Raw genomic sequence first — 57,671 nt, 5'->3', positions numbered from 1 at the left:
GTCCACCTGGGATTAGACGAGACCAAGAAATAGACAGACGAAATGTATTATGCCCAATTTCCTTCATTAATTGGATATCTTCTTTATAATGGTGGTAAAAGTCTGAGGTGGTCTCTGGTCCTACCCCTTCATAAAAACGATTGGGTTCTGTTTCATACCAATAATCCCAGATGTTTTTTCCTTTTCCATCTTTATTTGCAGCACCTTCCGTCTGTGTTGCTGATGCTGCACTTCCCCACCAAAATCCTTCCGGGAACTTGTATTGTACAGTCATGATATACCTCCTAATTATTATGATGATATAATTCAATGATCTCTGTTGCTAAATCACGAACAGTCATAGCATTCATTAAATGATCTTGTGAATGGATTAAAATAATATTGATTTCAGTACTTTTTCCATTAGCTTCTCCTTGAAGCAGGTTTGTTTGAAATTCATGTGCTTTATTTAGTTCCTCACCCGCTTCAATTAATTTACTTTCTGCTTCTTCAAAGTTTCCTTCTTTCGCTTCTTGAATGGCTTCCATTGCACTAGAGCGACCATTTCCTGCATATAAAATAATTTGAAATGCAATTTCTGTAATATTTTTCATGCACTTTCCCCTCTTTTCAATAGCTGACATCCTATATTTTATAAATAGGATTGATCCCGTTTTTACCGCTAGGACCATTTTCTTGTTAGATTAATAATTTATATTCATTTTATATATAGCGACGTACATATCCAGCATTTAGTAAATTTCACCCTCTTTCACTATGATAAAGAAGATTGCTCAATTGACAATCAGCTGGATGTTCAGTCGCAATTATATTCTTATAGCGATAATCACTTCTGCTTGTGATTCTCTTTATGCTCCAAAAAGATTGCTTTAATCCATTTTTTAATAAATAGACAATGGTGCTTTATTTTTATTTGCTGCTTTTCTTCTCATTTTCATAATAGCTTTTATCAATAATCTTAAGGAAAGGCCACCAGATTATCATTACGACTATTAAGTTAAATGCTTGCAATACTGCCCCCTGCCACGCATTTCCTGTCGCCAAGAATCCACTGAGAAGCGGCGGCGTAGTCCATGGCACAATAATTCCTGCTGGTTTTGGTACGATACCCGTTGACATCGCAAAGTACGTTATAATCGTTACAACAACTGGTGCAAGAATCCAAGGAATGAGAGATAACGGATTCATAACAATTGGCAGCCCAAAGATGATTGGTTCATTTACATTAAATATACTTGCTGGTGCACCTAGTTTGCCAAGTTCTTTCATCTGCCTGCTTCGACCTATTATTAAGATTAAAATGATAACTGCTAACGTCATACCAGTTCCGCCCATACCAACTAAGAAGGTATCAATAAACTGTTTGGTTACAACGTTTGGTATTTCTTGACCAGCTTGGAATGCTTGTAGATTTTCATTATTTAAAGCGTACCAGATTGGGTCAAATACAGAGTTTATAATAATCTGACCGTGCAATCCAAAGAACCAAAATACTTGAATTAAAAGAACAGCAATAATTGTTGCTGGTAAACCGCTGCCCAGAGCAGTCAGTGGCTCTTGAATAAGCGTATAAATAAAATTCTGTATCGTATCAAACGGAGTAAAGCTGAATACAATTCTGAGAACTAAAAAGATGGATAATGTCAAAGCAACCGGAATCAATGCACTAAATGATTTAGAAACCTGATCTGGTACTCCAGCCGGCATTTTAATTGTCCAATTTTTTTGAGTGAAAAATCTATATAACTCAGCGGAAACGAATGCGGTAACAATTCCTAAAAACATGCCTTCCGCACCTAAGCTTACAGCCGGGATAGCACCAGCCACTCCTTCAAGAACTTGAGGTGTTAATATTAAGAAAGATGCGATGGCAACTGTACCACCATAAATAGCTTCCAAACCGTATCGCTGCGTTAACTTATAACCAATACCTACGATAACAAATAATCCCATAAGGCTTAACGTTGATTCTGATGCTGGCGCTAATGCATTTTGGTAAGTTGCAAACGCTTCTTCTCCAATTAACCTGTCTAAGAATGGCAGATTTGCCAAAACAACGAAAATGGAACCGAAAATAATAAATGGTAACGCAACCATGAACCCATCACGTAAAGCTGTTAAATATCTATTGTTGTTTAATTTATCCGCAATCGGCAACAGAATATTTTCCAAAAACTCCATAAACTTATTCATTTATTAGTCCTCCTTTGACGGTTATTTTTCAATCAATTCTAATGCTTGATTTAAAACAGCTTCCCCATCTACACGTCCATATGTCATTGGATCAATAACATCTAATGGAATTCCAACTTCTTCTGCTACAGGAGTATACTTCTTCTTCATGAATCTCATTTGCGGGCCAATCAAAAGAACATCTGCCTTTTCCATTTCACTTGGTGCTTTATCTTGCGCAACAGCCCAAATAGTTACTTCAATGCCTTTAGCTTCTGCTGCTTCCTCCATTTTTTTAACTAATAGACTTGTTGACATACCTGCTGAACATGCTAATAATATTTTTTTCATCTATAATTCCTCCTAAAGTGTTTTATTAAAATAATGTTTTGTGAAACTATCCTTATAGTAATTCTAAAACGCTTACAACTAAACACATTGTTTTTCCTCTTTGAAGGGGAAATACATTAAGATGTACAAAAAACATCTACACTCTCCAGTGTTGCACAAATCTTGCTTCATCTGCCTGTGCTTCGCCATATATAAAAATTCTTCAGCTTCTCAAATATTGATTCTACAACTTCCAACGAACATAACCAACACTAAAACCTTTAATACACACTATTTTGGCATGTTTTTTGCTAGATAAAAGTAAAGGAGGTGAACGAATGAGGTGTTTTATATTCGCAACACACGGCTATTTATCAGACGCATTTGTATATTCCATAGAAATGATACTGGGACAGCAAGAAAATATGCACTCTATCAAAATGAATCCAAATACGAGCACAGAATCTATCAAAGAACAATTGCAAAACATAGTTGCCCAGCAAGAATCTGATACGGAATATGTAGTGCTCACAGATATTTTAGGCGGAAGTATTACTAATTTAATGGCCGAATGGATGACGAAAGAAAATATTCATGTTCTAACCGGAACCAATCTCCCAGTGGCTATTGAATTAATTAGTAACAACGAAGATATTAGTCTCAAACAACTTGTTCACAAAAGCATCTATCAAGGAAAAGAAGGGATTGTCTATGTTAATGAAGTTGTCGAAAGGCAGGAACAGGAAAGGATGGAATTCTGATGATTAAACTGGTAAGAATCGATGATCGGTTATTACATGGGCAGGTAGCTTTTGCCTGGTCAAAGCACTATGACATCAATATCATCTTGGTGGCGAACGATAATGCTGCTCTGGATAAAACGAAACAGATGGCTTTAAAAATGGCTAAGCCACCAAGTGCCAAGCTTTATATTAAATCAGTTGAAGACGCTGTCAAAGATTTACCAAAATTGGACAACCCAAAAATGAAAGCGTTAGTCATCATTGATTCTACTAAAGACGCAAAAAGCCTTGTAGATGCCTCGGATAATATTAAAAGTATTAATGTTGGCGGAATTCGAATGGCAGAAGGAAAGAAATTAATTTCCCGAGCGGTGGCAGTAGATGACGAGGACATTAAAAATTTAAAGACCATTGAAGAAAAAATCGAAGTAGAGGTTCGCCAAGTTCCTAACGATACAAAAAAATTATTTAAAAACCTTGTTTAAAAACGCTTTGGAAGGAGGAAGAAAATGCTGCTGGAAGCGATATTGATAGGACTTGTTGGAGCAGTTGGAATCCTGGATGGCAGAATTTTTGGACAAACCATGATCGAACGACCATTAGTACTTGGTCCAGTGGTAGGGCTGATTCTTGGAGACCTGCAAACAGGGATTATCGTAGGTGCTACACTGGAATTAGTTTGGATGGGAATTGTCGGCATTGGTTCAGCCACTCCCCCAGATGTCACTACCGGAGGAGTATTAGGAACTGCATTTGCCATTATGACAGACAGTGGCCCAGAAGTTGCCTTAGCCCTAGCTGTACCAATTGCTATTTTAGCACAGTCTTTAGGAATTCTGGTTCGTACGGTAAATACTTTTTTCATTCACCGTGCCGACCGTTACGCCAAGCAAGGTGATTCAAGAAAGATAACTCTTATGCATTGGCTGGGAATTTCTTTATTCTTTTTAAATGGATTTGTACCAAATTTTTTAGGAATTATGCTGGGTTCAGAAACAGTTGAGGCTTTTGTTAATAACATTCCTGCTTTTATTACGAATGGATTAGAGGTAGCAGCTTCGATGTTTCCGGCATTAGGTTTTGCTTTGTTACTTCAAATGACGTTCAGTATGAAGCTTTCTCCATATTTCTTTTTGGGATTTGTCATTGCTATTTACTTTGGCGTAGATATCACTGGAGTCGCCATTATTGGAGCAATCATTGCAGTAATACTTTATCAGTTAGATAAATCTGATGAAGAGGAGGTTTCTTTATAATGGAAGAACAAAATAAACCGGGCGAGATTACTAAAAAAGATTTAAAAAAAGTGTTCTGGCGTTCTTTCACACTTCAGGGTTCCTTTACCTATGAAAGGATGCAGGCCTTAGGCTACCTTTATTCATTAATTCCGCTATTAATTAAATTGTATCCTAATAGCAAAGAACGAGCAGAAGCGTATCAGCGACATTTGGCATTTTTTAATACGACACCAGCTGTATCCAGTTTTATTATGGGTATATCCGGAGCCATGGAACAAAAAAACGCGAAAGACAAAGAGAATTTTGATAAAACTACAATAAATAATATTAAAGTTGCATTAATGGGGCCACTTGCAGGAATAGGTGATTCATTTTTTTGGGGCACATTTAGAGTCATTGCTGCTGGTATAGGCATCTCTCTGGCAAGCGACGGAAATATGTTAGGACCTATCCTATTCTTACTGCTATATAATGTTCCACATTTTTTAGCCAGATACTATGGAACTTTCGTAGGGTTTAATAAAGGAACAGATTTGTTAGACAAGATTCAGGAAAAAGGGCAATTTGAAAAAATATCTTTAAGTGCATCGGTATTAGGTTTGATAGTGATAGGAGCAATGACAGGAACATTGATTGACCTATCCACTCCTCTCTCTTTCAGTATGCAAGGCAGTGAAGTGAACCTGCAAGATACACTGGATGAGATTATGCCAAAAATGATACCGCTTGGTCTAACCTTATTTATACTTTATCTATTAAAGAAAAGCGTCAAAGTGAACTATATTATGTTAGGAATTATTGTAATAGGAATTGTAAGTTCAGTTTTAGGTATTTTCTAAAGGAGGAATTGAAAATGACTGTTAATTTAATGCATCAATATATTTTGGAAGAAAAGGAAGTACTGCTCCATTTACTCGAAAACAGAAAAAAGATTGTAGGACCTGTGATTCCATCTGTAAATAAAGAAGTGAGAAATGTATATATTATCGGTTCAGGGACTTCTTATCATGCGGCAGTAGCTGCCAAGCCACTAATAGAAGAAGTAACTAATTGGGAGGTTCAACCAACTTATCCCACCCATTTTATGCAAGAAAAAATATCGGACAGCAAAAACAATCTTGTTTTAGGTATTTCACAGGGAGGCAGCAGTCTGTCTACGATAAATGGGATAAAACGTGCACAGAAAATGAATATCCCGACAGTTGGAATTTCAGAATATAAAGATAGTAATCTGGCCGATATATCTGATTATTATTTACCTATTGAAGTAGGAGATCAGGAAAAGGCTGGAGCAAAAACGAAAGGATATGTAGCATCTATCCTCACCTTAATGTTATTCTCATTAGAATTTAGCGAGTATAATCAGTTACTAAGTGACGAGAAGTACAATAATTATTTGGCAAGAATGAAAAAAACTTTCGAAAAGCTGGATGAAATTGTTCATGCTTCAGAAGAATGGGTTTATCAAATCAAAGATGAATTGACAAACGCCCGCGAAATCATGGTTATCGGGTACGGGTCCCATTATGCCACAGTATTAGAAGGGGCATTAAAACTTCTAGAAACGGTAAGGGTTCCAGTCATCGGGTATGAGATGGAAGAGTATATGCATGGTGTGTATAATTGCGTCAGTGAAGATAGTAACTTTATTTTTCTGGCATCCCAACACGAGAATCGGGAAAGATTACTAGCATTGGAAGAATTTCTGAGTAAAGTTACAAACCATTGTTATTTGATAGGAAGTGAAAAAACAAATGCTTCTCCGAAAGATTTGATTATTTCCAGAGATGAAGATTCAATATTTAGTGTCTTTGAATATATTATTCCTCTACAGCTTCTATCTGCTGTATTAGCAAATGAAAAAGGAATTGATCCTGCAGTTTCTAAATTCCAAAATTTCCATCAGCTGATGAAGAGCAAATCATAATAGGGCATTGCAGCGTATCTTCCGCCACGGATACGCTGCAATAACTATTTATTTTAAAAGGATGAGATAGATGGATATAGATCAACTAATTCAATTTCTAAGTCAACAATCCATAAATAGGAAAGCGCAGCAGCTGGGAAAAGGGGCTACGGCAACTTTGTTAAGCGATACATTTCAAATGAATCGAAGTGTAGCAAGTCGCCTGTTAAATGACTTATTTCACCGGCAAGAATTAATAAAAGTGAATTCGCGTCCCGTTCTATTCTATGAGAGAAAAACATTGGAAAACTTCTATCATAAAAGAGTGGATACATTTGTCTTTAAAAGTATTTCTGATTTAAAGAGCTATTTTTCTATCAATGAAAATATTTCAGATCCTTTCCAAGAGTTTATTGGTGAATCCATGGATACAAAAAATATGATTGAACAATGCAAGACAGCAATCAGTTACCCTCCGAGCGGGCTGCCAATTCTGATTACAGGAAATTCAGGTGTGGGAAAGAGTTACTTAGCAAAATTGATTTATGATTATGCTTCCAATGAAGAGATTATTTCAAACAATGGGAAATTCATTACTTTAAATTGTGCTGAATATGCAGATAATCCTGATTTAATTACTGCGAAACTATTTGGTCATGTAAAGGGAGCTTTTACCGGAGCGGATAACCACAAAATGGGTATTGTAGAAGCCGCGAATAACGGGGTATTATTTTTAGATGAAGCACATCGATTATCTTTTGAGAGTCAGGAAAAGTTATTTCTGCTAATGGATAAGGGAGTCTATAATCCCTTAGGTAGCAATGATATAGAGAAGAAGACAAATGTCAGGGTTATTCTTGCTACCACAGAGAACCCTGGCGAAGCTTTTTTACCTACTTTTACAAGAAGAATACCAGTGATTATCGATTTACCATCTCTTAATCAAATGTCTCTAAAAAACAGACAGACATTGATTAAAAAATTTTATAAAGATGAAAGCAAACGAATAAACAAAACCTTGGATATTTCTAAAAATGTAATCTACACACTCTTTAAATATGATCCTCCCGGCAATATAGGTGAACTTAAAAACGTTATTATTTTTTCCTGTGCCAGTGCTTTACAGGAAAATTCCATGGCTGATGACAATATTTCCATTAACATCAGACATTTGCCTGAGCATTTAATAAAACTATATGCAGACAATAAGTATTATTTAAACTATCAATTCAAACATATCTTTTTAGATGAAATGGTGATTGATTACGAAGATGGACCTACATTAGCTGACAAACATATTACAAAAACAGAAAGCATAATCCATCATTTGTTTAAAGATATACAGACTAAAGTAAAAAATCATCAAGATATACCTTTTTCGGCTCTAGTAGAAGATGTAAAAAAATATTTAGACGAACTGCAGTCTTTTTCTCTTTTAGAAAGCTCTGAACAGAAAGTTAATACTATCGAAAAATTATTGTTCAATGTTCTAAAAGTTTATGATTATACCTTCTATTCACAGCAGACTATTTCAAAAATAACGAAGTATATTATTTACCGAAATGAATCATTTTCAGCGTTAACAGATGAAGAAGGTGTTTTTAGAAAGCTTTTAGAAGGCTTAAAACATGTTTATCCAAGAGAATTCAATCAGGCAAATCTGATTAAAGAAGAAATGGAAAATGTATTAGGATTAACAATTAATTTACTAGATTTGAATATCATTATTTTGTTTTTAAGAAGTTTCGAGAAGCTGACGGATAGTAAAGGAATCAAATCAATCATTGTCTGCCACGGGGAGAATACCGCTTCAAGCATTGCAAATGTAGCCAATAGATTATTGGGAAAATATCTCTTTCAAGGGTTTGACATGCCTATAGAAGTCTCTGTTTCAGATGTTATCGAGAAAATGAAATTATTCCTTAAAACCATCGATAACCATAATGATATTATTATTTTTGTAGACATGGGTTCCCTTACACAATTATCTGATCGATTAGAAAATAGCTTTAAAGGAACGATTGGTTTAGTCAATAATGTGACGACCTCCATGGTCATTGAAGCAGGAGAAAGTATCCTTCAAAACAAACCAATCAAGCAAATATTAGCGAAAATGAAGAAACAGATACCAAAGTATCAAATCATTGAACCTCCTGCAAACAAAAAAGAAAATGTTATTATTACTACCTGTGATACTGGTATCGGAACGGCTATGAAATTTAAAGAGTTATTGGACAGGATATTTAAAAACATAAAAAATATTGATGTTATCGCGTTTGATTATTCAACCTTGGAACATAACGAATCAGAAAGCGCTTTATTTGACTCGTACAACATTTTGGGTATTGTAGGAACATTGGATCCTGAAATAGAAGGAATACCCTTTGTAGCTATTGAAGACATAATCAACGGAGAAAATCAATTTAAATGGTATGAGATTCTTGGAACCGTATTGACAGAAAGCGAGATAACCGTACTTAACGATAAGCTTCTTAAGCAGTTCTCAATGCAAAGTGTGCTTGATCATATCACGATATTAAATCCTGAAAAAATCATTAATCATGTTGAAAGAGCATTAAGCTTGTTACAGGAAATATTTCAAATTAAATTATCTAATTCTTCCAAAATCAGTTTATACATTCATATCAGTTGTTTGATAGAAAGACTCGTCAAACAACAGCCAATAGAGATTTATGCAGAATTAGATAATTTTGAGCATAAGCATCGAGAATTTATAGGCGGTATTAAAAAGGCGTTCATTCAATTGGAAAATGTTTATAACATCACTCTGCCGACGAGTGAAATCGGTTATATCCACGATATTATAAAGCACAATCATCTGGATTTTGCGTATTAGAATTATAATTAAGACGCTTCAATGTGTTACTGGCTAGAATATTATAGATGTTTATCAAGGTTCAACCTATTAAAAACTCTCCGATATAGTAATATTTTTTCATAAGTTCTTCACTATATCGGGAAGTTCATTTTTTAACTTTTAATATATCCTTTAGGTTTTCTAAGGTGGTCAGAGAATTCTTTTTAATAATATCTCATTATACACCTTAAAAGATGTGCTTACTTATCAGCATTCCGGCTGTTCATACAGTCGGAATATTAATTATTAATCCAGTATCTGAGGTGTAGATTTAGAGGATTAAAAATAGAGGTGGATTCATATAACATTAAATTTTTATAACCAATTTATCAACTACTTGATTTTATACCAGGAGTAAGTTCTAATTTTTTTAAATCAATCACAAAACGATGCTTTTTTAATATGTCCAAACCCAGTAAAGCATTATGGTTGTTCGGCAACATACCGACATCTATTTCAAAATTTTTTATTGTGAAATTACCAATAACAATATGATTCATAGCCTTTGTATAAAAAGGTACTGTACTACCAATCCCATATGCTTCATAAATAGCATCTCCATTTTCATACATAACACCGATTTCTTCTAAAACATAAGTTGACCGTCATAGAATAATTTCATATCCCCTCCCCACTTTCACCATAGGATCTCTCCGTAAATGAATAATAAAATCTCGATTAGAAGTATGCTACAGCATTGTACCTTCTTTAGCATGAAAGAATTCTTTATTAGCATTCTTCTCTGAAACTGATTGAATCAGTTCTACTTCATCAACAATTTTTTTATCTCCTTCTTCATGATAATCCAGTATAGAAACCAATATAAACTGATTAGGAAATAATTCTCTCGCTTCTAGCCATCTCATATTCATATTCACCTTCCTATTATAGTATAAAGAAATACAGTATTTAGCTTAACCACCTTACCTTGTCAAAATATAGAAGATTCCCTCCCCGTTTTAACACAATCTCTAATACGTCCTTATATATTCAGTAAAGAAGGATTCATCATGATTAGTATAATCTTTGCTGCCTTGACAGAGTAATTGAAACATTTTAACTTCCCTATAGCTTCTCTTGATTAAAAGTATGATTTACCCCCACAAAAAAACACCTCTGCCCATCACAGCAACAGAAGTGTCTTTCACATTATTCCGCCTTACTTACCTCATCTGCATAACCTTCACTTTTCGTATAAATTGTTAACCCCTTAATATTCTTTCCTTTATCCGAAAAAACAAAACTCGCCAGATAACCGACAACAAAGGAAACTAAGAAGGAAACCATACTCACAGCAAATGGAGTCATATCCGTTCCTTGGACAAAATAAGCTACAATAGCCGCAGTTCCCAAACCTATAAAAACACCCGGCGTGTTTGCCCGTTTCGTTAAAATGCCTAATGCGAATACAGCTGCGATAGGTACTCCAAATAATCCAGTTATATCTAAAAATAGATTCCATGTTTCTGCTCTATTGGTAGAAACCAAGTATAACGCGGCAGTCATTCCTAATACGCCAGCAATAATAACTACCAACCTTGCAAGTAATACATCATTTCCCTTCTTCTTTTCAAAAAAGCGCTGTTTAAAATCAGTAATCACACAGGCAGAGATACTATTTAAACTGGAAGAAATAGTTGATTGAGCTGCTGCAAATATTGCTGCAATCAATAACCCTGCTACACCAGCTGGAAGCGTTGTTACAATAAAGTAAGGAACAATAGCCGACGTATTTACCTCTTCCGGTAAACCTCCCGAATTAGAGTAGTAACTATACAACATCGTTCCCATCCCATAAAATATCGGAATCGTAATAAGTGCAAGCGCTCCATTTGTCCAAAGTGATTTATTCGTTTCTTTCATAGATTTCGTTGTTTGGTAACGCTGTACAACATCCTGACTCGCTGTATATTGATGCAAGTTATTAAAAATCGAACCTAAGAAGATGATAGGTATCGCAGCTGCAGCAGTTCCAAACTGAAAGTTCCCTGCAGTGATTAACTTATCATTCTCTAAAGCATCCGAAATAATTGTTGAGAATCCGCCATTTATATAGTTTATCCCAACACCAATGACAAGGATAGCTCCTCCAAGCAGGATGATTCCCTGAATAACATCGCTCCAGATGACACCCTCTATTCCACCGAGGAAAGTATAAATAATACATAAGATACCTACGATAGAGGCAATCAACATGGGGTTTATATCTGAAACCGATGTAATGGCAAGCGTAGGCAGATACACAACAATTGCCACACGTCCAATATGAAATAAAATAAATAATAAACTTCCCACAACTCTTAATGACGCCCCAAACCGTACCTCTAAATATTCATAAGCACTGGTAACGTTCAGCTTTCTGAAAAAAGGGATATAAAAATAAATCAGGATTGGAATAATTGCAAAAATAGCAATATTCCCTGCTGCATAAGACCAATCTGTCAAAAATGCCTGCTCAGGTGTAGACATATACGTGATCGCACTTAATGTCGTAGCATAAATACTAAATCCTGCTGCCCACGCCGGGATTTTCCCGCCAGCAGTAAAAAATTCGTCTGTATTTTTACCAGCCTTCTTTGTAAAATAAAGACCCACTCCCAGCATTGCAATCAAGTATACAATAATGACCAACCAGTTAGCCGTTCCCAGCCCTATTTTATCCATCTTATTTCACTCCTCGAATTATAAGATTTTTTACACACCTTCTGATAAAGCGTTTTCTTATTTAAGCGCAAAAGCCATTAAAAATGACTTTTGCACGCATATATTACAATTGGAATTGCTCTACTAATTTAACTACTTCTTCCTGCTTTGATTCATCAAAAGCTTTCATTGGCTGCTTGGTTGTCCCTGCGTCGATTCCTTTTACTTTTAAAATTTCTTTCAATGTCTGATAGATTCCCAGTTCAAGCACTTTTTCAATTAAATCATTGGTAACATGCTGAATTTCATAAGCTTCGGAAACCTTATCCTGCTGGCAAAGTTCAAATATCTGTTTTGCCCGCTGACCGTTTACATTGTATGTGCTGCCGATGGCTCCATCCACCCCGGAAATAGCACCGTAAATCAACATTTCATCAAAACCGGAATAAATCAGTTTATCAGGAAACTTATTTCGCAGTCTTTCTAACAGGAATAAATTGCTATCTGTAAATTTAACACCAATTACTTTTTCATTCTCAAACAGTTCTTCAAATTGAGCCGTTGAAATAGCCACACCGGTTAAGGCTGGAATAGCATAAATAATCATATTATTATTCGTTTTTTCAATGATGGTTTCATAGTAGGTCTTGATTTCTTCAAAACCAAATGGATAATAAAACGGTGTCACTGCAGAAAGACTGTCATAGCCTAACTCTGTAGCATATTGTCCTAACTCTACCGCTTCATCTAAATTAATCGAACCAACCTGCGCAATTAATTTCACATCTGACTTTGCTTCTTCTTTCACTGTTTTAAAGATAAATTTCTTTTGTTCCAGCGACAACATGAAATTTTCTCCAGAGCTTCCATTAACATATAATCCATCGACTTTTTGCACATCTATATTCTGCCTTACAATTTCTCGTAAACCTTTTTCCTTCACCTTTCCTTCTTCATCAAAAGGAACCAATAATGCTGAGAAAATACCCTTCATAATAAAAAACCTCCAAAGTAGTTGAAATAAATAAGTCTTTAAATATATAATATGGTCAGACCAATTTTCGATATGTTCATCATAGAAGGTGTCACCTTAATTGTCAAGATAATTTTTAGTAAATTTCGATTCCTGTATGCGTTTTATTTCTTTGAACCTTGAGAACACGTTGGCAGGAATGATAATTCTTTTAGATGCAAAAAATTATTATTATCTTCTTTTTTGCCTTCTGCTTATGCTGCTTCCTTATGTGTTATGATTATTCTATTAGGAGTGGTGTAGATGGCAATTCAAAAAACATCATTAGTAGAAATAGCAATGGATAGGATTAAAACATATATTCTTGAAAATAAATTAAAAGAAAATGATAAACTGCCTACGGAAAAAGAACTTATTGCCAAGCTGCAGGTAAGCAGAACGGTAGTAAGAGAGGCGTTAAGATCTTTAGAATCTATTGGTATCTTAAAAATCAAACCCGGCGGCGGAGTTTTTGTAGGGGACTCTGATTTCCGTTCAATTAAATCCATTCTCAAACATCATTATGAAGCTCATGGCGTAAAGATTAGAGAGCTGGTTGAAATCAGAAAAATTCTGGAGCTGGGTGCTTTAAGGCTGATTATCGAAAAAAATTTAGATGTAGATTTCGATTACCTGGAAAGCTTGAATCAAGAGTACTACCAAGCAATTACCCATAATTGGGACACCAAAAAATATGATCAGCTGTTCCACCAGCATATTATCCAAGAAGCAGATAATGAAACGTTTTATAATTTCACCGAGGTGATTCAAGAGTATTTCTCGCTTGTAAAAATTGATTTAATGCAAAGCAAAAAAGACTTGTTAGCATCTTACAAGGAGCATAGCGAAATACTGGCAGGTCTCAAAAACAAAAATTTAGAATACAGTCATAAAATCATGTCTGTACATTTTGAACCTATCTTTGACTATATTTATGAAATGGAAGGGTTAAAAGAAGATGGAACCAATTAATGCATCGGAAAGAAAATCTTTAAAACAAACAATTATTCAAGAAATAAAACAATACATTATCGATAATAATTTAAAAGCAGGCGACAGGCTCCCCGCAGAAAGAAAATTTATGGAAATATTCGGGGTGAGCCGTTCTGTGATCAGAGAAGCATTAAGTTATCTGGAAAATACAGGTGTAACCAGAGTCCGCCAAGGGCAAGGTGCTATTTTAAATGAATCGAATATTGACAAATTACTTGATAGCTTCTTTTTTCTATGGCAGGTGAACGGCGGCGACTTAAAAGACATTCAAAGCCTGCGTGTCATATTTGAATCCAGCGCAATGGAAGAGATTATTAAAATTGAAAATAACAATAATCTTCTCAAACTGAAAGAGTCAGTTATAAATAATAGAGAAGCCGTGACAAGAGAAGCGTTTATAGAAGCGGATATGAACTTCCATAAACAGCTGTTAGAAGCCACGAATAATGTGTTGTTTATACAGATGACCAATATGATAACCAGCTACTTTTTTGAATCTGCATCACGTATCGATATAACACATCAAGAATTTCAAAAAATAAATGATGAACACGAAAAAATGGTAGATATGCTAATTAACAAGGATGTGGAAGGAGCAAAAAGTCTATTGACGGCTCACATAAATAATACGAAGAAAGTTTAGGTGGTGGAAGGTGAATTATGTATCGATAGATATTGGTGGAACGTTCATAAAATATGGCGTGATGGATACGAACCACGTCTTTCAATTCCAAAGCAAAGTGGAGACAAAAGTAAATATAGACGATGCCATCTATCACCAAGTAGAAGCCATTATTACGGAACAAAAGCACGCATACACGATTTCAGGAGTCGGCATCAGCACAGCTGGAATCGTTGATAGAAATAAAGGTGAAATCGTTTATGCCGGCCCAACGATTCCCAACTACGCAGGAACGGCTTTTAAAAAAAGACTGACGGAAAGATTGAATGTACCTGTATATGTTGAAAATGATGTGAACGCAGCCATGCTGGGCGAAGTTTGGAAAGGCGCTGCCAAAGGCGCAGACAACGTATATTGCTTAACGCTCGGTACCGGCATCGGAGGCGCTCATTACGATAATCATCGATTGATTGATGGAGCTAATTTAAAAGCCGACTCCATTGGCTACCTTTTATATGATCCCGAGACCAAATTGAATTACGAGCAAAGAGCCTCCACTTCAGCACTGAATAATGTGCTAAAAAGTGAACTTGGAAATGCATTTCATGCTGAAAAAGCGTTTGAACTGGCGCGCTCCGGTGACATGAAATGCTACGATGTGATTTACAAATGGACCGCAGAAGTAGCAAAAGGTTTAGCCCAAATCATTCTAATGAAAGACCCTGCGATAATACTAATTGGCGGAGGAATCTCCAGTCAAGGGGACTATCTGCTGAATCTCATTAAAAATCAGCTAACTATTTTCCTGCCAGCTCATTTTTTAAATACCGAATTGAAAATAGCGCAACTCTATAACGATGCTGCTTTATATGGAGCAGTCTTCCCACTCTTTAAGGAGGATTGATAACATGCTAGAAAAAGTGGAAAAGTCTTTAATCGTTTCCTGTCAGGCATTACCTGATGAACCGCTGCACAGTTCTTTTATTATGTCTAAAATGGCGTTAGCAGCAAAAGAAGGCGGGGCTGCCGGCATCCGCGCCAACACAAAGGAAGATATTTTGGAAATAAAAAAAGAAGTGGGCCTGCCAATTGTAGGTATTGTTAAGAGAGATTATCCAGGCAGCCCTGTCTTTATTACGGCCACATATAAAGAAATAGATGAACTTTTAGAAAGCGGCTGTGAAATGATCGCTCTCGATGCAACTGCCAGGAAACGGCCAAATAAGATAGAACTTAGCGAATTAGTAGATTATATTCGCAGTCAGAATAATAATGTTGAAATCATGGCGGACATCGCTACATTAGAGGACGCAAAAATCGTTGAGCGTTTAGGATTTGACTGTATTTCCACCACCCTTCACGGGTATACAGAAGAAACAGCCGGAGAAAAACTCTATCATCATGATTTTCAATTTTTAAAGGACGTATTGGAGGCAGTTCAAATTCCTGTTATTGCGGAAGGGAATGTCATCACTCCAGAAATGTTTAAGCGCTGTCTGGATTTAGGTGCTTATGCGAGTGTTGTTGGCGGAGCAATCACAAGACCGAAAGAGATTACGAAGCGATTTTTGGAAAATTAATTATTTCTGCTTAATGAAAACAGCTGTGGAGCCCCTCCACAGCTGTTTTCATTCTCTTCTATTATTAAATTATTCTTCAAGAGATGTATCAGCGGATAGCTTACTCACATCCAACCCCGTCTCTATCCCGATCTAGATGAGGGCCATATCCAGGATCACCTTCACGTACTGGTGCTGCACCAGCTTCTCTTGCTTCCGTACAGTTCTGGTACTACACATTGGAACTGGACGATGGTTCACTCGAACCCGAACTAGAATCAGATTCTGAGCTGGAGCTAGAGCTAGAGCCAGATTCGGATTCAGAGCTTGAAGAACTGTCGCTGGAGCTTGCAGTAGCCGAACTGGATTCTGCACTTGCCAGCTGTGACTCCAGGTTGCTAATATCGCCCTTTAAGGATTCATTTTCTTCAGATAATGCATCAACTTCATCATTTAGCGAATCAATTTGCTCGTTTTCCTCTTCCAAGGATGCTACCAGCTCTTCATACTCCTCTATGTCGTCAGAAGCTTCCTCTGCCTCTGCTGTCAAATCAGCTATTGCATCCTCATGCTTGCTTTCCAGTTCTGCAATCTCAGATGTATGCTGCTCTTCCAGCTCCGTAAGTGCTTGTTCATGATCAGCATGGATGCTTTCTAATTCACTGTTGAGTTCTGTATTTTCTTCTGTTAACTCTGTTACCTTCACTGTATTTTCGTCTGATTGTTCTAAGCCCATTCCAAAAGCACTCAAAACAAATCCACTTATTACAGTACTGTAGAACACTCGTTTATTTAACACTTTTTCCCGCTTGAAAATTTTCTTCTGAACAAGATGGACAATGATGTAAATAAATGCAAAAAATAATACTAAACCTCCTAGAGACTGTAACGCATAAACCACTATTCTTTTCTCCCCTTTTAATAAATTACTGCAGCTCAAAATAACTGAAGTTGCAGCTTTGTCTATTTTTTGCATCTATATCCTATTTACCTGCTTGAATGATTGCTTGTCTTATTATGTAATAATGTATAAAGTTCGTTATTTATGTTTTTGTTTATACCGTTTATAAAGTATTCGACGTCTGCAACAGGATATAAAGATACAATACTATAATCATAGTTAATTATACCTTAAATAACAAGGAAAAATGAAGTATTATTTGCTAGTTTTGATAAAAATTGAATAACTATCTTTATAATTTTTGAAATTTTAATTTTTACAGGTTTATATTATTTTTAATGAATGATTTTCATATCTAAAAAGGTGAGACAGATACCGCTCTGCCTCACCTTTCATCCCTTATTATCCTCCCGCCATCAGCGGAAAATCTGCGTTAATCGCTCTCTAGTATTAAACAAAAATAAGCCATAATAAAAATGTGAAAACAAAGGAGACAATCCCCTGTAATAAAGTTGCCATCGTTTGTGCTTTATAAGCTTGTGTAACAGTCATGCCACTGAACTCTTTCACAACCCAGAAATAGCTGTCATTTACATGGGAAACCATCATCGCTCCAGAACCAATCGCCATCACAACTAACGCTAGCGGTATGGCACCATCAATGCCCAGTTCAAGAAGGAGTGGTGCTACTAAAGTAGACGTAATAACTAAAGCTGCGGTTGATGATCCTTGTGCAGATTTTAAAGCTGCAGCAATGAAGAATGGAATAAACAGGAACAGTGCTCCTGTAAAAAATGCATTGTCTCCGAATCTTTGAATATAATCAGCAACGGGCGTCGTGCTTATTACTGTTCCGAAAGCCCCGCCAGCCCCGGTAATTAATAGAATAGGGGCAGCTTCTTTCAAGCCGATCCCAATCCATTCTGAGAGTGTTTCTTCATCATATTTTGGTAAAAGTAAAAAAGCAAATAGTACACCGATTAGCAAAGCTACTACTGGAGAACCAAGGAACTCAAAAATTTCAAAGAAAGTTCCAGTCCAGCCAGCAAATGCAATAACAGAACTAAATCCAATTAAAAGGATTGGAACAACAATCGGTGTAAAGGATTTAACCGCGGAAGGCATTTTCCCAAATTCCTTTATAATTGCATCATAATCATAGGCTGATTCCTTATTGTCTTCTCCCTCGACTTTCATTTTTGCACCGACTTTAACAGCCCATATATAACCTGTAATAACTGCTGGAATAGAAACGAGCAAGCCAACTAAAATGATAGTCCCCAAATACATTTCAGCACCGATATTACCTGCCGCTGCAATCGGTCCTGGAGTTGGTGGAACTAATGTATGCGTCGCAAATAAACCTGTTGCTAAAGCCACTGCCATTGATGCAACTGCTACCTTAGCTTTTTTTGCTAAAGCTTTTTTCAATGAAGATAAAATGACGTAGCCCGAATCACAAAATACAGGGATACTTACAATAGCACCAATTAAACTCATTGCCATTTGAGGACGTTTTTCCCCCACTATTCGTAAGACAACCTCTGCCATACGAAGCGCAGCTCCTGATTTTTCTAAAATAACACCAATAATCGTACCAAATACAATAACCAGCCCGATACTGCCCATTAAACCTCCAAATCCACCATTTACTGCTTCTACGACTTCAGCTAACGGCAGTCCAGCAATAATCCCAATACCAAAAGCAGCAATTAATAGAGAAAGAAACGGGTGCAGTTTTAACTTAGCTGTAGAAAAAACAATAAAAATAACACCAGCAATAATTAATAAAATGAGAGCAAACCCCTCCATAATAATTCCCTCCTTCATTTTTATAGATTTAATTCATACTATGTTTTGTCCTGTAGTTTCATACTGCGCTTTCCTTATTACCTTTCTGCGAACATGGCAATGATATTGCTGATTACAAAGAAATTCAGAATAAGGAAACATAGGAAAAGAGATTAAATCATTTATTAAGGCAAATAAATTTATTATGAAGTGCATTGGTATTTCACTATTTCTACCAGCGACATATGATTATAATTTAAATTAATTGAAAACGAAGGGAATAATTCTGTGAAGGGGGAAAGAATTGCTTTGATAACAAGAGGTATTCATTGCAGCTATAAAAGTGATAAGAACTTATTTTATGCAAACGGTTCATTATATCATGTGACAGTATATACTCAGAAATCGCAGGCAAGTGCATAGCTGCCTCGATTGCTATACAACTGCCTGTGATTTTCCTAAAAAACCCTCTCTAACATCCATTCTATGAATAGATAAGAAAATAGTTATTCCATATCTCCTTCCCCACCATATCCAACAATCAACTCAATCGCTGTCGGCACCTGCTTCATATCCCAAACAGGCACAATCCATGGAGGAGTATTAACCTTCTCATCAAAATCCTTTCTTACAGAAACCTCCGGATTTTGAAGCCAAATCGAATGCATCCCAACTCTATTAGCTCCAATGATATCCGTATCCCATGTATTACCTACCATAATAGCTTCATGAGGCTTGATTTCCAGTGCATCCAATACGTTATGATATACGATGCCATCCGGTTTTTCTGGAATAGCTGGATCCAGCTCTGATTTCGTCGCAAAGACATATTCAAATCTATCTAAAATATGTAATCTTTTTAATAGATTTCGAACAACGTCGCTGTCACTGGTTGCTGTATTGCTGAGAATCGCATGCTTTAAACCCATATGACTTATGGATTCCAACACTTCCAGTACATGTTCCCTTAATTCTATTTCCGGATATTCCGTAAGCGGTTTTTCATCCATTCTTCCGTTTGGCGGGGTCGTTAATGTTTCTCCCAAATCCCATATGATGTGAGTTACCATCCATTTCATCCTCTCATTTTTATTCACGTTTCATCCTTCTATTAATTCATGTACAGTATATCGTGAAAATAGCATCTTTCCTAATCATTAGAAGAAGATGCTTTCAAATAAAGTTCTCCAAACTCCCCTTCGAAATCACCCGCCCTCCATCAAAACATGCTATGATTAGCTAAACAATCAACAGCAAAGGCTTTTATGACAAAACCAATGGAGGGACAACAATGAGCTTAGACTATACCAATTCCATTCCGCTTCATGTCCAATTAAAGCAAAAAATAGAGCAGAACGTATATAATGGCCGTTATGCAGATAAAATCCCCAGCGAAAGAGAATTAATGGATGAATATTACGTCAACAGAAGTACTGTCAGACAAAGCATCCAGCAGCTTGTCCTGGAAGGCATCTTAGTGAAAAAGCCTGGAAAAGGAACCTTCATTGCGGTAAGTACCATTAATGACTGGCTTGGAAGTCTCAGCAGCACCTCTGAAAATATGGAGAAGATGGGAATGACTCCAGGAGCAAAACTGATTACATTGCAAGAAATTGAATTATTCGGAAGGTTAAAAAAGTTACCAAGCTGGAAAAGGCCCACCATTTTAAAAGAATAAGATTCGCTAATGATATTCATATGGGAATCGAAAGGCACTATTCCCCCGTTGCCTTAGGAAAGAAATTAGCACAATTCAACTTGGATCAGGAGACATTCTATGAGCTGCTGGAAAGGGAGTTAAAAGTCAAAACCTTTCAAGCAGAGCAGGAAATCAGAGCGGGAGTTTCCACAGCAAGTGATTCGGGGTTGTTGCACATTCCGGAGGGGTCAAGCATCATGATTGCAGAAAGAAAAATCACTGATAAAAACGGCGGTTTTGTCGAATTTGAGAGAGCTTTTTATCGGGCAGATATGTATTCCTTCAAAATAAAATTGTCGAGAAATAGCAAATAATGACATAATCCTCTCCTTCGCGTTAACTGGTACGGACATTCTAACCATCTTGAGAAGACGATGTGATATCGTATAAAATATGGGGTATACCTATGTATATTAGCAAAATTGGCATTCACCAATCTGTTGGCTGAATGCCTTCGTTGCCTTTATACGGATAGCAGGGTTTTATACGGTTTAATCTGTCAAAAACAGACAATTTTTTTCAAAATAACACCGTCTATCATTCAGAAAAAATTCATACCATTCCATATTCGAAGGAGATTAACTTATGAGAGAAGTGAAAAAGAGAGAGGCACTGACCAAAACACTCAAGCCGCATTGGGTCTGGGCGATTGCGTTAGGATCAGCCATTGGCTGGGGAGCCTTTGTGCAGCCAATCAATTGGATGTCCACCGCCGGACCGCTCGGAGTAATAATCGGCTTCTTTATCGGTGCCTTGCTCATGATTCTGATTGCCGTCAGCTATGGGTTTCTGATAAAAAGCTTTCCCGTTTCCGGAGGAGAATTCGCTTATGCCTATGTCAGTCTCGGCAGGACGCATGCTTTTATTTCCGGATGGTTTTTAACTTTAGGGTATATCTGCATCGTGGCACTGAATGCATCTGCATTTGCGCTGATGATTAAATTTATCTTTCCAAGATTGATTGAAAATATCCCGCTTTATCAGATTGCCGGCTGGGATGTCTATTTGACCGAAATTTTAGTAGCAGCCATTTTACTCGCTTTATTCGGATTTTTTAATATTAGAGGAACGACCCTGTCAGGAAGTATGCAATTCGTTTTTTGTATCGTTATGATTGCAGCTATTTTTATTCTGCTGCTTCTCGTCGGCATCCAGCCAAGTGCAGGTTTTTCTAATATTACACCAATGTTCCCGCCAGAAACAACAGCAATTGCTGCGATTATTTCCATTGTTGCCATTGCTCCATGGGCTTATGTCGGCTTTGACAATGTTCCGCAAGCTGCAGAGGAATTTGATTTCCCATCCCATAAAGCATTTCGTTTAATCGTCTTTGCTATTTTAGCTGCAGCTACATTATACAGTTTAATGATTATAGCAACCTCCATGATTCGCCCATGGGAAGGCGTTGTAGAAGAAAATCATATCTGGGGAACCGGATATATTGTTGAAGAGCTGCTCGGACCTTTAGGGTTAGCCATCCTTGCAGTCGCATTGACAATGGGAATTTTTACTGGGTTGAACGGCTTTATCATCTCATCCAGCCGCCTATTGTTCGCCATGTCCCGGGCAAAGATTATTCCGGAAGGCTTCTCCAAGCTTCATCCGAAATATAAAACGCCATACTGGGGCATCATTTTCGCAGTAATTGTTGCGATGTTGTCACCATGGTTCGGAAGAGAAGCATTGATGTGGGTAGTAGACATGTCCTCCATCGGTGTAACCATTGCTTATTTTTATACATGCTATGCAGCTTCTACCTTATTTAAAATGAAAAAGGATCACACCTTTAACGAGAAAAAACATATTGAAGCACCCCGGAAGAAAATTATTGCCATCCTAGGGATGATTGCCAGCATTATCTTCCTTGGACTGCTGCTGATTCCAGGCTCGCCGGCATTCTTAGGGGTAGAGTCCAGAATTGCTTTAGTTGCGTGGATTATTTTGGGGATTATCTTTTACTTGATTAAGCGTAAAGATTTCAAGAAGATTCCGGAGAAAGAATTGAACTATTATATTCTTGGGAAGGAAGAAATTGAGATTGAGAAGGATGAGTAAATAGATAGGAACGGAAAAAGGATTTTCAAATCATGAAGGTTTGAAAATCCTTTTTCCGTTCTTGTGTGATTAATTAAATTATTTACTTCTATTTTATACTAAGAATGGATCAACACCGATGTTATCGATTTGTATCGGTGACAGATGCGTACTCCGGCATATACCTAGAGACAAATCATGAAATACAGCATCTTCAGCAGAATAAAATACCTTGTTTTTTATATCAGCTTTTCCCAGTTCTATTGCTTGATCTAACTTTCCTACAAAGCTTCAGATGGAGCGGAAATCTGGTAATTCTTTGCCATACGGGCAGCACTCTCTGCTTCAATATATCCCCATACGTCATCAAGCGTTGGATGAGAGGTTGCTTTTAAGATACTCTTAATATCATTCGGGCTGAGATTCGGATTAGCTTCCAGCATAAGAGCAATAATCCCTGCACAAATTGGTGTTGCCATGGAGGTACCTGACAATTGAATATAACTTTCATCGATAACCATCTCTGGTAATTCCGATTCAATTGCCGAACCTGAAGCCAGCAAAGAAATAATGTTGGTGCCAGGGGCATAAACATCCGGTTTAACGAGCGTATCAATCGTAGGGCCTCTGCTAGAATACTCTGCAATTACGTCATCCGCACGCTCTAATGTGTTCTGATCATCTGTCGAACCTACTGTAATAATAAATGGATCGATTGCTGGTGTACTGATAGTTGCTGGACTAGGTCCGCTATTTCCAGCAGCAGCAACTACAACTATTCCTTCATGCCACGCAGCTTGAGCAGCTAGCGATAAAGGATCGTCCCGGAATGATTCATACGCCGGAGCCCCAAGCGAAAGCGAGATAATCTGGATATTATGCGCTTCTTTATGGTCGATACACCATTCCAATCCTTCAATTATGGTGGATAACCTTCCGCTTCCTTGTTCATCTAAAACCTTTATTCCAATGATAGAAGCTTCTGGTGCAGGGCCTGTATACTTTCCATTGGAGGCACTTCCATTTCCTGCAGCATCACCGGCGCAATGTGTCCCATGTCCATTATCATCATACGGATCACTTTCCCCATTTATAAAATCTTGAAAAGCTATAATTCGATTCGCAGGGTTAGTCAAGTCTTCATGCGGGTAAATACCTGTATCGATTATTGCCATCGTAACGCCTTTTCCAGTTAATCCAAGCTGTTCTCTTACTTTGGCAGCGCCTGTTTGCTCACTGGCAATATCCAAAAAGGAGGTTACAATCCGATCGTAAAAAATCCGATCTACTGCTTCATGGTCTTTAATTTGTTTGATTCTATCCGGTGTTAGATGTCCTTTTATAGCATTTATACTGTGGAGTTCTCTTCCTAGTTTATTATGGGAGTCAACGTTGCATACTTTTAAGAGGTCGTCTTTTTTTCCTTGCTCACAATTCTTTCTCAAATAAACGATAATGGGGATTTCATTGTTGTTGGTTTCTTGATTAGTTACTTTCCGAGAATTTCGTAATTGTTCCACTAAGCCAGGGTCAAGTTTACGTCCGGCATCTTCGAACCATACTTTTTTCCGATTGCTCATCTTACTCCTCCTCGTAAAATATTTATTTTGCATACATAGATTACCACTGAAAAATATAGAAAACAATCGGACAGGTTTACTATTTTTAGAAGATTTTAAATAAATATACAGTAGTTTTATTGTAAACTACCATTTAAATTTGTTAAAGCAAAACGGATTTATTGCCTAACATCGACTGTATATCATCTTCTTCTAAAATAACAGGATAACAAATACCAGCCCCCGATATTAAGGACTGGTATCCTTTTATGAAGTAGCCTTTTTTGTCTTTGCATCCCTTTTGGTAGTAGTCGTTTTCTTTTTCGGCTTCGTTGTTTTAGGCTTATCACTTTTAGCACGATCCAACGATTCCTGCAACGCATCCATTAAATTAACCACATTATCCGGCTTTTCTTTGGTGTCTTTACCAATTTCAACTTCTTCATTGTTTTTCTTGGCTTCGATTAATTCCATGAGTGCTGTTCGATAATTATCTTTATATTTTTTTGGTTCAAACTCAGTGGTCAATTGTTCTATAAGAAGCTTGGCAGTATCCAGCTCTTTTTTACCAACTGATTCTTGACTAGGAACATTGGGTACATCTCCAACTTCCCGAACCTCATCCGGGTAATGTATTGTTTCAACTACTATCGCAGTTTTATACACTCTGATTACAGCAAGCTGTTCTTTAGAGCGTATCATCATTTTTGCAATTCCAATCTTACCAGTATCTGTTAGCGCTTCTCTCAGCAATGCATATGCTTTTGAGCCGCCCTCACTAGGTGATAGGTAATAGCTCTTCTCAAAATAAACAGGATCAATTTCTTCCAATTGAACAAAATCAACAATCTCTACAGCTTTGTCTTCTTGCTCTTTCTTTAGTGCTTCTAATTCTTCGTCATCCAATATAACAAATTTATTTTTTGCGTATTCATACGCTTTTACAATATCCTCACTTTTTACATCTTTATCGCAATTTGGACAAGTCTTTTCATATTTAATAGGCATCTTACATTTCTTATGCAACTGCCGCAGTTTTATATCCTTATTTTCAGTAGCGGCATGCATTTTGACAGGGATATTGACCAAACCAAAACTGATTGTTCCTTTCCACATCGTATGCATTCCGTTCACTCCTTTTTGATTTATTTTGCTGATTTGTATGTTTTTTATACAAAGATATGAGGCATCCTATTTAAAAAGAGGTGATTATATATGGACTGGATGAAACCAATAGAAAGAACAGATATACCAGAGGGGGATGAATGGTTGTATGAGGTTAAATATGATGGGTTTCGCTGTGAACTAAGCTGGACTGATAAAAATATTATTTTAACTAGTAAGAATAACCTGGATATCTCTAATAAGTTTCCTGAAATTATTAACTGGTGCAATGATAATTACGATTACTTTAATAGCAAATTACCACTAAAAATAGATGGCGAACTTGTCATATTAAATCATCGCTACCAAGCTAATTTTGCAAAAATCCAAGCACGTGGCAGGACGAAAAGCATTGACCGTATTAAAAAACAAGCAAGTAATAGACCTGCAGCATTGATGGCATTTGACATCAAGGAAATAAGAGGCAAGAAACTTACCAACAATAATTTATCTTTACGGAAAGAAATTCTTCATCAATTATTAGAGCCGGTTTCCGATAACGAAGTTTTAAACTGTGTAGAAATATTTTCTTCTATGAAAGAAATCCAGAAAGTCATTTCAGCATCAAAGTGCGAAGGTATTGTTGCAAAACGAAAAGACAGCACTTATCAAAAAGGTAAAAACCACCATGATTGGTTTAAGATTAAAAATTGGAGAGTGGTTCAAGGCATTTTAACAGAGTATAACCCAAGTAATGGTTATTTTGCTGTGAACGTATTAGATAACGATAATTTAATACGTATCGGTACATGTAAACATGGCTTATCTAAAGAATCGTCTGAAACAGTACAAAAACTTTTTAAAGAGCAGGGGAAATTAGTCGAGGGGAGTTATCATCTACCTCCTGCAATAGCCAGCATGATCAATACACTGGATTTATATAAGGGAGAGTTGAGAGAACCTAATTTTAAGAGTATTAACCCCAACACTTCATATACTGAATGCACATTGGATAAATTACAGTTAGACATGGCTCAAATTCCAATCGAGACTTCTAACACGGATAAATACTTATGGCCAGATGTTTTTAAAAAGAAAGACCTCTTAGTTTATATCAGAGAAATATCACCTTGGATGCTTCCATTTTTAAAACAACGCGCTTTAACAATTATTCGCTGTCCCGATGGGATAAAAGAAAAATCGTTCTTTCAAAAAAGTATACCGAATTATGCACCGGACTTTTTATCATTTGATGCTGCTGATGATTTAATTGTGTGCAATCAGTTAGAAAGTTTAGTTTGGTTAGCGAACCATGGTTCCATCGAATACCATGTTCCTTTTCAACGAATTGGACAAGTAACACCCTTAGAAATTGTATTTGACCTTGACCCGCCTGATAAAGAACATTTTGTTTTAGCGGTAAAAGCAGCCAAGCTATTAAAGCAGATATTAGATGATTTAAATCTTGTATCTTTCGTGAAAACATCTGGAAACAAAGGGCTACAAATATATATTCCTATTCGAGAGGGGAGCATGACATACGACGAGACAGTTTTTTTTACCGAGACGGTAGCAAAAACATTAGAAAGAGCATTTCCAAACGATTTTACGACAGAACGATTAAAGAAAAAAAGAAAAGGACGTTTGTACATCGACTATATTCAACACGGTCAAGATAAAACATTGATTGCTCCTTATTCGCCAAGGATGACAAATGAGGGTACAGTTTCTATGCCTTTATATTGGCATGAAGTCCATAAGGGATTAGAACCAACAGCCTTTACAATTGGAAATGCAGTAGAACGTCTACAAGAGGTCGGATGTCCATTCGCTGGATATTTCGAAACGGGTAGCAAACAAAAGTTAGATAAAGTGTTGAAGATGGTTAAAAATTAAAAGCCTATTTCTGATTCCATTCTAACGCTATTTACGTTATCTGTTATAAGTAATAATCACAATTGCAGAGTTACGGACATAAAATGGTCCATGGGATATTTGGCAACTCCTTTGATAGATAGTAACTTAAAAATTAGATGCCCGATTTGCATAACGGGCGTCTTTTTTGTTTTCTTATCATATTTATACATTTGAATCCTTAGTAGAAGAATGAAGAACATTACTAGGAGAAATAAAATAGCCTGACACTGTCAAAGAACTGGTGACAGGCTATTGCCTAAATTTATATTTTCCCGAAAAATCCCTTTTGTATTATTACTGAATAGTTACATCTCATTTTTTTTGAGAAAGAATAAATTTTCATATCTCTTAATACTCAGAGCATAAGGCACCACATCGTTTGTTTTCTTTTACCTTTCTTTCTAATACTTAAAACTCGCTCCACGTTACTACTGTAAATATTTCACAAAAAATTTCGACGCAATGATTCAACTTCATCTGCCATGATTATAATAAAACGCAAGCTTCTTATTCAACAGATACGGGCGTAAATAAGCGACCATACTGCATAATGGTAAAACATCCTCGCTTAATTGGATGCCGAGCGTCTCTTTTATATACGCTTTTCTTTTCATCATCCGTTCCCAAAGTGCCGGATAATGATCTCTAAGCTCCTGTTTTAACACATCGTCCGCGATAGCTATCGTACTTTCCGCTGAAACACCGTCGTATCCAGCAACACGCGGGATAATATCTGTTTGAAAAATCATTCCGCTTTTGATAACTTCCTCTGAATCCTTATAGATTGGCGAAGCTAACCATTCTTCATCCGCCGTCAAATGTCCTGGACATAGTCCCCAGTGATATGCTTCCTGCGGCAAGACATGGTTCATTAGCTTATACATAGCCCCGCCCGGCATTCCAATTTGGATATTCTCCAGCCAAGCTGTAATTGCAGTATAGTATGGTGCTGCCAGATCCTCTATATAATGCTTTTTACTCTCCGGTAAATCCTCGCTGTTCATAACAGCATATCCTGCTCTGCTCGATAATCCGCCTTTATATCCTACAGTTAAAGAGATGGCATCTCCTAGTGTAACTTTTTTAGAAGTTGGATATAAATTACCGTTTTCGAATCGTTTACCCGTTGATGCAATCGTGACGACATTATTTTTTTGACCGTAGGCATGGAGTTCATTTCCTAATTCCATTTCAGAAATGCCAATCTCCAGCTTGTCTATCGCACGCAAGACACAATCTGCTGCCAGAGATGCCCCAAATTCATAATGGGCCATTTCATTCGCATTATTCACCCTGCGAACGCCACGATCCCCGCCAATGAAGATATCTGTATGGTTGGTGATAGAACCTTCCTTCCCGACCAGCTCCCGAACCGTATCTACAATAAAAGAAGGAACATCAAATAAAGTCCGGTTATCCTCTACCCGGCTGGTAAAATGCTTCCATCCAGCCATTCCAATTTTCATTGCATCCTTGATTCCGGCTTCCTGAAGAATACTTGACATCGTACGGTGAGGCTCCATCGGCTGATTAGGCAAGGAAAAATGTGGACAATGAATCCCTTTTGCTGGAATTCTCGAATATTGTACTTTATTATAGTTTTCATTTCCCAAGACCAGAAAAGCATCTCCATTAGCATGCAGGACTAATAAAGCCTCTTCAAATCTAGGTATAAATCCAACTAAATATTCAAAATTCCCGCCATGTTCCACATCCGCGTAAACCAGCAGCGCATCCAATCCATCGTGACGCATCTCATCTAATACCTTTTCTCTTCGTTGCTGCATCGTTGTATCATCCAGCAATATTGGAGTCCCTGTGCAATCTGGAGCAGGAGCATCCATTTCTATTAATTGTGCGTTTTTAGAATCATATTGTTTTTCCATTTAACTTGCCTCCAATGTATGCATGTTTTTATTTGATTGGGTTTATTGATCAGAGGAACATGCATTTATTCCAATCCTGTGCATTACCTTATTTCTTAGCAATGTGTAATATCATTCTTGCTCTTTCTAAATGTCATCAATAGGAAACATGGGGCGCATAATGCGCTTGAATGGAAGTTTTGCTGTATCCTGCAGCGTTGCCCCCTGCGTTAATGACATGATATTTAATTTCCCCTCTTTTTTTAATTCCGGGAAAATATATCCCTGTTTAACAATGATAATATCATAGTCTCTATAATCGAGACCAGCCGCATGAAACTGCTCAATTTCAACAAACGGATGGTTGTTTCCTGAAACAACGATATCTATCGGTTTATCCTTGACTCTGACGGTTATACAATCACCAAAGTTCCCCTCTCTCACATAAGCATAACCAGCTAAATATCCTTTCGCTTTAATAACAACATCTAAATTTACATTTGCGGATAATTCGTCTATATTCATTCCCAAAGAAATGCTTGTTTCTTCCCCCGCTTCATAGCTTTTCAGCTTATCTAAGGTTTCTGCGTCATGAATACTGGCAAATAAAAACCGTTTGTTATGACCTTCATCAAGATGTAATACCTGACGTAAAATAAAGGTATTGCTCCCTACCGACCCCGATGTTACATTATCTCCTGAATCCGTAATGAACACAGGCTTTCCTTCGCACGCTAATGCCATTTTCATTGCTTCCTCCGGCTGTGCAGTTAAGCCAGTATAATGGAATTCATAACGTTTATTCCATATATATTCCGCTAACTGATCCGCAATTTGATCTGCATATTCCTGATTAGCTTCTGTTGAAGGAATAACAACAATTCCGCACCCTGCAACATCACAGTCATGACGAATATACCCAACATGCCAGGAACAGCTTAATATTCTTGGATCTGCTTCTAATTCATCCATATATTGATTCATCGATTTTACTGGTTCATCTGCGGAGACGCTTTGTTCTCCGCCTAAAATCATTGATAATTTACGATATACTGGAGTAATATTTTGACGTTGCTCCAACAAATCAACGAGCTTTTCACAAATAAATTCTATTGTTTCTTTAATATCTGTATGTGGAGATTCGCGATAACTGCGAATCAGTGTGGTACTTTCTACATATGCTTTAGACAGGTTACCATGCGGATCACTTACTACCGCAATTGGCAAATAAGGGCCTGTCAGCTTGCGAATCATCTTCATAATATGATGATCCCCAGATCCGCCTTTCAAATCTTCTACTTCACTCGCCCCGTGTAAATGAAGAAAAATCCCATCAATTTCATGAATATGCTTTTTAATATCTTCCAAGATTCTCTTTTCAATATAATCAAATGCCGTTTTTTCTAAAACGCCGCCAGCTGATGCATCGGCATAAATGGAAGGAATTATCTCCACACCTTTTTTAGCAAACACATCTTTACATTTCATTTCCCGAATGCAATCCTCTCCAAATAAGAGATCAAAATCCTCCAAATTACTTTTATACGGAATATTGGCATTCGATTCAAGAATAAATCGTGCAATCAAAACTTTCATCGATTTCACCTCATCAACTTTTGTTTTAAAAAATATATCCGTTCCTTCCAGCCTTTCAAGGCCCGGATATATTCAGTAAATCTTTTTATCTCCAATGAAAAATCTTTATTTTATTCAGCCTTCTCTGTTGATTTCGTTCTTGAAATAATAATCCTGCAGGAAATATAGGAGACAACCACCCCAACAATTCCTACGATTGCCGCTAAAAATAAATTCCCTAATCCTCCTTGATTATCAATGAAGAACATCGCAGTAAATAACCCTGGGGTTCCACCCATAATATAGCTTTTCAATCCAAATATACCAGCAACCAAACCAGCACTTGCAGCTCCAATTGCAGTGCCTATTAATATTTTAGGCCGCGTAATCAAAGCACCATAGAAAGCCGGTTCTGTAACCCCGCAAAGCGCGGTTACACCAGAAGAAACAATCATACCCTTCTTCGCTTTATCATTTTTTATGGAAGTAGCTGCTGCTAAAGCACTTCCGCCAATGCACAGGTTGGAGATGAACCCCATAACCATAATGGCAGGGTCATATCCAATCGTTGCAACACTGTTAAACCCGATTGGCATAATCGCTTTATCTAATCCAAACATAACCATATAAGGATAAGCCACAGCGAATACCGGCATCGCCAGTCCGCCGATTGTGCTCATTAACGTTGTAATCCCTGAACCTACATAGTCACTTAAAAGGGTTCCGATAGGTCCTAACACGATTAATGTTATTGGTACAACAATAATCATCGTTAATAGCGGTTTCAAAAAATAGATGACGATTTCAGGAATAACCTTCTTAAAGAATTTGTCCACGAAATACATAAGCCCAACACCAAGCATAACTGGTAATACGCTGGTGCTATAGTCCACAGCTGGAATTCCGATTCCTAAAAAACTTAGCCCTTCTTGACCGCTAATATTCGAGCTGACAAGCAACGCTCCCAATACTGCTCCCAAAATAGGTTCCATTTTTAAACGTCTCGCCATTGTAAATCCTAGATAAACTGGTAAGAAGGTAAATGCTGCATTGAAAATAGCATCGATAATGACTGCAGTGCCAGATTCCATGTCTAAACCAAAATAGTTGATTAATAGATTTTTAACGGCAAGAATGATTCCGCCAGCAATCAGTGCTGGAACAATAGGCATAAATACGGCAGCCATAAAATTACCAAATTTGTTTAAATAGTTCATAAAACTCATTTTTTGCGGTTCTTCCACTTCTTTTGCAGAGCCTGCTTCGTTATTTTGCCCCTCTTTCCACCCCGACACCTCTAAAAAATCGTTGTATGCTTCATTAACATTAGGCCCGATGATAATCTGCACTTGGCCGGCTTTCTTAATGACACCTAACGTATTTTCAATCCCTTTTAATGCTTCCTCGTTTATCAGTTTCTCGTTATTATAATGTAAACGAAGTCTAGTGGCGCAGTGTTCAACATAATTTAAATTATCTACACCGCCAACGTGCTCCAATACTTGTTTTGACATCTCAACATATTTCATTTTTTATTCCCTCCATTTCTGCCTGCTTATTAATAAAACAAAACTTCACTCAGCGGGAGTTTTACGGACGATTCTCCGCGATAAATCCAACAATGTGGTACTAAAACAAAATTTAAGTTCTATTGACGTCTGAAACAAATTAATATGTTAACATTTTCACAATCAAACCTTTTATAAATAAAATCGATTCTTCTGGCTGTGCAGCTATTTTAGGTTAAGATGGGAATTCGATAGCGGAGCAGCCAAACCCATAACATCGATTCCCTTGTTGACTTTTACCTGTCTATAAAATACCGCTTACATAGTTAAGCACATCTAAGTCGGCTTTATAATCACCATACGATTTATCAAGGACAACAATTTTATTTCTGTTATTTTTATTTATTTCACTATATAGACTATACCATTCCGTTTGAAAAAGAGCTTAAGCGGACACGAATCATCACACTAGAAACAAATGGACAGGTTTTACCCTTTCACTTTCATGCCCGCCAAACTCTATTTCTTTCCATCATCCATCAGCAAACAAATAACTGTTTTAGATATCTCTGTTTTCCGCAATTAGATTTTTATACCAATAGTAGCTTGCTTTCGGTATCCGCTTCGTATCATTCTCAAAATCGATTCGGACAAGCCCATATCTTTTTTCATAGCCGTTGATCCAGCTGTATAAATCCATCGTGGACCACATATAGTAACCCTGTACATTCACGCCTTCTTCACGCGCTTTTAACATGTAATGAATAAAATCTCCACATAGCTCGATTCTGTTATCATCATTTACATATCCATTCTCATCAGGTGTTTCATATTGTCCGTGTCCATTTTCCGCAATATATACTAAAATATCCCCGTACTTTTCTTTGATTTCCATCAAAGCATTATACATACATTTAGGATAAACTTCTCTTCCCCAGAGGTTTCTTTTAACATGAGGATCAAAGGAGCTTTCAAAGACATGTTTAATGCGTATCCCTTCTTTTGAATTAGACCCTTTCCCTCTGTTATTATGGAACACTTCTGTTTCACCTTCAGAATAATCGGTTACATATTGACGGTTATAGACGTTCAAGCCAATATAATCCACTTTACCTTTCGCAAAATTAGGAACGTCCTCTTGATAGACGAAGCTTGGGTCAACTCCCCAATCCTGAAGCACTTCACCTAACTCTTCTGGAAGCTTCCCAAATACACTTGTATCCAGAACCATGCGATTATAAAAAACATCAGCTCTTAACCTTACTGCATCTTTTTCTTTTGTTGCAGGATCCAATTCAACATTCCCGTTATCATGAACAATACCGATTCGGCCATCCATGCCTAATTTCCGGTAAGTATCAACGACCTTGGCACTGCCTAACATCAGATTGTAGAGAATATTCCAGAAACGATTAAAATCCAGCTTGTAGTTTGGCGGGTAGTTACCGACCACATAACTGCAATAAGCATAATACCTTGGTTCATTTACCGTAGACCAAATCTTCACCCGATCTCCGAAATTTTCAAAACAAACTTTCGCGTACGCATCAAAGGCATCGATAATTTCTCTATTTTCCCAACCGCCAATTTGAGACAATTCATATGGCAAATCATAGTGAAACAACGTCGCATTCGGAGTAATCCCTTTTTCCAGGCAATAATCAATGACATGATTATAAAAATCAATTCCTTTTTGGTTTACTTCGCCAACACCTTGTGGAATAATTCTCGCCCATGAGATAGAAAATCGATAGGTATTTTGGTTACCCGCTGCCATCAGGTCGATATCTTCTTTATATTTGTGATAAAAATCAGAAGCAATATCACCATCTACCTGATTAATATTTAAAGAACTGTTGTGGTTAAAGACATCCCATTCACCCAGACCTTTTCCATCTTCATCCCAGGCTCCTTCACATTGATATGCTGCTGTAGCAGAACCCCATAGAAACTTGTCATGTACTTGTTTCATTTAAATACCTCCCTGCAATAATGATGAATAACCTTCATCTAAATCCAATGTTAGCACTTTCAAAAAAACGAAGTGGTTCAGAATTTGAACCATCGTAAAATTGCCATGGTTACCGATATGGAAAACAAAAAGCCCGCTCCATAGAGCAAGGCTTTGACATGATATCCTTTTTATCCAGCAATTTAAACAAGCTATAAATGTGCTAAACGGATTTACTAAGTTTTTTTTATGAAGGCTTTTGAAAATAAACAGCATAGTCAAGTATACAATGACAAATACTGCATCGATAATAAATCAAGAATATAAGTAATCCCGTACTTTCCATAAATCCCTAAATAATCAGCTGAGAAACCATCCTTGCTAATATAAAAAGTTTTATCATAGCTATTCTTCAGTTTCTCCGCTTTATTTCCCGTTATTAGAAATTTATGTCCTTTTAAACTCTGAACAAATTCTAATGACAACTCCGCAAATTTACCAGATGCAGAGATGGTAATAATGACATCTTCTTCATGAAGTAATTTCAGAATTTCATTCGTGGTGAATGACCCAGAAATAACATGAATCACTTTTGAGGCAAACATCAGCTCTTGTTGAAATCTTAATGCATTTCCACTCGTATTGTTTGCACACAGAATCACTACATTTACATCCTGATTGATTAACTCACAAAGATAATTGATATCCTCGTCTGTTATTTGTTCGTCAATGTCAGTAATCATTTCATCAACTAGATTTTTTATATGAATGCGATAGTCAGGCTCTGCTTTTATGTCCCGATGTCTTAAATCACTGGGAAAAACAAGCTTGGAAATGGAGTTCTTCAATGAACTGAAATTATCATATCCTAACCTTAAACAAAACCTTCTCACTGCAGATCTGGATGTAAAACATTCCTCCGTCATTTCCCATATGCTGACGGAAGAAATACGATATAAGTTATTCAAAATAAAATGAGCCAATGTATAATCGGTATTTTCTGGATTTTCTGAGTTGATGATGAAAGACAAGGAATTTAATAAACCTAAATTATTTATTTTCATTTTATTCACCGTCACTTACCATATAATAATGTTACTGTTCTTGTTATTGAAAATAATATACTGGAGTTTAATATAGTTATTAACATACCCAAAGAATTTAAAATATGTTCTTATTTCTATAAATTCTATTATACGGGGTGGAATCCGAAATTTGAAAATAAAAAGAGATTTCGTTACTAAATTAAGAACTATATTGACTTTTTATCTGCTCCCATTACACTAAAAAACCTGGAACAACACATATCAATTCAAGATATTGTTCCAGGTTTTTTTATTTATTCTATACCATTCAAAAGATTTTTTCTTCACTCTTTTCCAGAGGCCATTTCTATCGGCATCAAAATTATTATTATGGAAGATTTATTTGGGTTTGTTAAAAAGCACAAATAAGCTAGATAGTTATTACTTTATTAATAAACTGATAGTTTATTTTATACTCTCTATAAAATCTCTAAGGAGTTTTTATTTATTAATTGTCGCCTTAAGTTTATAATTCGGTACACTCCAACCCTATCAATTATTACTTCCATCAACGAAATCTATTACTTTCTATCCCCATCATTTTCCACCCCTCTATTCATCTCCCATCTTTCCCTTCCTCCGCTCCATCCCAAACTTAATCCATCCATAAATCACCGCAACCGCTCCAAAATAACAAACACCAATAGATAAATAAGCTAAAATCTCCCAAAATATCATGTGTGATTCTCCTCCTTTATCCCTCAGGATCAAGATCCTCTTGCATAAATGCGCGAGTTGGCTGTTTATTCTTCGTCAATTGATGTGCAATAAAGAATGTAAACAGGTTTATGCAGATTCCAACAATTAATGTAGGGATTTGGAATGGTTCGTTAAGGCCGTAATTCCATAGGAGAGAAGAGATAATCCCCGCCAGGATAGCTGGTATCGCAGCGTATGGCGATACTTTCCTGTCTCTCGCTTTCCCCCATAATAATGCAATAATAATAACGGGAACAATGGACGGCGCCCAAAGATCAAAAATGAATACCATTAAGTCGAAAACATTTGGAATTAAAAGGGCAACAAGAATTCCGCCAATTCCTACGATAAGTGTGGAACATTTGGCAAGGTTAAGCATTTGCTTATCTGTTGCTTTCGGATTAATAAATTCTTGATAGATATCCCTCGTGAAGATGGTGGAAGCAGTATTTAAGATAGAATCTCCAGTGGACATAACGGCTGCAATAAGCCCTCCGAAAATCAATCCGACAGCGCCGGTTGGCATATGCTCTAAAATTAATGTGGTAAATACAAGATCCGGATCGGTGCCTGGAAGAAGAACAACACCCGCTAGTCCGATAAAAACGACAGCAGTTGTCATGAAAAAGTAAAAGATGCCAAGGTAGGTCACCGAGCGCTTACTATCTAATGCATTTCTGGATGAAACATACCTCTGAATGTAAAAAGGAGCTAATGCTTCCCCCAGTAAGAAGGTTAAGAAGAAAGCAATCATGGCAGCAACGGTCCAGCCGCCGGTAAAATCTAAAATGCCGGCATCGATGGCGCTGACTTTTTCAACGATGGCTGGTACGCCGCCGATATTATTTAGTGCCAATGTCAATGTTGTTGCAACGCCGACGGTTAAGATAATAAATTGAATGGCATCCGTATAAATAACGGCCAGCATGCCGCCTCCCCAAGTGTAAATTACCGTAATAACAGAACCCAAAATAGTCATTGGAATATAATCGAATCCCGTCAAGGTTTCCAGAATTCTTCCCATTGCCAGCACCTGTACCCCAAACATTCCTACGCTATATAAGAAAGAAAAGATACCGGACACCAACTTCCCAGAGCGCCCATAGAAATATCCAAAAACATCTCCTACGGTGTAGACATTCCCCAGATTTCTAACCCGTGGCGCGACAAATTGTCCGATTAAAATTTGGCTGAAAACAACACCAAAAACGGCAAGAAAGATAACCACACCAGTCTCGTAAACGAACGCCACCCTGCCAATCGTTGCTCCGCCGCCGGCTAGTGTTGCTGCAAGCGTCGCAAAAATAAGAGCCATTGGCATGGAACGGCCGGCAACGGTATAGTCTTTAAAACCGGAAATTCTTCTCATGGAATAGTAACCAATGTATAAGACGAGCGCTAAATAAAATAATACGATAATAACATCAAAGGTATTTACTGGCATATATCTTCCCCCTCATTTTATGATTTTTCAAATCGTGCTGGTGAGAAAGCTTCTATATTCAAGTCTGTTTGTCCGGTTAGGATGATTTCGGAAATCATTTTCCCGCTTACGGGTGCCATAGCCAAGCCTACCATGGCATGGCCGGTACAAATATACATATTATCCAGATGAGGGATCGCCCCAATAACCGGCATGCCATCAGGAGTCATTGGTCTCATCCCTCCCCATTCTTCCTCGGTATCTCCCTTGATTTCTTCCTTTAGATAGTGAGATGCGGCAGAACGAATCCCTTCCACACGTTTCTTATCGATTTTTACATTTTTTCCGGACAGCTCCATGGTTCCGCCGATACGGATAGCATGGTCAAATGGAGTGATTCCTCCCTTTAAATCACCGAGATAAAGGGGATGATCGATTTCTGTTTTAGGATTCGTGATTGTAATACTGTAGCCTTTCCCTGCAGTCAGCGGCAGCTTATAATTCAGCTTTTTTCCTATATCATCAGACCACGCTCCGGCGGCCAGCAGGAACGCATCCGCTTCAAAAACTTCCTGCTTGGTCTTTACCGAAGTAATCTGATTCTCCTGCTTTTCAATATCGATAACCTCTGTATTTGCATACAGCTTAACTCCCAATGCTTTTAATTTTTCCACCATCCCTTTGGAAAAGGATTCCGGGCGAATATGGTATTGATTCTCTAAAAAAATGCCGCCCTTTACATCATCAGAAAGTGCAGGCTCTAATGCTTTAACCTCCTGCTGATTTTTGTACTCCGGCTTTTGATGTCCATACTGATGCGAGACAGCTTTCAGGCGCTCTAATTTCTTCTTAAGGTTCGCCTCATGGAGAAATACAAACAGCATTCCTTTTTTATGCAATTCGAAATCAACGCCATCCTTTTGAATCTCATTAAATAGAGATAAGGTATGCTTGCTCGTCGTTAATAAAGCCTCTTCCCCTTTTTTAAAAGCTGCTTCATTGCAGTGTTTCATAAATTGCGTCAGCCAGCCGGACAGCTGCGGCATGGCAGAAGGTTTGATATAAAGCGGGCTGTCTTTTTTCATTAGCATTTGGATGGATTCCGTTACCAGCCCGGGCGTTGGCACCGGCTCATGAATAGCCGGGCAGACCCACCCTTGATTTCCTCTGGAACACGCCATGCCAAATTCTCCCTTTTCAATAATCGTCACGTCTGCTCCGGATTTTCTTAAAAAATAGGCACTGGTAAGGCCGATAACGCCTCCGCCAATTATGATTACTTTTTTCAAGATAAGGACTCCTTTGTTAAGCATTTGTGAAACAGTAAGATTAATCAGTAATTATTAAATTTTTCGTTAATTAAACAGATGCTTTATTCGATGGATTGTTCTATCTCGAATTATTGCCTGGCAACACATAAAGCTTGTTGTCTGACAGGCTTAGTTAGCACCCTCTTAATATTTTACAATTTTCTAATTTCTATTATACAAGTTTAGACAGAATATTGCTTTATTGTGTTTTGATTTATTTAATATATGGCAGTAATATCAACTTCTAATAAATAGGTTAATCTTTAGCTTATCATTAAAAACTCTTGCTTTTCCCTCAACAGCAGCACAACCTATTAGCCTTATCAACCACCTTATCCAAAATATAGCACATTCCAAAGCATCCCACATAAGCTACAACAATCTCATTTACATTCTTAACTAATCATGTTTCTATCATTCACACATCCTATGACCGCATTCCCTATCAAAACACCTTTACACTTATTCAATAATAGATAATATTCTTTATTTTTATAATTTTAGGAGGATTTGCATTCATTCCTAGCGAATTTGATAGTATAACAAAATGGGAGGGGTATCTATGAAAAAGATAAGCAAAAAGCTTTTAATGTTCAGTCTTGCCGGGGCATTTGTTGTGGGAGGATCAATCCTTACTTCACCGGCTGTCCATGCAGTAGGAAACGGGCCAAATTACAATGGCAATGAAACGGTTAATACTTCCATTCTTACTACCTACGATGAAATGGTTGATTATCTTAAGAAACAGGACTCAAAACAAAGTCAAATGGAATTGGAAGTGATTGGCCAATCTATGAAAGGTCGCGATCTATATCTTGTTAAATATATCTCCAACCCTGAAAACCCAACGATTCTTTTTTTAACACAACAGCATGGTAACGAGCAATTGACAACAGAAGGGACGCTTGAGTTCATTAAACACCTGGGAACCGGTAAAACAAAAGGTGTGCTAGATAATGTGAATGTGTTGATTGTTCCGATGTTGAACCCTGATGGAGCAATGGGAGATGTAGATTTTGATTTAGATGATTATATTGCTAGCGGAGATCGTCATCTAACAAGATACAATGCAGCAGGCGAGGATTTAAATCGTGATCATGTGAATAAAGTTTTCCCGGAAACACAAGCCCTGCATAATAATGTATTACGTGCTTACGATATTGATTATATGATAGACCTTCATCATCAGGGAGCTAATAGTGAACGTGATGGAGAGCTAGTGTCTGGTTCCATCCTTTATCCGACTACGGAAAATGCAGACCCCGAAGTTGTTCATAAATCCAAACAATTAGGTGCTGTGGTGTTTGATAAAATAGATTCAACTGGTTGGGGACATCTTGGTAAATATAATGGCGGTTCTGCCGAGACAATTTCCCGAAATGGAATTTCTGTCGAATACGGAATCTCTACCCTGTTATTTGAAATGCGCGGCATGTCGGATCATTCCAATGAATCCGCCATTTTAGGGCAAAAAAGTAATGGCTATTTAATAAAACAAACAGTGAATACGTTGGATGCTGCGGTTAGGGCCATTTCAGATGGATCTATCAACAATAAAGATGTATCTTTTTGGGATACTTTACCAACACAATCTACTAGGACAACGGAGTAAATAGTTATTTCCTCATCAATTATGATAACTCGTACTATACCTTGAACTTCTCTAGGCAGTTTTAGAAAACGGAGCATTTAAGGGATTCTAAGAAAGCGATTATTACTTTCTTAGAATCCCTTTACTTTGGTGTGGAATCTTTAACTTTCTATTAAAAAGAAAAGCACCTTCTCCGTTTGGATTTTGGCGCATTCTATCTGCGTGTTGAATTCCAGTCTAGCTTTTTTAAGACCCTTAGTTTTTCACTGGATGTCTATAAACATATTCGGGAAAGTCGGTAATAATACCATCCACGTTGCGTTCAAATAGGTTATTTGCTTGTTCTTGCGTTCGTACTGTATAAGGATATATCTTCATCCCGGCAATATGAACACGGTCAACAAGCTCATCTGTAACAATGCTCATATTCGGGTTGAAGAAATCAGCAAAGGTTGTAAATTGTGCCAACTGTTCATCGGTAACATTTGCCCAAGATGTACCGGCAAGGACACCGTGAGGGATATTCTGCAGAAGTGCTTTTGATTGTTGCACAGATGCATGATTAAACGACTGGATAATAATTTTTTTGTTATTAGGCTTATGCATATTACGCTCCATTAAGGCTTCAGCGACTTTTTCTTCTACGCCTGGATACAATTCAGGAGATTTTAATTCTATTAATAACCCAATCTTCCCTCGATATGTATCGATTACTTCCTCAAAAGTAGGAATTTGTTCACCCACAAATTCTTGTCCGAACCAACTTCCGGCGTCCAATTGTTGAATTTCTTCAAGTGTGTAATCCCCAACAGATCCTGTCCCATTTGTTGTACGATTAACAGTTGTATCGTGAATGGCTATTAGCTCTCCATCCTTGGTCATTTGTACATCAATTTCAATATAATCAGCTTTCATTTCAAAGGCTTTTTCAAAAGCAGCCATTGTATTTTCCGGAGCATGACCTGATGCCCCTCGATGTGCAATATTATCAACTGTCTGGGTACCACTACCATTGGAGGCGAATGCAGGAACTGTGAACATGGATGCAAAGATCATTACTGTTAATGAAAAAATAGTAACTTTTCGTATCATAATCTTAATCTCTCCCTTTTTCTGTATTTACTTTTTATTATAGAGGTAATCTATGAAGTGAATGTAAACTGTAAGATAAAGAAATGTAGAGATTCGTAGCGGTTCAAAAGATTTGCAAAAGAAGAACAGAGAGAAAAGCATGAAGAGATTATTGCGGAATTACTAGATGATGAAAGTAAAACAAAAAGTGCCGCACTACGATATTAAGAATTGTATGAGAACGTTGCCGATAACAGCGTGAAAGATCCCACGATAAATAGATGTATTGCTTATGCTAAAAATTGGGGCTACGGTTCATTGGAAGTTGTTAATTTCTTTACTTACAGAGCGACTAAACCTATTAAACTACGCGGGGCGCTTAATCCAATTGGAGAAGAAAATAATCAACACATTCTGAAGGCAGTAACCAGGCCTGAAAAAGTAATACTGGCTTGGGGAGTAAATGGTACCTTGCTTAATCGAGACAAAGATGTGGTTGGATTACTCCGACAAAATAATGCTCCTGTTTATGCATTACAATTAACAAAGGATGGTTATGAAACCCTACCCCCCACTCAATCCCCTTCCAACAGCCTCAACATAATCATAAAATTCCTCCGTCCGATTATCCCGATTCCCAGACGAAAAATCCCCATCCTCATAAAAAGCCATTCGCTGCGCAGTGCTGATCTCTAATTGAACTCCTTTGCTCTGCCTATTTTGATTAACAATATTGTCCTTCTCTTCCCCATTGATTTCCTTCGGTGCATCACTTACGGAGAAACCAGCTTTTTTTAGCTCTATCTCGATAGATTGAGCTAATGCTTCATCCAATCCTCCCAAATACGTGTGTTTTTCCAGTTCGTCCTCGTATCCATGGAAAGATACGGTATAGAAACTGTCTGAGACAATATCTACTGCCTTTGGTTCATCGAAGTTTGTGGAATCAATATGCAGGTCCGTATTGTTTGCTGCTTTTATTCCTTGAAAAGAATAGAAGGAATAGTCGCCTGCAAAAGCTAATTGTTCCGCTAATTCCGTTGTTCCGGGCTCTATCCCTCCGCCATGTATCGCTATGACGGCAACATCCGGATCTCTTTTTTCCAAACTGATTCGATAATCTTCGGCCAGTCTCTCATGTTGTTGAAGCGCGTTAAAGTTTTTATATTTATCATTCCCGTTACTTCCATTGACTAGCAGCATCGCTATCACTATAACGGCCAGTGCTAGTCCCACAATCATAAAGTTATTTCTTTTCATCGCTGCTACCTCTATTTCATGTATGCCATTTTCTCTTTATCATTCTATCATTCTACTATATCAGGCATCACATCTGAAACGTCATCAATATACTCCCGCCATTTATCGAACTTTTCTGCTTTCTCCACCCTCCCCTCTACGCCAAACATGCTAAAATAAGCATACCGATGAAACAACAAGTCAAACAGCAGCGAAAGGAAAAACAACCATGACCTTAGACTATACAAACTCCATCCCGCTTCACGTGCAGTTAAAACAAATCATCGAACAGAAAATATATAACGGCGATTATGCCGAAAAGATTCCCAGTGAGAGGGAATTGATGGATGAACACTATGTAAGCAGAAGTACAGTAAGGCAAAGCATCGAGCAGCTCGTTCAGGAAGGAATTTTGGTAAGAAAGCCGGGGAAAGGGACCTTTATCGCCGTTCGAACGATTAATGACTGGCTCGGCAGTCTTCACAGCACCTCGGAAAATATAGAGAAGATGGGGATGACGCCGGGGGCCAGATTAGTAGCCTCCCAGGAAATCGAGTTAGTTGGAAGATTAAAAGAGGTGACCGGCTTAGATAAGGCACATCACTTTAAAAGAATAAGGTATGCAAATGATATTCCGATGGGGATTGAAAGACATTATTACCCTGTGGCATTGGGGAAAAAGCTGTCTCAATTTAACCTGGATGAAGAAGCATTCTATGAGCTGCTGGAAAGAGAATTAAAGGTAAATACCTTTCAGGCGGAGCAGGAGATCAGAGCGGGAATCTCCACCCGAGATGATTCAGAGTTACTGAATATCCCTGAGGGGACAAGCATCATTATCGCAGAAAGAAAAATTACCGATGTCCATGGAGCCTTTGTGGAATTTGAGAGAGCCTATTATCGGGCGGATATGTACTCCTTTAAAATAACCTTGTCGAGAAATAGCAAATAAAAATAGAATAGTTATTGTTTCTTAACTGGTTAGAACATTCTGACCTCCTTGAGAATACTGGTGTCTATCGCATAAAATATAAATAATATTTTTGCAGTCAAAATTAGACAGCTTTTTTAGGGAGGTCATCCATGTGAGTTTTATGATTGCATTCAGTATCGCAAGTATCCTGCTTTGTGCCGGTATGATTATTCGGGCCAAAGTAGCTTTTATTCGAAATATGTTAGTGCCTGCTAGTGTCATAGCTGGTATTTTAGGCATGATTGTCATGAATACAAATCTTATCCAGGCAACCAATGCCGAAATGTTCACTGTAATTGTCACACAGTTATTTACGATTACGTTTATCTCGATTGGATTAACAAGCAATAACAAGGCGAACAACGACCATACTGCCGGGAAGCAGATTGCAAGAGGTTCACTCGGAATGGGCATGCTCTGGAATCTATTATACGCACTCACCCCTGCTGTCGGCGCGGTTGTCATTTTACTCGTCGGCGGTTATTTCGGAATGGACGCGCTATACGGGCTGCTTATCCCCTTTGCCTTTACACAAGGGCCTGGACAGGCAGCGACATTTGGATCTATTTTTGAACAGCAGTACGGAATAGAAAATGCAGCGATGGTAGGCCTGACCTTTGCGGCAATCGGTTTTATTGCCTGCTTCTTAATTGGCGTCCCTCTTGCGAAATATGGGTTAAAACGCGGGCTAGCCAGGAAATATGGCGAATCCGAAATCAAAGATTATGTCAAACGGGGCTACTATACGAAGAATGAAAAAAGAGAATCAATCGGACAAGAGACGGTATTCAGCGGAAATATGGATACGATGACGTTTCACTTTACGATGATTGGTATCTGTTATGTGCTGGCTTTAGGAATGGCATCTCTTATTTCCATGATTCCTGGCATAGGTCCTACGCTTGGCGGAATGCTGTTTATTTACGGCATGCTTGCCGGCTATTTTGTGAAAATGGTATTGAAAAAGCTGCAGCTGGACCATTTGCTGGATAATACCTTTCAAACGAAAATTACCGGCTGGTCCACCGATTATTTAGTTGTCTGTTCCTTTATGGCTGTCCAATTTAGTATCATCGGCCAGTGGATTGTTCCAATTATTATCGAAGCCGTTGTCATAGCTGCGCTTACTGTTGCAGTCGTTTTATACTTTGGAAAGCGCTTAGGCGGCGACAACGACTTTTCACGGACGCTCGGTTTGCTGGGAACCTCGCTGGGTACTGTTCCAAGCGGAATCGCGCTTGTACGGATTATTGAGCCTTCCCTGCGTTCCACCACAGCCATCGAATTAGGGATGATGAATATTCCGATGATGTTCTCTTATATAACCGTTTCAACGATTATGATGATTATGGTCGGGACATTATCCATCACAGCTGGAATTCTATGGTTACTGGCACCAGTCCCTATTTATTTGATTCTATTAAAGGTATTTAAAGCATGGGGCAGAAAAACATACGATTTTAAAGAGGAAGCTGAACCAATCAAAAGTAAGAAAAAATCCTATGCATAATCTACAGCGAAATAAGGAGTGAAATCTGCAATGCAAAAATTATATTATGGCGGCGATATCATTACAATGACTGGAGAGAATGACAGCGCCGAAGCAGTTTTAGTAGAGAACGGGGTTATCAAAAAGCAAGGCAGCTTAGCAGAAGTGAAACAAGCAGCCAGCCCTCAGGCAGAAAGCATTGATTTACAAGGAAATACGCTGATGCCTGCCTTTATCGACCCGCATGGGCACGTTTCGATGGTCGGTCATTTTTCATTGATGGCTGATTTAAGTGAATGCGATAATTTTAATGAAATGATTCAAGCACTAAAAGCATATATTCAGGAAAAAGAATTGAAAAAAGGCGATATTGTCGTCGGATGCGGGTATGATCATAATTTTCTTGCGGAAAACAGACACCCAACGAAAGAGATATTGAATCAAGTATCCACGGAGCATCCTATTTTGATTTTACATGCTTCCGGCCACTTAGGCTGCACGAATGATTTGGGATTACAGGCAGCAGGCATAAACGAGCACACTTCCGACCCAGAAGGCGGAACAATCGGCCGGGTTGCAGGTACAAATGAGCCAAATGGCTATTTAGAAGAAAATGCCGTGATGGGATTACAGAAAACCCTTTTTAAAGATGTGAAACGGGATGAATTCAAGCTGGCGGAGTATGCTCAGCATGAGTATATCAAAAATGGAATTGCAACCGTCCAGGACGGGGCATCCTCCAAAGAGATTATTGACTTATTCAAAGCCTTGGCCCAGCAGCAAAAGCTGAAAATTGATGTGGTTGCCTACCCCGTCTTTGATGCAGAGCCAAAAAAGTTGATGGAAGAAAATAAGGATTATGCCAAAAAATATCAGAACCGCTTTAAAATCGGCGGATATAAAATGTTTTTAGATGGATCCCCTCAAGGGAAAACTGCTTGGCTCACAGAACCTTATGAAGGCGAAGAAACCTACCTGGGATATCCATGGTTTCAGGATGAACAGGTCAAACAATACACCGATGCAGCAGTCAACGATGGCGTGCAGCTCTTAACACACTGTAATGGAGATGCTGCTTCGGATCAGCTGTTACGGAACTACCAAGCATCGCTGGAAGAATCCAACCATCCAGATAAAGAGAGCCTCAGACCAGTGATGATACACTGCCAGACCGTAAGAAATGACCAATTGGACATCATGGCCGGCTTATCGATGATTCCCTCCATCTTCGTCGCGCACACGTATTACTGGGGAGATGTCCATCTAAAAAATCTTGGCGACAAGCGTGGACGCCGCATCAGCCCGGCAAGATCCGCATATGACCGCGGTCTGTGCGTGAACTTCCATCAGGATGCACCTATCGTCAAACCGGACATGCTGCATACGATTTGGTGTGCGGTGAACAGACAGACGAGAAATGGTGTGAGCATCGGGCCTGAGGAATGTGTCAGTGTCTATGAAGCGTTAAAGGCTGTCACGATTAATGCGGCCTATCAATATTTTGAAGAGGATCATAAAGGCAGCTTGGAAGATGGGAAAGTTGCCGATTTAGTTATTTTGGATCGAAACCCGATGAAGGTGGATACGATGGATATTCGGGATATTCAGGTTTTGGAGACGGTTAAGGATGGAGAGACGATTTATAAGAGTGAGGCGAATATTGTTCGATAGTGGAAACATTTAACTTATGAGCGGAGGGTAATTATAAGCAAATTTGCTGTTCGGCACTCTTCCTAACATATTTTAAAAAATAAATGTAGAAAAGCCCTGGGGATCACATTGCGTCCCAAGGGCTTTTCTACTTATGGTCTATTCAATAAATTTCAGGATATAATTATATCCTGAAATTTATTGGACTCCAAAAAAGCTAACAAATTTTTTAGTTTTCTTATTTAAATATTGAATTTCATAATCAATGTTGTGATGTCGTTTCGATCGGAAAACGCATTGATTCCAATGATAAATTCCGCATATACAGCGACTTGGACATTATAGGTTGGTTTGAGCTGCCCATTCCGCATATGATTGTCTTTCATTCGCATAAATGTGGCATCATAGTCTGTTTTGGAATCTAAACTCCACTTACTGCACCTTTGGCCCGCTTTACTTCATCCATAAAAATCTTCGCACGCTTAGGATCTATTGGATTCTTCATATCCCCATTCTTAATCCAGGTAGCCACACATACACCATCATAATGCTGCAGCAGTTCATAGACATTTTCTCCTGTCGCGCCTCCGCCTAAGAAGATTGGTGTGTCTTTCACTTTGGTCCTTGCCTTTTTGACTAACTCCAAACTCTCACTTGGATTTTTCCCTGCAATAAATAAACCATCTGCAAATGCCTCATGTACAGATTCCCAAGCTGCATCTTGAATAGGCTTTGCCCCTAAAGGCACACCATGTACCTCGTATACATCTGCAAATACCGGGATATCGCTCTTTATTCTTTTTCTAAGCTCATTTATTTCTACGCATTGAGCTTCCAGTAATCCTGCACTTGTTACTTCCACACCGGTAAACAGATGTTCCACTCTTACAAAATCTGCACCAATCGCGTCTGCCACTGATAAGCCTGCTACTCCGTCCCAATTCATCAACACACCTAATATCTGATCAGGGAACTCTCTTTTTATCGCATCTCCTATTTGAGTCATATAAGCGATAGCTTCCGGTGATGCAATTTGTTTAATTGGCATATCATTCATATTTTGGAGGACGATCCCGTCAAAACCATTCTCCAGTACCATTTCTGTTTCTTTTAAGGAATGATCGATAATTTCCGTTATTTTTTTATTAGTATGTCTGTAGCTCCCCGGTAATGGATCAGGCTGAACCATGGACAATGCTACACCTTTTGTATTTATCATATTCACTTGTTATTCCCCCTTCAAGCTATCATGGAATTTTTTACTGTTGTTAAATAATTGATTGGCAGGAATGATTCCTTCTTCAGTAATTATTGCGGTTATATATTTGGGTTCGACGCTAAGCAGTTCCGGACACTTAAAATCGATCTTACTTTTTACATTTGAATCCCAATTAGAGGCTAATTCCTCTGTTAAATCATTTATCTTCAGCTGCTTTTTATAGCCATATATTGCTCTTATATCAACTTTTATCATTGGTGTCAGCACGTATAGTGGAATATTAAATTCTTTACATACTAATCCAACGATATCTGAACCTGTTGTATTAAAGGTTGTACCATCTGGATAAAAAGTTTCCGCACCGAAAAATGCACCATCACATTCCTTTAAATAATACATAATGGCAGCATCCGGGATAAATTTAATCTGATGACCAGCTTCCCGGCAAGCTTCTATAAAGGGATAACCTCCATTAATTATTCTGCTTTCCGGTATAACGATAGTATAATTTCCATTGTTTAAGTTTTGCAGCCATTTATTTACCGTACTAGAGTAATCAAAAACCATGATTGTTTTCATTGATGAAGCAGCTTCAACCCCATATTTCACTACTTTATCTATTGCTTTCTCTGATTGAATCAGATAATTATTCTTTTTTTGGATGATAAGTTTCGACGCTTCCTCCACATCTAAGTTTCTTACTTCATCAATATTTTTTATCATGATATTAATGGCATTACTAACCGCCTGGCTGGCTGCACCTCTTGTTTCAATGAAGTATTGGGAAAGGGTTTTGATTTTATCTACTACACTATGTACGGAAGAATGATTCTTTTCTCCGATTAATGCAATAGATTCAATCATATCGCCTATCATACTAATATGCTTGCTGGCTCCTAACACCCTTTGATAAACGATATCATCAAATGCTTGTATACTTTGTTCATCATCTAATATTTTTCTGGCATCTTCTACTTCTATCATATTTACACCCATTCCTTTCGATTCGATTCAAATACAAAATATCATGCAATAATTTTGTATCTAATTCTCTTATCGTTGTTTCCAATATCATAACTATTTTTTCACTGTCTATTTGAAAATTGACAACTTTTTATTTAGAAATATTTAGTTGATGAAAATCAAATTCCTCTTTACCAATAAATTGCTGATACTCTGCTAAAGAAGGTAAGGACGTAATAGCACCTTGTTTCGTAACGGAAAGCGCTGCAACATTTACTGCATTTTTCACCGATAAATCCAAATCGCCACTTCTAATCCAGAAAAAAGATACAGCGCCTACAAAACAATCTCCAGCTCCTGTTGTGTCTACCACATTTACTTTAGAGGCAGGATAATGTTTGATTATATCTCCCGTCTTAAAGACCGCTCCTTCCCCGCCCAAAGTGATGACAATATTATCAATACCTATTTTGGAAATGACTTCTATTGCTTCTTTAGCTGAATCAACAGAATTTACATCCATACCTGATAAAAACGAGGACTCGGGTTCATTGACAATTAATAAATCAACTAATTTCAAAACTTCGGAATCAATATCTACAATTGGAGCTAAATTTAAGATTATTTTTTTACCTAAATCAGAGGCCATTTGAATCGTATATTCTCCCACTTGTTTATCCATCTCCAGCTGAAGAACTACTCCTTCCGCCCGCTTCAATTTATCTAACGAATGAGTTACATCTTCTTCTGTTAAAATAGCATTCGCACCTTTATAAGTAACAATTGAATTATTACCAGTTTGATCCACACTCACCATTGCAATACCGGTTTGAATTCCTGGAGAAACCAACACATCATCATCATCAACGCCAGCCTGAGCTAATTCATTTTTCATCACTGTTCCAATATGATCATCACCTACGCGGCCAACCATTGCTGTTATTGCAGTTAATTTAGCTGCTGTAATTACTTGATTTGCTGCTTTCCCGCCAGGCCCTATATTAAAAGAATTGGAAGCAACAGTCTCACCAGGCTCTGGCAATTTATCTACATAACCAACATAATCCATGTTTAAGCTCCCATAAACAATCAAGTCATATTTATTTTCCACTTTTTTCATTCCCTTTGAATATAGTTTTGTACTACCATGCTGCTATTTTCTAGAGAAACCCGCTATGATCGGGTAAGATAATCCAGTAACTCATGCCTAAATAAAATCTTATTATCGCTCCCTATATCTTCTGCTAATTCTCCTATTTGCGGTTTGCTAATATTTGATTCTGCTACAATATCATTATTCCAAAATATATTTCTCGCAGAATCATCCGCTATAATACGTTTATTGGCCATTGCAATCACTCTTGAAAAGTTATCTGCAACAAATTCCATATCATGAGTAATAGTGATAACGCTCCTGCCTTCTTCCTGTAAGATGTTCATCAATTCGGCAAGCCGAGTAATCCCATTAATATCTTGTCCGGCGGTTGGCTCATCTAAAATCAAGTAAGGAGTATCCAGTGCAACAAAAACAGCAATCGTAACAAATTTTCTAATCGAGTAAGGAATATCGAAAGGCTTCATATCCATATATTGCTGAATACCTGTCAGTTCAGCCGCTCGTTCTACTCGGCTATTAATTTCCTCATCAGTAAGCTTAGAGTGTTTAAATGAATATTCCAGTTCAGCCTTCACCGTATTGTTAAAAATTTGATCATCAGGATTCTGAAACACATAGCCTACATATTGAGAAATTTGAGCAACAGTTTTATCTTTGGTATTAGTACCATCTACTAATACATCTCCTTTGGTAGGCTTATGCAATCCATTCAATAATTTTACCGCTGTTGTTTTGCCGGCACCATTTTGCCCGACAATCGCAACCCTTTCGCCTTTTTCAATAGTAAAATGAAGGTTTTCATTTGCTACATAGCCATTTGGATAAGCAAAAGAGACATCTTTAACTTCTAATGACATATTTTTTCACTACCTTTTTCAGAATTTGCTCCCTTGCTTGAGATCTTGTAATAGCAAAGGTATCGAAAGATTTGCCTTGTTCCTTCATATCATTACTCAGCAAGGCAATTTGTGGAATATTCACACCTTCATTTAGTAAATTCACATTGGAAAATACGTCACTGGTTTTTCCATTCGTAATTAATTCACCTTGTTTAATAACTAAAACCTCATCCGCATATTCAGCTATTAAATCAATTTTATGTTCCACAAGGAGAATCGTTTTGCCTTGCTCTTTTAATAAATGAATAATCTCAAATATATCGGATGTACCTTTCGGATCTAACTGTGAAGTTGGTTCATCGATTACAAGAATGTCTGTTTCCATCGCAATAATGGAGGCAAAAGCAACTCGTTGACGTTGCCCGCCAGAAAGTTTATTTGGATTGTTTTTAACTAAATGTTCTATTTTTAGTTGTCTAACAACATTAGTGACTCTTTCAATAATTTCTTCTCTTTCCACACCTAAATTCTCTAATCCTAAAGCAATTTCTTCAAAAACCGTTTCTTTGATGCCGCTGATTTGGGTAAAAGGGTTCTGAAATATATATCCAATCGTTGAAGCTAATGCACTGCTTTCCCACTCGCGGATTTCTTTTCCTTTAATAAAAACTTCTCCCGTCAAATCCCCTCCATAAAAACTGGGGATCAGACCTTTTATTAAATCGCAAAAGGTTGTTTTTCCACCGCCATTTTCACCGATAATGCCATAAAGTTTACCTTCTTCAAAAGCATAATTAATATTTTTCAAAGCATCTGCTTCAGCCAGCGGATATCTATAAGATACATTCTTCAATTCAATATAACTCATAATATAACCCCCAAAATAATCAGACCCAAAATAAGAATGTCCACTAGTATCACCAATATTTTTTCCAAAGCTGGTGTAGGACGAAGAAAACGTAAATGCGTATTAGGATTGGCAGATGAGAATGCTCTAGCATCCATGGCAATTGTTTTTTCCTCCGCCCCAGAAATTGCCCCCAAGAATAGTGGACTTAAAACAGGGACAAATGCTTTGATTCGGACAAACACATTCCCCTCTGTCTCGATTCCTCTGGATCTTTGTGAATCCATAATGACTTTTGTTTTATCCTTTAAATCAATAATCAGCTGTAACGATGATAAAATCATGAAACTGACATTGTGCGGCACGCCAATTTTTTCTAAGGAATAGGTTAAATCCTCTGCTTTTATCGTCACCGTACAAAGAACAAGAATTCCACAAACGACTAACATAATCGTCGCGTATTGAATACCTAAGTCAATTCCTTCCTGTGTAATATTAATAATTCCATAATTAAATATCATATTTTCACCCGGCCAAAAGATAGCACGAACGATGAAAAAGAAAGGACCAATAACCAAACCGAGTTTCAGAAATGGACCGATAAATTTTTTGAAACTTCCGGCTGCAACCGCTAACAAAATAAACACCAAGGTTATCACAACGTTCACTTGCCAATACTGAAAGAATAACGTAATTAATCCTAAAGCTATATAGATATTAATTTTGTTCAAAGGATTCAAATTTAAAAGCCAATTCTTACTTAATTGTGGACTGCGATAAGAATTTATAAATGTCTCGTCCATCATACACTCCTCCTGAACAATCAGTTTATTTTTTATATGCGTTCAAAAAGACATTACCATTTGGCAGCTTAACAAGTGTTTTTTGCGGTATATTTCTAATAATCAAGTAAGCCACCAATGCTGTCGGAACCTTATCAATAATATCCACTGACATATTGGATATAAAAGCACTAGCCCATACTGGCACTCCAGACCCCATTAATATTCCGCCTAGTACGCCCGTTCCACTAACACCAAATCCGTTAAATAGGAAGTAAGAAATCAGACTTCCTGATATCCCGACAACCAGCCCCATAATTGCACCGGCTCCAATTGTTTTCGGAACAGTAGTAAAAAATCCTTTTTTAGCCAAGTATCCCGCTAATAATCCCATCAGCATGAAATTAATAACATAAAATAGCGATTGAGGATTTGTAATCGAAATACTTAAACAGGTAAGCAAACCAACAAGGATACCTGCAAATGGCCCCGCAATTGCTCCAATAGTAAATGTCCCGATGGTATCTAAAAATAAAGGTAACTTCAATAAAACAGCAATTTGACCACCAACAAAATTAACCGCAACACCAATAGGTATTAAAAAGATTAATAAACCCATGTTTCTATTTTTCATAACCCTTATTTCTCCTTTAATAACAAATTTTTTCTATCAACATTCAACATTATAAGAACGAAAGAGAGTCCCTTAATCCTCTTAATTAAAAACTCATTTCAACTTTTCCCCCATCAATAAAACTCACCCAGGGGTTCACCATTTCATCACCAAATTTATCTGGTTTCTTTTCAATTGCAAAAAGATACGTAGAATCTTCATTAACCGGATAGGCAGGGCTGTGCCAAACTCCTCTATTAATCACTATGCCCTGACCAGGTTTAATCCGAAAACATTGCACAGTCAAGATATCCGGCTGTTCATCTGGATCATCTATATCACGACAAAGTGCTACAGGTTGAATGATTTCTTTATCTAAAGCGATTAACAACTCTTCTCTGCTGACATGACGTTCCATCGCATCTACTATAAGCTCTCTTTTTTTTGTATTTACTAATCCCATTCCTATCGGCTCTGAGACATCTAACATAGCAATGTAATTCCAACAATCCCAACCTTCTCCTACTTTCGGCGGTGGAGTATCGGGAATCTCAATCACCTTGCCGAATTTTTCAAATTCAGCAGCATTAATATCTTTCACTGTTGTGTACTTAGACATGTTTGTCACTCCTTAAAAATAATATTTTCTCTCACTTATATTTAATAATTAAAACGCTTTCCTTAAATTCCAAAAACACAGCCAGATTATTTTTCTAGCAGTACTTTCCAACATAATTGTAATGGATTTCAGTAATACGTTGTCTGTGCATCAGATCATTTAACAATTGATAAGAATATCTATAAATCAAACCTCCTTTTCAAAAAATTATATCTATTTGATAATCAATATAGTATATTACATTATCGTTTATGTCAATATTTTATTTTTTAAATAAACATAATATAACATAAACAAACATAATTGTTGTTAACTGCCATATAAGTAGCTATAATAATCTTAACGATAGTATTCTAGGAGGAAACTTAATGTTACGAGAAGAGAGACTAAAGGAAATAGAAAGAATATTACGTGAAAAAGGACGGGTGGAAGTAGGTAATTTATCAAGAATATTTAATGTCACTGAAATGACTGTACGGAGAGACTTAGATGAACTGGCTACCCAGCAAATAGCTGTGCGATCACATGGAGGAGCAATCATTCATTCTGATAGATTACTAGCTGAACGACCTTATGAGTTAAGAATTTTAATGAACAGAGAAGAAAAAGAAAAAATCGCTGAAGCAGGTCTCTCTTTTATTAATGACGGGGATAAGATATTTATTGATTCCAGTACTACGGGATATTGCCTTGCCCATTCCATTCCTAATGAAAAAAGACTGTTAATTGTTACCGGAACCTTATCAACAGCAGTTGAATTAAACAACCGTCCCAACTTACAAGTCGTATTTATTGGCGGTGATTTAGAAAAAGAAACTGGTTCCAGCAAAGGACATTTCGCTGAATTAATGATCAGCTCTATGAATTTTGATATAGCTTTTATAGGCGTTCCCAAAATAACTCCAGCCGGCATACTCACTACCTCCAGTATTGATGAACTGATGATTAAAAAATCAGTCATTAAAAAAGCGAAAAAGGTTATTGTATTAGTAGATAGTTCAAAAATTGGTGAACCGGACTTTTTAGAGTTATGTCATATAAATGAGATTGATACGATTATTACGAATAAAGATATAGACGAAGGATTTTTACAGACTTGTGAGGAAGAGGGAGTAGATGTCGTGTTGACGGATGTGAAAAGGCCGGGATGAACAGCCTCTAGTTTGATTCTTTTAATATCAATTTACATCTAAATTGAATTTCTGCTTCCTGTTATTGCTTTACCAACCATGGGAATGATGTGTTTTTATCAAGGATTCTTTTTACAAATAGGGATAACTCTTCATGTAAAGATACTAAATCTATACTCCCAGGATATAGATTCTTCTTGATATCCTATTTTCATAAAAGCTTCTTTTAATAAATCTGAAATAACAAATTCAAAAGGGCTGCCTTCTAATAAGGATTTGCACCCTTTAGTATTACTTTGAACCTCTTTGAACCTCTTTGAACCTGCACCTTAGATTTTCATATAAACGATAGCGCCATCCCTTTTGAATATGAAAGTTACGATATCTGTAAAGGCTACATGTATACCAGTTACACATGTAGCCTTCATGACTGTATATTAGGACAAATGCCAATCTCAATCAGCTCTTTATGAGTTCTTCTTCCCATTCGTTTAATATACCTAACAAAGGATTCACTTTACTGGGAATCCCTATTCTTACTGCATTAACACTAATATTTTCAAATCCTGCTGTTGCTTGTACCCCATATGTTTGTAATAATTTTAACAGATTCACATTTGAATTAGGGTGTTCTATTAAAAAAATAGGCATCCTTTCACTTGTTTCAGCTATCTTTAAACATCGCAGCCCTGTATGATACTTCTTTTTATTCTTTTGTTTCTTCCATCTGCAATAACTTCACTACCACCGACACAAACAATAGTAAAAGACCAGCAGCTGACGCTGTGGTTGAAAAGCGCTTTTCTCCAGACAGGGCAAATCATTTTTTTATATACGGATCTCAATTGAACATTGATGGACTTGTATTGGAGAGGTAACATAGACTCCTTAATATGAAAAAAGTGACTAAACAAGAAAAATAACAATGGAATATAGAACACCATTTTGCTAGTATTAATTTTATAAAAAATAAATTTGGGAGGAACAACCCGTTGAAAAAATTATTACTGGCAGCATTATTTTTAAGTTTATTATTGGCAGCATGCAGCAGTGACAGTGGTAGCGGAGAAACTGCTGATACTGCTGAAGAAGAAAACAGCGAAACAGCAGAGAACGAAAACGATACAGATACTTCTGATACCTCAGAAGAAGACAAAGAGGTATACAGCATCGGTGATACAGCAGTGATCACCAGCGATTTATATGAATTTGATTATGAGGTAACAGTAAACGATTTTTACTTTGCTGAAGAAGCAAATGGGAAGCCGATGGAAGATATCATGTCTACTTCTGATGATAATTTTAAGCTGGCCGTGGCAGACGTTACATTCAAAAATATCAGCGATGAAGCTTATGTGCCTCATGATATGTATTCTGCCAACTTATCAGCAATAGATGAAGATGGTGGGGAAATATCTTATAACGAATTTTTTCCGGAAGCAGATGAAGAATTAGCTCCAGGAGAAGAAATAACAGGACCGTTAGTGTACGTAGAAAGCGTGGATTATGCCGATACCTTTTTATTAAAATTTGAAATGATGTCAGATGAAGAAACACATTTCGAATTGCCGAACCCTAATCAATAAGATAAATAACCAATTAAACCCATCATCACTCCAAACCCTGGCGCGAGGCATCGTGCCAGGGTTTTTTTGTGAATGACATCTTTTTAAAAATAGAGAAAGATCCCTATTCAGAAATAAGTCCATATTCGGAGTATCTATATCTTACATATTCTGTTGATTCATTGCCCCTACCATCGAAATGATTGTAAGAATGACAGCAATAATAAAGAGCTTCAACCAAAACTTCGGCATAGATTTCTTCTTAATGATACGGTAAAGCAGGCTCCAAATCCCAGTAAGTATGAAAGAAAGTAAAAACGCTCCTAGAAGTCTGCCAAAAAGATAGGCAATCATGTTGGTCATTATAGATTTCTCCTTTGTTTATTATTTCATTTTTAATAGGTTGTTATATTGAAATTTTGTCGCTACGATTCGTATACAACTTTTACGGCTGATACTATCATGCCGAAGCTTCTCTCTTTCCGCATAACTTTTATTACTCATACGAGCGATAAGAAGCAATAAAAAACCACCCCAGAATCGTCCATAATAAAAAAAGTCTAATAATGGTACCTTCTTGTAATACAAACAAAACGACCGTACCCTCACATAACGCAGGTACGGCCTCCTCTATTAATCAATTTTATTCTACGACTTCAAAGCCTTGACTCTCCATCATTTCTACAGACTGTTCCAAACTGACCGTATCAGCACCCTCTTCTCCTTCAAAGGTAGAACCAGGCAGTGCTGATATTTCAGAAAGATCAGCTGTCGTGTAATCGATTGTCATTGTTTCGATGGCTTTATCATCTTGATAATCAATATTATGTTCAAGCCCTTCTGTTCCTTGAATTTCGTCAACAATGGGGTCGAGAATAGCTTGAGCCTCTTCTTTTGTTGTTACCATTAAAGAAGAATAGGGGATTTCACTTTCAGTAGATTGTTCTATTACTTCGTCACCCTCGGCTACATATGTAATTTTCATAATGACTCCGTTCTGTTCACTTTGGAGTGTGACCGTTTCTTCCGAGTTACAAGCCATGAGTCCAGCTAATGCCACTAGCAAAGCCAGCATTCCAATGATTCTAAAAGTTTTTTGTTTAATCATGTTTTTTCTCCCATCCATCACAAATTTATATTTTTTACCTGGTTCCACTTTTCTTACTTAGATCCGATCCAATATTTTTTCCAGATCCGCATTACTTGCATCTCAGGGGAAACTTCAACTGCAGAGACAAGGCAAGTTGGTTCGGAACTTTCTTTATCTGAATTACAAGCAATTCTTGTCATACTAATTCAGTAAAACCAAATAGATGAATAACCGTTTTTTCATATGTGCGCTTCCTCCCTCAATATACTTTCATTTTCTTAAAATATCGCTGTTTTTCTCTAATTTTCATTGATTAATATTAAAAACATTAGGTAAGTCAAGGAATATACCTCCATT

Annotated in this window: 54 protein-coding genes and 2 pseudogenes (1 of these 56 running past the window's edge); 21 read left to right on the top strand and 35 right to left on the bottom strand. The window is 37.4% G+C overall.

The features are described 5' to 3' along the window. From ACFO3P_RS16860 to ACFO3P_RS16845, 4 genes are all read right to left on the bottom strand, one after another. On the bottom strand, positions 1-274 hold the 5' portion of the coding sequence (locus ACFO3P_RS16860) for a glycoside hydrolase family 1 protein (protein WP_256705077.1). It extends 1,115 nt beyond the left edge of the window; 274 of the gene's 1,389 nt are visible here — the first part of the coding sequence; it begins with the start codon at positions 272-274; its stop codon lies beyond the left edge, outside the window. Between the two features lie 10 nt (positions 275-284). Then, positions 285-593 carry a PTS sugar transporter subunit IIA gene (locus ACFO3P_RS16855; RefSeq protein WP_193064633.1) on the bottom strand — a complete coding sequence of 103 codons (309 nt, stop codon included), beginning with the start codon at positions 591-593 and terminating at the stop codon, positions 285-287. Positions 594-909: 316 nt separating this feature from the next. After that, entirely contained in the window at positions 910-2,193 is a 1,284-nt protein-coding gene (gene celB, locus ACFO3P_RS16850; protein WP_193064632.1) for a PTS cellobiose transporter subunit IIC, read from the bottom strand. 21 nt (positions 2,194-2,214) lie between these two features. Then, positions 2,215-2,523 (bottom strand): PTS sugar transporter subunit IIB, encoded by a 309-nt coding sequence (locus ACFO3P_RS16845; protein ID WP_193064631.1) that lies wholly within the window; start codon positions 2,521-2,523, stop codon positions 2,215-2,217. Positions 2,524-2,840: 317 nt separating this feature from the next. Between ACFO3P_RS16845 and ACFO3P_RS16840 the strand changes: the two genes are divergently transcribed. From ACFO3P_RS16840 to ACFO3P_RS16815, 6 genes are all read left to right on the top strand, one after another. Continuing rightward, the gene (locus ACFO3P_RS16840; RefSeq protein WP_256705078.1) at positions 2,841-3,263 is read left to right on the top strand and encodes a PTS sugar transporter subunit IIA; all 423 of its coding nucleotides are present in this window, start codon (positions 2,841-2,843) and stop codon (positions 3,261-3,263) included. Beyond that, on the top strand, positions 3,263-3,730 hold the full coding sequence (locus ACFO3P_RS16835) for a PTS sugar transporter subunit IIB (protein WP_256705079.1): 468 nt from the start codon (positions 3,263-3,265) through the stop codon (positions 3,728-3,730). Before ACFO3P_RS16840 ends, ACFO3P_RS16835 begins: the two co-directional genes overlap by 1 nt. Positions 3,731-3,754: 24 nt before the next feature. Beyond that, positions 3,755-4,501, top strand: a complete 747-nt coding sequence (locus ACFO3P_RS16830) for a PTS mannose/fructose/sorbose/N-acetylgalactosamine transporter subunit IIC (protein ID WP_193064629.1) — start codon at positions 3,755-3,757, stop codon at positions 4,499-4,501. Further along, positions 4,501-5,322, top strand: coding sequence for a PTS system mannose/fructose/sorbose family transporter subunit IID (locus ACFO3P_RS16825; RefSeq protein ID WP_256705080.1), 822 nt, complete (start codon positions 4,501-4,503; stop codon positions 5,320-5,322). The genes ACFO3P_RS16830 and ACFO3P_RS16825 overlap by 1 nt, the downstream gene beginning before the upstream one ends. Positions 5,323-5,336: 14 nt before the next feature. Continuing rightward, positions 5,337-6,410, top strand: coding sequence for an SIS domain-containing protein (locus tag ACFO3P_RS16820; protein WP_256705081.1), 1,074 nt, complete (start codon positions 5,337-5,339; stop codon positions 6,408-6,410). Positions 6,411-6,480: 70 nt separating this feature from the next. After that, positions 6,481-9,246 (top strand): sigma 54-interacting transcriptional regulator, encoded by a 2,766-nt coding sequence (locus tag ACFO3P_RS16815; RefSeq protein WP_052484894.1) that lies wholly within the window; start codon positions 6,481-6,483, stop codon positions 9,244-9,246. A gap of 350 nt (positions 9,247-9,596) precedes the next feature. Here the strand turns inward: ACFO3P_RS16815 and ACFO3P_RS16810 are convergent, their stop codons facing one another. The 4 genes from ACFO3P_RS16810 to ACFO3P_RS16795 form a co-directional block, all read right to left on the bottom strand. Continuing rightward, positions 9,597-9,839, bottom strand: a complete 243-nt coding sequence (locus tag ACFO3P_RS16810) for a pepsin/retropepsin-like aspartic protease family protein (RefSeq protein WP_052484893.1) — start codon at positions 9,837-9,839, stop codon at positions 9,597-9,599. A gap of 117 nt (positions 9,840-9,956) precedes the next feature. Continuing rightward, complete coding sequence (locus ACFO3P_RS16805) at positions 9,957-10,139, bottom strand: P-loop NTPase family protein (protein ID WP_139089001.1); 183 nt, start codon at positions 10,137-10,139, stop codon at positions 9,957-9,959. Positions 10,140-10,416: 277 nt separating this feature from the next. Continuing rightward, a complete protein-coding gene (locus tag ACFO3P_RS16800; protein WP_042529747.1) occupies positions 10,417-11,931 on the bottom strand; it encodes a sodium:solute symporter family protein in 1,515 nt (504 codons plus the stop codon). Between the two features lie 103 nt (positions 11,932-12,034). Then, positions 12,035-12,904 carry an N-acetylneuraminate lyase gene (locus ACFO3P_RS16795; protein ID WP_042529745.1) on the bottom strand — a complete coding sequence of 290 codons (870 nt, stop codon included), beginning with the start codon at positions 12,902-12,904 and terminating at the stop codon, positions 12,035-12,037. Between the two features lie 282 nt (positions 12,905-13,186). Between ACFO3P_RS16795 and ACFO3P_RS16790 the strand changes: the two genes are divergently transcribed. From ACFO3P_RS16790 to ACFO3P_RS16775, 4 genes are read left to right on the top strand one after another with little or no spacing between them, the layout of a single operon-like run. Continuing rightward, the gene (locus ACFO3P_RS16790; protein WP_042529743.1) at positions 13,187-13,894 is read left to right on the top strand and encodes a FadR/GntR family transcriptional regulator; all 708 of its coding nucleotides are present in this window, start codon (positions 13,187-13,189) and stop codon (positions 13,892-13,894) included. Beyond that, the gene (locus tag ACFO3P_RS16785) at positions 13,881-14,558 is read left to right on the top strand and encodes a FadR/GntR family transcriptional regulator (RefSeq protein WP_042529741.1); all 678 of its coding nucleotides are present in this window, start codon (positions 13,881-13,883) and stop codon (positions 14,556-14,558) included. The genes ACFO3P_RS16790 and ACFO3P_RS16785 overlap by 14 nt, the downstream gene beginning before the upstream one ends. 10 nt (positions 14,559-14,568) lie before the next feature. Then, entirely contained in the window at positions 14,569-15,441 is an 873-nt protein-coding gene (locus ACFO3P_RS16780) for an ROK family protein (protein WP_379542552.1), read from the top strand. Positions 15,442-15,445: 4 nt separating this feature from the next. Then, the gene (locus ACFO3P_RS16775) at positions 15,446-16,117 is read left to right on the top strand and encodes an N-acetylmannosamine-6-phosphate 2-epimerase (protein WP_379542550.1); all 672 of its coding nucleotides are present in this window, start codon (positions 15,446-15,448) and stop codon (positions 16,115-16,117) included. A gap of 100 nt (positions 16,118-16,217) precedes the next feature. Here ACFO3P_RS16775 and ACFO3P_RS16770 read toward each other — a convergent pair. The 4 genes and pseudogenes from ACFO3P_RS16770 to ACFO3P_RS16755 form a co-directional block, all read right to left on the bottom strand. Then, positions 16,218-16,316 (bottom strand): annotated as a pseudogene (locus ACFO3P_RS16770) (excalibur calcium-binding domain-containing protein); the annotation flags it as partial. A 12-nt stretch (positions 16,317-16,328) separates the two neighbouring features. After that, positions 16,329-16,997 carry a hypothetical protein gene (locus ACFO3P_RS16765; RefSeq protein ID WP_379542549.1) on the bottom strand — a complete coding sequence of 223 codons (669 nt, stop codon included), beginning with the start codon at positions 16,995-16,997 and terminating at the stop codon, positions 16,329-16,331. A gap of 450 nt (positions 16,998-17,447) precedes the next feature. Beyond that, complete coding sequence (locus ACFO3P_RS16760) at positions 17,448-18,809, bottom strand: GntP family permease (RefSeq protein WP_289585059.1); 1,362 nt, start codon at positions 18,807-18,809, stop codon at positions 17,448-17,450. Positions 18,810-19,294: 485 nt separating this feature from the next. Beyond that, on the bottom strand, positions 19,295-19,858 hold the full coding sequence (locus ACFO3P_RS16755) for an HAD family hydrolase (RefSeq protein ID WP_289585078.1): 564 nt from the start codon (positions 19,856-19,858) through the stop codon (positions 19,295-19,297). Positions 19,859-20,079: 221 nt separating this feature from the next. On the opposite strand from ACFO3P_RS16755, the gene ACFO3P_RS16750 reads away from it, so the two are divergent. The 3 genes from ACFO3P_RS16750 to ACFO3P_RS16740 all read left to right on the top strand — a co-directional run bounded on the left by ACFO3P_RS16750 (position 20,080) and on the right by ACFO3P_RS16740 (position 22,542). Beyond that, on the top strand, positions 20,080-20,466 hold the full coding sequence (locus ACFO3P_RS16750) for a GntR family transcriptional regulator (protein WP_289585058.1): 387 nt from the start codon (positions 20,080-20,082) through the stop codon (positions 20,464-20,466). A 20-nt stretch (positions 20,467-20,486) separates the two neighbouring features. Then, complete coding sequence (locus ACFO3P_RS16745; protein WP_289585057.1) at positions 20,487-20,801, top strand: UTRA domain-containing protein; 315 nt, start codon at positions 20,487-20,489, stop codon at positions 20,799-20,801. A 280-nt stretch (positions 20,802-21,081) separates the two neighbouring features. After that, positions 21,082-22,542, top strand: a complete 1,461-nt coding sequence (locus ACFO3P_RS16740) for an APC family permease (protein ID WP_289585077.1) — start codon at positions 21,082-21,084, stop codon at positions 22,540-22,542. A 260-nt stretch (positions 22,543-22,802) separates the two neighbouring features. Here ACFO3P_RS16740 and ACFO3P_RS16735 read toward each other — a convergent pair whose 3' ends face one another. Beyond that, positions 22,803-24,101 carry a S8 family peptidase gene (locus ACFO3P_RS16735; RefSeq protein ID WP_289585056.1) on the bottom strand — a complete coding sequence of 433 codons (1,299 nt, stop codon included), beginning with the start codon at positions 24,099-24,101 and terminating at the stop codon, positions 22,803-22,805. A gap of 246 nt (positions 24,102-24,347) precedes the next feature. After that, on the bottom strand, positions 24,348-25,205 hold the full coding sequence (gene ku / locus ACFO3P_RS16730; protein ID WP_042529734.1) for a non-homologous end joining protein Ku: 858 nt from the start codon (positions 25,203-25,205) through the stop codon (positions 24,348-24,350). Between the two features lie 90 nt (positions 25,206-25,295). On the opposite strand from ku, the gene ACFO3P_RS16725 reads away from it, so the two are divergent. Continuing rightward, positions 25,296-27,080, top strand: coding sequence for a DNA ligase D (locus ACFO3P_RS16725; RefSeq protein ID WP_379542547.1), 1,785 nt, complete (start codon positions 25,296-25,298; stop codon positions 27,078-27,080). 494 nt (positions 27,081-27,574) lie between these two features. Here the strand turns inward: ACFO3P_RS16725 and ACFO3P_RS16720 are convergent, their stop codons facing one another. The 8 genes from ACFO3P_RS16720 to ACFO3P_RS16685 all read right to left on the bottom strand — a co-directional run bounded on the left by ACFO3P_RS16720 (position 27,575) and on the right by ACFO3P_RS16685 (position 38,496). Further along, the gene (locus ACFO3P_RS16720; protein WP_379542546.1) at positions 27,575-28,987 is read right to left on the bottom strand and encodes a M24 family metallopeptidase; all 1,413 of its coding nucleotides are present in this window, start codon (positions 28,985-28,987) and stop codon (positions 27,575-27,577) included. Between the two features lie 126 nt (positions 28,988-29,113). After that, positions 29,114-30,562, bottom strand: a complete 1,449-nt coding sequence (locus ACFO3P_RS16715) for a M81 family metallopeptidase (RefSeq protein ID WP_379542545.1) — start codon at positions 30,560-30,562, stop codon at positions 29,114-29,116. A 110-nt stretch (positions 30,563-30,672) separates the two neighbouring features. After that, on the bottom strand, positions 30,673-32,070 hold the full coding sequence (locus ACFO3P_RS16710; RefSeq protein ID WP_212928968.1) for a PTS transporter subunit EIIC: 1,398 nt from the start codon (positions 32,068-32,070) through the stop codon (positions 30,673-30,675). Positions 32,071-32,608: 538 nt separating this feature from the next. Next, positions 32,609-34,021, bottom strand: coding sequence for a glycoside hydrolase family 1 protein (locus ACFO3P_RS16705; protein ID WP_212928969.1), 1,413 nt, complete (start codon positions 34,019-34,021; stop codon positions 32,609-32,611). A 257-nt stretch (positions 34,022-34,278) separates the two neighbouring features. After that, on the bottom strand, positions 34,279-35,064 hold the full coding sequence (locus tag ACFO3P_RS16700; RefSeq protein ID WP_193064616.1) for a MurR/RpiR family transcriptional regulator: 786 nt from the start codon (positions 35,062-35,064) through the stop codon (positions 34,279-34,281). A gap of 573 nt (positions 35,065-35,637) precedes the next feature. Continuing rightward, a complete protein-coding gene (locus ACFO3P_RS16695) occupies positions 35,638-35,763 on the bottom strand; it encodes a hypothetical protein (RefSeq protein ID WP_289585051.1) in 126 nt (41 codons plus the stop codon). Positions 35,764-35,779: 16 nt separating this feature from the next. Beyond that, on the bottom strand, positions 35,780-37,228 hold the full coding sequence (locus ACFO3P_RS16690) for a sodium:solute symporter family protein (RefSeq protein ID WP_289585050.1): 1,449 nt from the start codon (positions 37,226-37,228) through the stop codon (positions 35,780-35,782). 17 nt (positions 37,229-37,245) lie between these two features. Further along, positions 37,246-38,496: an NAD(P)/FAD-dependent oxidoreductase gene (locus ACFO3P_RS16685; RefSeq protein WP_379542544.1), complete on the bottom strand. Its 1,251-nt coding sequence runs from the start codon at positions 38,494-38,496 to the stop codon at positions 37,246-37,248. A gap of 583 nt (positions 38,497-39,079) precedes the next feature. Here ACFO3P_RS16685 and ACFO3P_RS16680 point away from each other — a divergent pair. Further along, positions 39,080-40,129 carry a M14 family zinc carboxypeptidase gene (locus tag ACFO3P_RS16680; protein WP_379542542.1) on the top strand — a complete coding sequence of 350 codons (1,050 nt, stop codon included), beginning with the start codon at positions 39,080-39,082 and terminating at the stop codon, positions 40,127-40,129. 234 nt (positions 40,130-40,363) lie between these two features. On the opposite strand, the gene ACFO3P_RS16675 is transcribed toward ACFO3P_RS16680, so the two are convergent. Then, complete coding sequence (locus ACFO3P_RS16675) at positions 40,364-41,200, bottom strand: glycerophosphodiester phosphodiesterase (RefSeq protein WP_379542541.1); 837 nt, start codon at positions 41,198-41,200, stop codon at positions 40,364-40,366. Positions 41,201-41,410: 210 nt separating this feature from the next. Here ACFO3P_RS16675 and ACFO3P_RS16670 point away from each other — a divergent pair. After that, positions 41,411-41,725, top strand: a pseudogene (locus ACFO3P_RS16670) (DUF1643 domain-containing protein); the annotation flags it as partial. A gap of 18 nt (positions 41,726-41,743) precedes the next feature. On the opposite strand, the gene ACFO3P_RS16665 reads toward ACFO3P_RS16670, so the two are convergent. Further along, positions 41,744-42,439 carry a poly-gamma-glutamate hydrolase family protein gene (locus tag ACFO3P_RS16665; RefSeq protein ID WP_379542540.1) on the bottom strand — a complete coding sequence of 232 codons (696 nt, stop codon included), beginning with the start codon at positions 42,437-42,439 and terminating at the stop codon, positions 41,744-41,746. 208 nt (positions 42,440-42,647) lie between these two features. Between ACFO3P_RS16665 and ACFO3P_RS16660 the strand changes: the two genes are divergently transcribed. The 3 genes from ACFO3P_RS16660 (at position 42,648) to ACFO3P_RS16650 (ending at position 46,551) form a co-directional block, all read left to right on the top strand. Beyond that, complete coding sequence (locus tag ACFO3P_RS16660; RefSeq protein ID WP_379542539.1) at positions 42,648-43,370, top strand: GntR family transcriptional regulator; 723 nt, start codon at positions 42,648-42,650, stop codon at positions 43,368-43,370. 142 nt (positions 43,371-43,512) lie between these two features. Further along, complete coding sequence (locus ACFO3P_RS16655; RefSeq protein WP_379542560.1) at positions 43,513-44,901, top strand: sodium/glutamate symporter; 1,389 nt, start codon at positions 43,513-43,515, stop codon at positions 44,899-44,901. Positions 44,902-44,931: 30 nt separating this feature from the next. Next, entirely contained in the window at positions 44,932-46,551 is a 1,620-nt protein-coding gene (locus ACFO3P_RS16650) for an amidohydrolase (protein ID WP_379542537.1), read from the top strand. Positions 46,552-46,772: 221 nt separating this feature from the next. Here the strand turns inward: ACFO3P_RS16650 and ACFO3P_RS16645 are convergent, their stop codons facing one another. The 9 genes from ACFO3P_RS16645 to ACFO3P_RS16605 all read right to left on the bottom strand — a co-directional run bounded on the left by ACFO3P_RS16645 (position 46,773) and on the right by ACFO3P_RS16605 (position 53,529). Beyond that, a complete protein-coding gene (locus ACFO3P_RS16645; protein WP_379542536.1) occupies positions 46,773-46,922 on the bottom strand; it encodes a hypothetical protein in 150 nt (49 codons plus the stop codon). 29 nt (positions 46,923-46,951) lie between these two features. Further along, positions 46,952-47,749, bottom strand: coding sequence for a BtpA/SgcQ family protein (locus ACFO3P_RS16640; protein ID WP_379542559.1), 798 nt, complete (start codon positions 47,747-47,749; stop codon positions 46,952-46,954). Between the two features lie 9 nt (positions 47,750-47,758). Beyond that, on the bottom strand, positions 47,759-48,733 hold the full coding sequence (locus tag ACFO3P_RS16635) for an IF-2B domain-containing protein (RefSeq protein WP_379542535.1): 975 nt from the start codon (positions 48,731-48,733) through the stop codon (positions 47,759-47,761). Between the two features lie 130 nt (positions 48,734-48,863). Continuing rightward, positions 48,864-49,832 carry a ribokinase gene (locus ACFO3P_RS16630; protein ID WP_379542534.1) on the bottom strand — a complete coding sequence of 323 codons (969 nt, stop codon included), beginning with the start codon at positions 49,830-49,832 and terminating at the stop codon, positions 48,864-48,866. A gap of 53 nt (positions 49,833-49,885) precedes the next feature. Next, positions 49,886-50,686, bottom strand: coding sequence for an energy-coupling factor ABC transporter ATP-binding protein (locus ACFO3P_RS16625; RefSeq protein WP_379542533.1), 801 nt, complete (start codon positions 50,684-50,686; stop codon positions 49,886-49,888). Beyond that, positions 50,670-51,536 (bottom strand): energy-coupling factor ABC transporter ATP-binding protein, encoded by an 867-nt coding sequence (locus ACFO3P_RS16620; RefSeq protein ID WP_379542532.1) that lies wholly within the window; start codon positions 51,534-51,536, stop codon positions 50,670-50,672. The genes ACFO3P_RS16625 and ACFO3P_RS16620 overlap by 17 nt, the downstream gene beginning before the upstream one ends. Beyond that, positions 51,533-52,318, bottom strand: coding sequence for an energy-coupling factor transporter transmembrane component T (locus ACFO3P_RS16615; RefSeq protein ID WP_379542531.1), 786 nt, complete (start codon positions 52,316-52,318; stop codon positions 51,533-51,535). Before ACFO3P_RS16615 ends, ACFO3P_RS16620 begins: the two co-directional genes overlap by 4 nt. A 25-nt stretch (positions 52,319-52,343) precedes the next feature. Further along, on the bottom strand, positions 52,344-52,931 hold the full coding sequence (locus ACFO3P_RS16610) for a hypothetical protein (RefSeq protein WP_379542530.1): 588 nt from the start codon (positions 52,929-52,931) through the stop codon (positions 52,344-52,346). Between the two features lie 85 nt (positions 52,932-53,016). Then, positions 53,017-53,529 carry an ureidoglycolate lyase gene (locus tag ACFO3P_RS16605; RefSeq protein ID WP_379542529.1) on the bottom strand — a complete coding sequence of 171 codons (513 nt, stop codon included), beginning with the start codon at positions 53,527-53,529 and terminating at the stop codon, positions 53,017-53,019. A gap of 368 nt (positions 53,530-53,897) precedes the next feature. Between ACFO3P_RS16605 and ACFO3P_RS16600 the strand changes: the two genes are divergently transcribed. Next, entirely contained in the window at positions 53,898-54,680 is a 783-nt protein-coding gene (locus ACFO3P_RS16600; protein ID WP_379542528.1) for a DeoR/GlpR family DNA-binding transcription regulator, read from the top strand. Between the two features lie 971 nt (positions 54,681-55,651). Further along, positions 55,652-56,245 carry a DUF4352 domain-containing protein gene (locus tag ACFO3P_RS16595; protein WP_379542527.1) on the top strand — a complete coding sequence of 198 codons (594 nt, stop codon included), beginning with the start codon at positions 55,652-55,654 and terminating at the stop codon, positions 56,243-56,245. A 141-nt stretch (positions 56,246-56,386) separates the two neighbouring features. Here ACFO3P_RS16595 and ACFO3P_RS16590 read toward each other — a convergent pair whose 3' ends face one another. Next, entirely contained in the window at positions 56,387-56,587 is a 201-nt protein-coding gene (locus ACFO3P_RS16590) for a hypothetical protein (protein ID WP_289585039.1), read from the bottom strand. Between the two features lie 280 nt (positions 56,588-56,867). Beyond that, the gene (locus tag ACFO3P_RS16585) at positions 56,868-57,332 is read right to left on the bottom strand and encodes a YehR family lipoprotein (RefSeq protein ID WP_379542526.1); all 465 of its coding nucleotides are present in this window, start codon (positions 57,330-57,332) and stop codon (positions 56,868-56,870) included. Between the last annotated feature and the right edge of the window lie 339 nt (positions 57,333-57,671).

Source organism: Oceanobacillus aidingensis, assembly GCF_042654105.1.
Classification (GTDB): Bacteria; Bacillota; Bacilli; order Bacillales; family Amphibacillaceae; genus Oceanobacillus; species Oceanobacillus oncorhynchi.
Note: the sequence above shows the minus strand (reverse complement) of the source record. Positions and strands in the feature narration are given on the sequence as shown.

What these genes read in the sequence shown, in the direction of transcription:
- ACFO3P_RS16720 (WP_379542546.1), bottom strand. Translation starts at nt 28,987, where the DNA reads ATGGAAAAACAATATGATTCTAAAAACGCACAATTAATAGAAATGGAT.
- ACFO3P_RS16700 (WP_193064616.1), bottom strand. Translation starts at nt 35,064, where the DNA reads ATGAAAATAAATAATTTAGGTTTATTAAATTCCTTGTCTTTCATCATC.
- ACFO3P_RS16840 (WP_256705078.1), top strand. Translation starts at nt 2,841, where the DNA reads ATGAGGTGTTTTATATTCGCAACACACGGCTATTTATCAGACGCATTT.
- ACFO3P_RS16645 (WP_379542536.1), bottom strand. Translation starts at nt 46,922, where the DNA reads ATGCGAATGAAAGACAATCATATGCGGAATGGGCAGCTCAAACCAACC.
- ACFO3P_RS16635 (WP_379542535.1), bottom strand. Translation starts at nt 48,733, where the DNA reads ATGATAGAAGTAGAAGATGCCAGAAAAATATTAGATGATGAACAAAGT.
- ACFO3P_RS16835 (WP_256705079.1), top strand. Translation starts at nt 3,263, where the DNA reads ATGATTAAACTGGTAAGAATCGATGATCGGTTATTACATGGGCAGGTA.
- ACFO3P_RS16660 (WP_379542539.1), top strand. Translation starts at nt 42,648, where the DNA reads ATGACCTTAGACTATACAAACTCCATCCCGCTTCACGTGCAGTTAAAA.
- ACFO3P_RS16655 (WP_379542560.1), top strand. Translation starts at nt 43,513, where the DNA reads ATGATTGCATTCAGTATCGCAAGTATCCTGCTTTGTGCCGGTATGATT.
- ACFO3P_RS16605 (WP_379542529.1), bottom strand. Translation starts at nt 53,529, where the DNA reads ATGTCTAAGTACACAACAGTGAAAGATATTAATGCTGCTGAATTTGAA.
- ACFO3P_RS16755 (WP_289585078.1), bottom strand. Translation starts at nt 19,858, where the DNA reads ATGGTAACTCACATCATATGGGATTTGGGAGAAACATTAACGACCCCG.
- ACFO3P_RS16800 (WP_042529747.1), bottom strand. Translation starts at nt 11,931, where the DNA reads ATGGATAAAATAGGGCTGGGAACGGCTAACTGGTTGGTCATTATTGTA.
- ACFO3P_RS16855 (WP_193064633.1), bottom strand. Translation starts at nt 593, where the DNA reads ATGAAAAATATTACAGAAATTGCATTTCAAATTATTTTATATGCAGGA.
- ACFO3P_RS16705 (WP_212928969.1), bottom strand. Translation starts at nt 34,021, where the DNA reads ATGAAACAAGTACATGACAAGTTTCTATGGGGTTCTGCTACAGCAGCA.
- ACFO3P_RS16620 (WP_379542532.1), bottom strand. Translation starts at nt 51,536, where the DNA reads ATGAGTTATATTGAATTGAAGAATGTATCTTATAGATATCCGCTGGCT.
- ACFO3P_RS16615 (WP_379542531.1), bottom strand. Translation starts at nt 52,318, where the DNA reads ATGGACGAGACATTTATAAATTCTTATCGCAGTCCACAATTAAGTAAG.
- ACFO3P_RS16690 (WP_289585050.1), bottom strand. Translation starts at nt 37,228, where the DNA reads ATGCCAGTAAATACCTTTGATGTTATTATCGTATTATTTTATTTAGCG.
- ACFO3P_RS16760 (WP_289585059.1), bottom strand. Translation starts at nt 18,809, where the DNA reads ATGGAGGGGTTTGCTCTCATTTTATTAATTATTGCTGGTGTTATTTTT.
- ACFO3P_RS16815 (WP_052484894.1), top strand. Translation starts at nt 6,481, where the DNA reads ATGGATATAGATCAACTAATTCAATTTCTAAGTCAACAATCCATAAAT.
- ACFO3P_RS16795 (WP_042529745.1), bottom strand. Translation starts at nt 12,904, where the DNA reads ATGAAGGGTATTTTCTCAGCATTATTGGTTCCTTTTGATGAAGAAGGA.
- ACFO3P_RS16650 (WP_379542537.1), top strand. Translation starts at nt 44,932, where the DNA reads ATGCAAAAATTATATTATGGCGGCGATATCATTACAATGACTGGAGAG.
- ACFO3P_RS16830 (WP_193064629.1), top strand. Translation starts at nt 3,755, where the DNA reads ATGCTGCTGGAAGCGATATTGATAGGACTTGTTGGAGCAGTTGGAATC.
- ACFO3P_RS16745 (WP_289585057.1), top strand. Translation starts at nt 20,487, where the DNA reads ATGGGAATCGAAAGGCACTATTCCCCCGTTGCCTTAGGAAAGAAATTA.
- ACFO3P_RS16790 (WP_042529743.1), top strand. Translation starts at nt 13,187, where the DNA reads ATGGCAATTCAAAAAACATCATTAGTAGAAATAGCAATGGATAGGATT.
- ku (WP_042529734.1), bottom strand. Translation starts at nt 25,205, where the DNA reads ATGCATACGATGTGGAAAGGAACAATCAGTTTTGGTTTGGTCAATATC.
- ACFO3P_RS16810 (WP_052484893.1), bottom strand. Translation starts at nt 9,839, where the DNA reads ATGTATGAAAATGGAGATGCTATTTATGAAGCATATGGGATTGGTAGT.
- ACFO3P_RS16820 (WP_256705081.1), top strand. Translation starts at nt 5,337, where the DNA reads ATGACTGTTAATTTAATGCATCAATATATTTTGGAAGAAAAGGAAGTA.
- ACFO3P_RS16710 (WP_212928968.1), bottom strand. Translation starts at nt 32,070, where the DNA reads ATGAAATATGTTGAGATGTCAAAACAAGTATTGGAGCACGTTGGCGGT.
- ACFO3P_RS16610 (WP_379542530.1), bottom strand. Translation starts at nt 52,931, where the DNA reads ATGAAAAATAGAAACATGGGTTTATTAATCTTTTTAATACCTATTGGT.
- ACFO3P_RS16845 (WP_193064631.1), bottom strand. Translation starts at nt 2,523, where the DNA reads ATGAAAAAAATATTATTAGCATGTTCAGCAGGTATGTCAACAAGTCTA.
- celB (WP_193064632.1), bottom strand. Translation starts at nt 2,193, where the DNA reads ATGAATAAGTTTATGGAGTTTTTGGAAAATATTCTGTTGCCGATTGCG.
- ACFO3P_RS16825 (WP_256705080.1), top strand. Translation starts at nt 4,501, where the DNA reads ATGGAAGAACAAAATAAACCGGGCGAGATTACTAAAAAAGATTTAAAA.
- ACFO3P_RS16625 (WP_379542533.1), bottom strand. Translation starts at nt 50,686, where the DNA reads ATGTCATTAGAAGTTAAAGATGTCTCTTTTGCTTATCCAAATGGCTAT.
- ACFO3P_RS16640 (WP_379542559.1), bottom strand. Translation starts at nt 47,749, where the DNA reads ATGATAAATACAAAAGGTGTAGCATTGTCCATGGTTCAGCCTGATCCA.
- ACFO3P_RS16675 (WP_379542541.1), bottom strand. Translation starts at nt 41,200, where the DNA reads ATGATACGAAAAGTTACTATTTTTTCATTAACAGTAATGATCTTTGCA.
- ACFO3P_RS16785 (WP_042529741.1), top strand. Translation starts at nt 13,881, where the DNA reads ATGGAACCAATTAATGCATCGGAAAGAAAATCTTTAAAACAAACAATT.
- ACFO3P_RS16680 (WP_379542542.1), top strand. Translation starts at nt 39,080, where the DNA reads ATGAAAAAGATAAGCAAAAAGCTTTTAATGTTCAGTCTTGCCGGGGCA.
- ACFO3P_RS16735 (WP_289585056.1), bottom strand. Translation starts at nt 24,101, where the DNA reads ATGAGCAATCGGAAAAAAGTATGGTTCGAAGATGCCGGACGTAAACTT.
- ACFO3P_RS16715 (WP_379542545.1), bottom strand. Translation starts at nt 30,562, where the DNA reads ATGAAAGTTTTGATTGCACGATTTATTCTTGAATCGAATGCCAATATT.
- ACFO3P_RS16665 (WP_379542540.1), bottom strand. Translation starts at nt 42,439, where the DNA reads ATGAAAAGAAATAACTTTATGATTGTGGGACTAGCACTGGCCGTTATA.
- ACFO3P_RS16630 (WP_379542534.1), bottom strand. Translation starts at nt 49,832, where the DNA reads ATGAAAAAAGTGGAAAATAAATATGACTTGATTGTTTATGGGAGCTTA.
- ACFO3P_RS16805 (WP_139089001.1), bottom strand. Translation starts at nt 10,139, where the DNA reads ATGAATATGAGATGGCTAGAAGCGAGAGAATTATTTCCTAATCAGTTT.
- ACFO3P_RS16695 (WP_289585051.1), bottom strand. Translation starts at nt 35,763, where the DNA reads ATGATATTTTGGGAGATTTTAGCTTATTTATCTATTGGTGTTTGTTAT.
- ACFO3P_RS16600 (WP_379542528.1), top strand. Translation starts at nt 53,898, where the DNA reads ATGTTACGAGAAGAGAGACTAAAGGAAATAGAAAGAATATTACGTGAA.
- ACFO3P_RS16750 (WP_289585058.1), top strand. Translation starts at nt 20,080, where the DNA reads ATGAGCTTAGACTATACCAATTCCATTCCGCTTCATGTCCAATTAAAG.
- ACFO3P_RS16585 (WP_379542526.1), bottom strand. Translation starts at nt 57,332, where the DNA reads ATGATTAAACAAAAAACTTTTAGAATCATTGGAATGCTGGCTTTGCTA.
- ACFO3P_RS16590 (WP_289585039.1), bottom strand. Translation starts at nt 56,587, where the DNA reads ATGACCAACATGATTGCCTATCTTTTTGGCAGACTTCTAGGAGCGTTT.
- ACFO3P_RS16775 (WP_379542550.1), top strand. Translation starts at nt 15,446, where the DNA reads ATGCTAGAAAAAGTGGAAAAGTCTTTAATCGTTTCCTGTCAGGCATTA.
- ACFO3P_RS16725 (WP_379542547.1), top strand. Translation starts at nt 25,296, where the DNA reads ATGGACTGGATGAAACCAATAGAAAGAACAGATATACCAGAGGGGGAT.